Raw genomic sequence first — 52,330 nt, 5'->3', positions numbered from 1 at the left:
AGGCCAACTGCAGGGATATGTTGAAGCGATGATGCGTTTCGCGCGAAAGCATGATGAAGTGGAGCTGCAGAAGCTCGTGGAATGGCAAAGAAACATGAAGTCGAAAGGTGCCAACAAGGAGAAACCTATTCGTCCGGATGTCTCGTTTTGGTTTCCACCTTCCGATGTGACCAATGCTGCCTTCATACAGAATGCGATGGCATGTGAACAGGGGAACGCACACACGCAATACTATAACATGCCGGAGGTGGAGATGGCTGACAAGATATGCGGCGGTCATAAGCAGGTGACGCAGACTATCCGCAACATCTACGACAAGGCCAGGGCTGGTGCACTTCGTGCCACGGCTGAGGGTGTGACGGGAAATCCGGTGCTGCGTGTCAACATGAATATTTCATGTACTCCTGGTGAAGCAAGGAATTTCTTCAAGCGCGACTTGTTTAACGGTACGCTCGGACGTGTGGCTTTTTCCTATAAGGCTCGCGGCAATCGCGATGGGCATATTCCACGACAGGGGGAGTATGATGAGGATTTCCTCAAGAAACTCGATGCCTATATCGTGCGCCTGCAGGCTTGCAAAGGTCGCCATGTCGTGAAACCGCTCAACAAATTGGCTGATAAACTGGCGCTCGACATGGCGGCGCTGGCTGACCTCACGGATGATGATACCCTGTGGGATATGAGTAAGCGGTCTATCGTGAATGCATGGAAGAAAGGGTGCGTGCTCTATATCCTGAACGGCATGACATGGACTAAGGGCATGGGCGATTTCGTGGAATGGCTGGTGTATTACGACCTCTGGTCTAAATCGCAAATATTTGGAGATATGTTCAAAGAGGGTAGCGACAGTTTGGGTGACGCACAGAAGAGTGGTCCGAAGAACATGCTGTGTGACCTGCCTGATACGTTTAACGAGGCGCAACTGGAGGCTCTCCGCGTCTCTCTCGGCAAATCGAGGGAGGGGACTAAGCGCCAATTGAGAGTTTGGACTCACCGCAACTTCATCACCTATTCTGCCCAGACGGGGCTGTACTCCAAGACGCAGGAGTATCTGACGGGGAATGTTGCCGGACGTGGTACTAAAAGGAAATAGCCATGCTCGACAGAATGAAGATTGAAAAGCTTCGCGCACTGCCCATTGAGGCGGTGGCGGAGCGCCTCGGACTGCGGGTGACGCGACATAAGTGTCTGTGTCCGTTTCATGATGACCATCATGCGAGTATGACGTTTCTCGCAAGGACTAACAGCTTCAGGTGTTTTGCCTGTGGGGCTCACGGCGGCACGATAGACCTCGTGATGCGCCACCTCGACAAGGACTTCCCCAGGGCGTGCCGTTGGCTGGCTGACGATGCTAACGTGGTGATCGACGAATACCGACCGCGCACGCCTGTGGCGGAGAAAGCCATGAGGCCGTTTGATGCCTCGCGCTATGCCCGTAACTTCGAACATCCGTGGTTGAGCAGCGAGGCGCAACAGTTCCTGTTTGCCGAACGGAAGATCAATCCGCGTGTGGTGCGCTGGTGTCGCCTGTCGTCGTGGACCGACCGTCTGGGCATCCATTGGTTGCAGACGCCGTATTTCGACACGACGGGGCTGCTCATCGGTTTGCAGAACCGCAACCTCGACTACCACAAGGGGGACGTGACGCCGCGCTTCCGCTTCCCCTACGGGGCTCGCTGCACGATCTACAACCTGCCTGTGGTGGCGATGCTGCGGCCTGAGGAACCGCTCTACATCACGGAGGGATGCTCCGACTGTTGGGCGATGCTCTCGGCGGGTCATAAGGCGGTGGCGATTCCGTCTGCCACCTTGCTCTCCGTGGCAGACAAGGAGTTGTTGAGCGATCTGGCAAACCGGTTGGGTACGTCGTTCCACATGTTTCCCGACCGCGATGCGCCTGGTGAGCGTCTCTTCATGCAGTTGCGTGAGGTATTGCCGACGCTCCATCACCACCAGTTGCCGGCAGGGTGCAAGGATTTCTCTGATTATTATGTTTCATCTATTAACAATTCAAGTTTCGCAACTGAGGGAATTGATTGAAGTAAAAGAACGTTTTCGTTAAGCCAAATGAGCAGAATAAAGCTCGCTTTAATTCTGTCATGGCGAGAAAACGAAGGATGAAATCCAACGTTTTCGTTAAGCCAAATGAGCAGAATAAAGCTCGCTTTAATTCTGCCATGGCGAGAAAACGAAGGATGAAATCCAACGTTTTCGTTAAGCCAAATGAGCAGAATAAAGCTCGCTTTAATTCTGTCATGGCGAGAAAAGGTGCCATAAAATGGAAGTGATCACTCCCTACGGTCGTTCGGGAAGTTAAGAGACAATAGCCTTTTGCCGTAAGACGTAGGACATTTGTCCCTTAACTTCTCCCTAACTTCCCTTAACTTCCCCACATGCGAAAGTTCAGTTAACAACAACACGCTATGAACGATTTTGAAATTCGGTCTTATACCAAAAAAGATTTGGCGCTCAGATATTTCCCGTCTGCCACGCCGCACACGGCGGTCAACCGCCTGATGTCATGGATCTGCCGCTGTCAGCCCCTGACGGCTGCCCTTGCGAAGCAGGGGTACAGGAAAACGAGTAAGTGGTTTTCGGCACGTGAGGTCAGACTCATCGTGGAATACCTGGGTGGGCCGTGATCCATCGGATCATCGGATCATCGGATCATCGGAATTTAGACGGATATTAGACGGATGAATTTTTGGGTAGCCTGAAGGCTAGAAATCTTTGGAGGAAATCTTTTTTAATAAGATGTTGCCTACGGCAAGAAATATTTTAAGGAAATAGAATCTTAAATAGATTTCTGGACCGTTTAGGTCCTTAGATTTTTACCAAAGATTTCCTCTAAGATTTCTTGCCGACAGGCAACTAAAAATATAATCATTAACAAAAATCCTGACTGAAAATGCGCTCGAATACCTCGCTTCTGGGGAGGGTTTTATTATGGATCGCCTTACAGGCTCGAAATCTTAACGAAAATCTTGAACAAAATCTTTAACTATAATCCGTGTTCTCCGTGTGATCCGTGGATTTTTTTTTGGGTAGCCTGAAGGCTAGAAATCTTTTGGGGAAATCCTGTTTAAGATGTTGCTTCGCAAGAAATATTTTAGGGAGATAGCTATCTTAAATAGATTTCTGGGCCGTTTAGGTCCTCAGATTTTACATGAAGATTTCCTCCAAGATTTCTTGCACAAGCAACACGAAACATAACCTTTAACCTTTTGCCGTAAGACGTAGGACATTTGTCCCTTAACTTCTCTCTAACTTCCCTAACTTCCCTTAACTTCCCCACATGCGAAAGTTCAGGAATTTAAAAGAAAATGTCCTCGAATCGCAGGAAACGTATAGAAACGTATGATTGATTTTTGGGGATGTTGTATCTTTGCAACAGAAACAAAAAAGGCTGGCAGAAGCCGAACGCATCTCGGAGGCGCCCCGAATGTAGCAGGTGGCAACAGCCAAGTAAGTAACTTTAATGATCTAATACCATGAGTAACACAAAAAACAAAGAAACGCTCAAGACTGTACTCCAGTTTATCGTAAGCGTGATCACAGCACTCCTCGCCACACTCGGCGTTCAGAGTTGCGTCGGCATCTGACAACCACATGCGCAACTGAGGGAATTGATTGAAGTTAAAGAAGTTATCACTCCCTACGGTCGTTCGGGAAGTTAAGAGACAATAGCTTTTTTCCGTAAGACGTAGGACATTTCTCTCTTAACTTCTCTCTAACTTCCCTAACTTCCCTTAACTTCCCCACATGCGAAAGTTCAGTTATTAACCTTAAAAAACACAATTATTATGGCTACAATTCAAGCAATCGACATCATCAAAGGTATCAGTGGTAAGTATGGTAACAAGTCTAACGACTACTTCGCCACTAACAAGTCCAGTAACAAAATCCATCTCGCCAAACTCGCCAACCCATACAAGGGTCCTGCTACTGAGAAGCAGAAGCTGCAGCGCGAGAAGTTCGCCAAACAGCAGGCTGCCAGCAGCGCATGGCTTAAGGCTAACCGCCCGAACGAGAAGAACGGCATCAAGGGTACTCCTATCTACCAGTATGCCCTGAAGCTGAAACGCACCTTCGCCTTCTCTAACGTCAACCAGGTGTTGTTTAAGTACATGGACAAGGAGTTTAACATCAAGTTGCCTGACTCCATCGATGCTCCTAATGTGGACGGCGAGGATACCGGTTCTACTACCAATCCTGGCAGCGGTGACCAGGGTACTGAGCAGAAGCCCGGTGGAAGCGACCAGGGTACTGAACAGCCTGGTGGCGGAGGTCTGGAGGGTTAGTCTTCCGTTTTCTTCTTAACCATAATTCCTTCATCGTCACAGCGCTCCTTGTTGTCAAGGGGCGCTGTATTCTTTATCCACGGAGGACACGGATGACACAGATTTTATTTGTGTTCCGCGGATTTTAGTTGCCTACGGCAAGAAATCTTTGGAGGAAATCTTTAATAAAAAATATGGCCTTTGGCCAGAAATCAATCATTATCGGATTGTTTTCGTTAAGCCATGAGCAGAATAAAGCTCGCTTTAATTATGCCATGGCGAGAAAACAAAGGCGTATGCCAATTTAAACGGATGTTAGACGGATGTTTTTGGGGGGTAGCCTGAAGGCTAGAAATCTTTGGAGGAAATCATTTTTAAGATGTTGCCTACGGCAAGAAATCTTTGGAGGAAATCTTTAATGAAATATGGCCTTTGGCCAGAAATAATCATCGGAATTTAAACGGATATTAGACGGAAATAAAATCTTTAAATAAAAATCTCGACTGAAAATGCGCTCGAGTTCCTCGCTTTTGGGAAGGACTTTATTATGGATCGCATCGGAGATGCTCGAAATCTAAACAAGAATCTTGAACAAAATCTTTAACTAGAATCTCTAACCTTTAACCTTTAACCTTTAACCTTTTACCTTTAACCTAAAACGCTCCTTGTGCGACAAAATAGGGTAGGGAATAAAAATATGTGAGAAATAATGAAAAAATAATGCGAAAAGTTTTGTTAGTCCGAATAAAAACAGTAACTTTGCAGCCAATTTGAGTAATTACACCGAAAATATAGTCGATGAAGAATGACAACATGAAGAATCAGTACCGCGTCAACGAACAGATTCGTGTGCGTGAGGTACGTATTGTGGGAGACGACGGATCAACAGTAGTTCCCACTCGTCAAGCATTGGATATGGCTCGTGCAGAGGGCGTTGACCTCGTTGAGATATCCCCAAATGCCAACCCTCCCGTTTGTCGCATTATCGACTATTCGAAGTTCCTCTATCAGCAGAAGAAGCGTCAGAAGGAAATGAAAGCCAAGCAGGTGAAGGTGGAAGTGAAGGAGATTCGCTTCGGACCTCAGACCGATGAGCACGACTACCAGTTTAAGCTGAAGCACGCCAAGGAATTCCTGGAAGATGGTAATAAGGTACGCGCATACGTATTCTTCCGTGGACGTTCTATCCTGTTTAAGGAACAAGGAGAAGTGCTCCTGTTGCGTTTCGCAAACGATCTGGAGGAATACGGTAAGGTAGAACACATGCCTTCACTCGAAGGTAAGAAGATGTTTATCTATCTCGCTCCTAAGAAAGCAGGTGTGGCCAAGAAGAGTCAACAGGCTCGCGACAGAGAGGCTTCTGCAGCCGAGATCAAAGAGGCAGAGCAGCAGCAGGCCAAAGAGCGCGTGGAAACGAAAAGCGGTATGCTGGCAAACGCCAAGATTAGCGCAGACGCTCTCGAAAAGTTGAAAAACAATATCTGAACGAAAACAGGTGCGTAACGCCCGGTATATGCGTTGCCACCATATTATTAAATAACAATTAAATAACAAAACAATGCCAAAAGTAAAGACAAATTCCGGCGCAAAGAAGAGATTTCGTTTCACCGGTACAGGTAAGATCAAGAGACACCATGCTTACCACAGTCACATTCTGACTAAGAAAACTAAGAAGCAGAAGCGTAACCTGGTTCACCAGGCTATCGTGGACAACAGCAACTTGAAGCAGGTTCGTGACCTGTTGTGTCTCCGTTAATTCACCTATTGTCAAACATTAAAGTAAGAAGAAAACTATGCCAAGATCAGTAAATCACGTTGCTTCAAGAGCAAAACGTAAAAGAATTCTGAAACTCACTCGCGGTTACTTTGGTGCCCGCAAGAATGTTTGGACAGTAGCGAAGAACACATGGGAAAAGGGTCTTACCTACGCTTACCGCGACCGTAAGAACAAGAAACGCAATTTCCGCGCTCTGTGGATTCAGCGTATCAACGCTGCTGCCCGTATCGAAGGTTTGAGCTACTCTGCTCTGATGGGCAAGCTCGCTCAGGCTGGTATTGAAATCAACCGTAAGGTGCTTGCTGACCTCGCTGTCAACAACCCTGAGGCTTTCAAGGCTATCGTCGAGAAGGTTAAGTAAAGTCTTATTCTCGTAAGAGAACGAAAAAATGCAGGAATACTCGCAAGGTGTTCCTGCTTTTTTTATCTCACACGGATTTATTCTTTTGCTGGCAGGCAACTAAAAATATAATCTTTTCCGTGTGTTCTGTGTAATCCGTGGATAAAAAATTTCCGTGTGTTCTGTGTGTTCCGTGGATAAAAAATTTCCGTGTGTTCTGTGTGTTCCGTGGATTTTTTTTAGTTGCCTACGGCAAGAAATCTTTGGAGGAAATCCTGTTTAAGATATTGCTTCGCAAGAAATATTTTTTATCATCGGAATTTAGACGGATATTAGACGGATGTTTTTTGGATTGCTTCGCAAGATGTTTTGGAGGAAATCTTGTTTAAGATATTGCCTACGGCAAGAAATATTTTAAGGAAATAGAATCTTAAATAGATTTCTGGACCGTTTAGGTCCTTAGATTTTTACCAAAGATTTCCTCTAAGATTTCTTGCCGACAGGCAACTAAAAATATAATCATTAACGAAAATCCTGACTGAAAATGCGCTCGAATACCTCGCTTCTGGGAAGGGTTTTTATGGGGATCGCCTACGGCTCGAAATCTAAACTATAATCTTTACAAGAATCTTTAACTAGAATCCGTGTTCTCCGTGTGTTCCGTGGATTTTTTGGGGTTGCTTCGCAAGAAATCTTTGGGGGAAATCTTGTTTAAGATGTTGCCTACGGCAAGAAATATTTTTTATCATCGGAATTTAGACGGAATTAGACGGAAATAATAATCTTAAACAAAAATCCTAAACATAATGCGCTCGAATACCTCGCTTTTGGGAAGGGGTTTTATGGGGATCGCCTTACGGCTCGAAATCTAAACTAGAATCTTGAACAAAATCTTTAACTAAGATGAAGTCTGAAGTCTGAGGTCTGAAGTCTGAGGTTTGTCATCCTACGAAAATCTTAAAAATAATCTCTAACCTTTAACCTTTAACCTTTAAACTCTAACCTTTAACCTTTAACCACTAACCTAATAACCTAAACACTCCGTGTACTCCGTGTAATCCGTGGATAAAAATTTCCTTGTAATCCGTGCGACCTTTTCGGTGGGAATACGGGAATAATTTTGTAACTTTGCATGGTAAATATAAATAGAATGATATCAGTAGAAGGATTACAGGTGGAGTTTGGGGTCAAACCCCTCTTCCAGAATGCCAGTTTTGTGGTCAACGACCGCGACCGTATTGCCCTTGTGGGTAAGAACGGAGCTGGTAAATCAACGCTCTTGAAAATACTGTGTGGCTTGCAGCATCCTACGGCAGGAACTGTCAACGTGCCCTCCGACACCACTATCGGCTATCTGCCACAGGTGATGGTGTTGCAGGATGATACGACCGTGAAAGAAGAGGCGATGAAAGCCTTCGCCAATGTCACACGACAGCAACAGTTGATAGACAAACTCAATCGCGAACTCGCAGAACGTACGGACTACGAGAGCGAAAGTTATTTGGCGCTGGTGGAACGCTTCACGCAGGAGCACGACCGCTACATGATGATGGGAGCGGACAGTAATGATGCCGAAGTGGAACGCACCCTGACAGGTCTCGGTTTTGTAAGAACAGACTTCGATCGTCCCACACGCGAGTTCTCAGGAGGTTGGCGCATGCGTATCGAACTGGCAAAGATTCTGTTGCAGAAGCCCGACGTGCTGTTGCTCGACGAGCCTACCAACCACCTCGACATCGAGTCGATACAATGGTTGGAGCAGTTTCTTGCACAAAGTGCGAAAGCCGTAGTATTGGTCAGTCACGACCGCGCCTTTATCAACCATGTGTCTAATCGCACCTTAGAGATATCGTGTGGACACATCATAGACTATAAGGTGCGCTACGATGAATATATGGTGCTTAGAAAGGAACGCCGCGAACAACAGCAGCGTGCCTACGAGAACCAGCAGAAGGAGATAGCCGAGATGCGCGCCTTTATCGAGCGCTTCCGCTATCAGGCCACCAAAGCCGTACAGGTGCAGCAGAAGGTGAAACAACTGGAGAAGATAGTACCTATCGAGGTGGATGAGGTGGATAACTCCGCCATGCACCTGAAATTCCCACCCTGTCTGCGAAGCGGCGACTATCCCGTCATCTGTGAGGACGTCAGGAAAGACTATGGCGCCCATACCGTATTCTCGCATGTCAACCTGACCATCAAAAGAGGGGAGAAGGTGGCTTTTGTGGGCAAGAACGGCGAAGGAAAGTCAACCCTCGTGAAATGTATCATGGGCGAGATACCCTACGACGGTATGTTGAAGATAGGGCATAACGTACAGATCGGCTATTTCGCACAGAACCAAGCCCAGCTCCTCGACGAGTCGCTCTCCGTATTTGAAACGATAGACCGTGTGGCAAAAGGAGAGGTCAGACTGAAGATCAACGACATCCTCGGCGCTTTCATGTTTGGAGGCGAAGCATCTGACAAGAAAGTGAAGGTGTTGAGTGGCGGCGAACGCAGTCGTCTGGCCATGATCCGGCTGTTGCTCGAACCCGTCAACCTGTTGATCCTCGACGAGCCCACCAACCACCTCGACATGCCCTCGAAAGACGTGTTGAAGGAAGCCATCAAGGCCTTCGACGGCACAGCCATCATCGTGAGCCACGACCGTGAATTCCTTGACGGCCTGGTCACCAAGGTCTATGAGTTTGGCGGAGGACGCATCAGAGAACACCTCGGAGGCATCTACGATTTCCTACAGTCGAAGCGTATTGACGAACTGAGCCAGTTGGAAATAAAGCCTGCGGCAGAAAAGACGCCCAAGGCAACAGAGAAAAAATCAGACGAAAAATCGCCAGCCCTGTCGTATGCCGAACGCAAAGAACAGCAGAAGAAGATCAGTAAGGCAGAAAAGGCCGTAGCCGCTTCGGAGAAGAAGATCAGCGAGATGGAAGACCGCCTGAAACAGTTGGACCAACTCCTCATGGACCCCGCACAGGCATCCAATATGGAACTGGTGACCGAATATACCAATATCAAGGCAGCCCTCGACGAAGAAGTGGAGCGCTGGGAACAACTCTCAGAAGCGTATGACGCATTAACGAAATGACGAACAAAGATCAATAATATTATGAAAATGAAAAAATTACTTCTAATGATGGCAGTTACAACGATGGCCATTCCTTCGATGGCCCAGCAACAACTGAAATCGGGATTGTCTCTGGCCGACATGGATCAGAGTGCCCGTCCTGGAGACGATTTCTTCACTTATGCCTGTGGCGGATGGATGAAAGCCAACCCTCTGCCGGCAGCCTATTCACGCTATGGAAGTTTTGACCGCCTGGCAGAAAACAATACCAAGCGCATCAACGGCATCCTGAAGGAGCTGCAAGAGAACAGCTATGCCGAAGGAACGGTAGAGCGTAAGTTAAGCGACCTTTACAAAATGGCTGTAGATACAGACCGCAGAGAAAAAGACGGACTCTCGCCCGTACAGCCCATCCTCAAGCGCCTTGAAGCCGCCAAGACCACCAGTCAGCTCTTTGCCATCCAAAAGGAAATGATGCCCGCAGGAGCACCTATGTTCTATGGCGCCGGTATCGGAGCCGACGAGATGAATGCTACGCAAAACATCCTCGGCGTCAACCAAGGCGGACTGACCCTCGGACAGAAAGACTACTATCTGGAGAATGATCCTGCCACGACAAAAATCCGTGAGGCGTACAAGCTCCACATCGTGAAAATGTTCCGACTCTTCGGATTCAAGACGGGTGCGGCACAGAAGAAGATGCAGAACGTCATGAAGATAGAGATGGCTTTGGCGAAAGTATCACGATCAAACACCCAGCTGCGTGACCCGAAAGCCAACTACAACAAGATGACGCTCCAGGAGTTTCATAGCAAATACCCCCATCTGCAACTGGAACAGCTGATGAATGCCAAAGGCATAGACAGCAAATACCTGCAGACACTCGTCGTAGGCCAGCCCGACTTCATGGCAGGTGCCGACAAAGTGATTGCCGGTCTCTCAGCTCCGGCATACCGCGACTGGATGGAATGGCGCATCATCAACGGCGCCGCCAACCTGCTGAACGACGAAGCCGCACAAGCCAGTTTCGATTTCTACGGCAAGGTGATGGCAGGACGCAAGGAAAACCATCCCCTCTGGCGCAGAGCCACCTCGCAGGTGGAAGGCGTGATGGGTGAGGCCCTTGGAAAGATCTATACAGAGAAGTATTTCCCCGCCTCTTCTAAGAAGCGCATGACCACCTTGGTGGAAAACCTCCGTATCGCCCTGGGCGAGCGTATTGCCGCACAAACCTGGATGGACGACAGTACCAAGGTGAATGCCTTGTTGAAACTCAACACCTTCTATGTCAAGATAGGATATCCTGACAAATGGACCGATATGAGCGAGCTGACTATTGATCCGTCGAAATCGTATTATGACAATATGAAGGAATGTAACCGCTTCTGGAACAAATGGCAGATCAACCATACCGCAGGAAAGCCTGTTGACAAAGACGACTGGTATATGAATCCGCAGACCGTCAACGCCTATTATAATCCAACCACCAACGAAATCTGTTTCCCTGCCGGCATCCTTCAGCCCCCGTTCTTTGACCCAGAGGCAGACGACGCCTTCAACTATGGTGCGATCGGCGTGGTCATCGGTCACGAAATGACCCATGGATTTGACGACCAGGGACGACAATACGACAAAGACGGTAATATGCATGACTGGTGGAAGGCTGAGGATGGGAAGAATTTTACGGAACGTACCGACCGCTATGTGGAATTCTTCAACAATATCAAAGTATTGCCCGACCTGAATGCCAACGGACGTCTGACCCTTGGTGAGAACCTGGCCGACCATGGCGGTCTGCAGGTGGCCTATTACGCGCTGAAGAACGCCACCAAGACCCAGGCCCTCCCCGTGATCGACGGACTGACACCTGAGCAACGCTTCTTCCTCGCCTACGCAGGAGTATGGGCAGGAAATATCAATGAAGCCGAAATCCGCAACCGCACCAAGAGCGACCCACACTCCCTCAGTCGTTGGCGTGTGAATGGTGCGCTTCCCCATATCGACATGTGGTATGAGGCATTCGGCATCAAGGAAGGCGATAAGATGTTTATTCCGAAATCAGAACGTTTGGAACTCTGGTAAACACCCGATTTGAGGCATTAACAAAAAGAAATTATAAGAAAAACCGCTGTAGATGATAATTTACAGCGGTTTTTTTAGTATATTTTCAAAAAAAATAAGTATCTTTGCAACAATATTACAACGTTTGTAGTAATGATAGAAGATAACCAGACAATTAAAAACCAAAACCAGCGCACAGTACGTCCGCAGGAAATGTTGCCAAGCCAAGAACTCCAAGAAGATCAGGTTTTGCAGCAGGCGGAAATGCTAACCTTGCGTGCCAAAGTCAAAGTATGTCCGTATTGCGGCGCAGAAAATGAAGAAGAATCCATCTTTTGTGCACAATGTGGACAACCCATAGGAAAACTTACGTGTCCCTATTGCGGGGCAGAAATGGACCCAGGAGCAGATTTCTGTGAGACCTGCCATCGGTATGTGCGCAAAGACGTTTGTTCGTACTGCGGCTATGCGCTCCACGGCAACGAAGCCTACTGTCCCGAATGTGGAAGTCCGAGAGGAGGACTGGTTTGTCCGACCTGTCATACGATGAACGATTTTGCTTTCTGCAAGAAATGCGGCACTCCGCTGACGGCAGAAGCCAAGGAGATGGTGAAGCGATTGCAGAAAGAGCCCGATTATATCCATCTGCAAGAGATCGTCAAGGAGTACAACCTTCTGGAAAGCATCCTGCCTGCCTGTACGGAGAAAGACCGTCTGCGCGACAAAAAGAACGATGAGTTGAGAAAACGCGTGTTGACGCTTCTCGCGAAAGACTCGGGGATGCCTGAGGAAGACATCGTGATTCCATCGCGCAACCGCATGACCGATAAACAGTTGGAGCAGTTGAAACAGCAAAATATGGAGGCGCTGGCAGAAGCGTTGGAAAAACTTGCAACCAGACCTACCGAGTCGCCTATCATGGCCAGAAACTACACTATGGCCTGCAAGCCACAAGGCATACGCCTCGCGTGGGTATGCAACTATAAACACGCCATGCACAGCAGTCCTTGCGGATGTGCCAAGCCACAGCTTGGAGGCAAATGGGTGGTATTGGGAAAAAAGAACAGTTCCGACATAAAAGATGATAAGAAATGACAGACAAGACCATCGTAAATCCGGAACAGACACAACAGGTCCAACAGGCAACGTTTCGTGTACAGGCATCTGCCATGGCGGATGACCAAACCATTCGTACCAATAGAATTGCCAATGACGATGAAGAAAAGACAGGAGATTTCATTCTCAAAGGCAAATGTTATCAGAATATCAAATGTCTGAGCGACCATTCTGGTGAAGCACAGGTGTTTCTGGTGAAAGACGGAGAAGGGGAGAAGGTGCTGAAACTCTATTACCCCAACTTCAGCATCAACAAGACGTTGATGCGCATCATTCAGAACTTTGACATGGAAATGGTTGTCAAAGTGCAGGATTACGGCAAGACATACGTTGACGGCAAAAACCGAGACTACGAACTGATGGAATATCTGCGAGGAGGTAATCTTGGAGAATACGACCTTGACGGTAACTTCAATCAGTTCAGACGTATTGCCCTGCAAGCCGCAGCAGCCTTGGAATATTGCCACAACAGCAATATCATCCACAAAGACATCAAACCTAGTAATTTCTTCTTCCGCGATGAGAATCACACGCAATTGGTGCTGGGCGACTTCGGCATCTCAAGTGTGATACGTGACGATGAAGATATGCATAAGACCACACAAGCGCGTACCCCTGCCTATGCAGCACCGGAGATGTATAACGACGTGATTGACGGCCAGGTGGAGATTACGCCTTCGGTAGATAGCTACTCGCTGGGAATCGCCTTGATGACCCTGTGGCTCGGAGAGAGTCCGTTCAGCCAAAATGAGCGCGTGATGATGCGCAAGAAAAACGAAGGACGTCTGCCAAGAATCAACGAACTGCCAGAACGCGTCAAGATGATCGTACTGGGTCTGACGGCTGTCAACCCAAAGAGCAGATGGGACTACGATCATGTGGAGCGCTGGTTCCTGGGAGAGAATGTCCCCGTGGATATTTCATCGCCACTTCTGAAATATCGCAGTTTCGTGGTAGATCCAGAGCGCAACCTTGTGGCGGATAATGTGCATGAACTCATCCCCTTGTTGGTAGATAACGAGAAACTTGCCATCAACTATCTCTATAACGGTCACATTACCAGTTGGTTGGAACAATGTGGCAACGTAAAACTTAGCGCTACGTTGAAGGATATCGTCAGCAATCGCTATCCTGTCGATCAGACAGCAGGTCTGATGTCGGCCATCTACGCCATGGAGCCTACCTATCCGTATCGGGACCTCCGAGGCAAGCTATGTGACAACCTTCACAGTGTGGTCATCTCTGTACTTGCAGCCTCCGATGAATATGCGCTGGCCCTGAAGAACGAAAATGACAGCCTGTTCCTGTATCTTGAAAGCCATTCAACAGCTAATATTGAACGCCTCAGAAGTTATTTCCGCGAAGACAGCCACTTAGACTCGCGTAAGGCGATACTCCAGTTGGCCTATGAGGTAGATAGCGAAATACCGTTTCTTCCGAAATATCCATCATCCAACATCTCGGAAATCGTCAGAGCCTACGGGTATGAAGACTGTACAGACGACGAATGGATGGCGCTGAGCGACGGACGCCTGCTGTCGTGGATGTATGCACACGAAGATCGCATGGCCTGTGAGTCGTTGCGCATCATGACAGAAGGACAGCAGCCTTCAAAGGCGCTGGGGTATAAGGTGTTGTATAATATCGACCGCAACGCGGCATTCGACCTGCGCGAAGCACAAACTCCAGATGCCGTTGGCGCCTGTCTTCTCGCTTTGCTTCACGATACCCAGCATAGTAATGATGAGGATTTTGCGGCAGCCATAGCCGATTACTCAGACCCCGACGGCCGATTCCATTATTTTGCACAGTTGCACGGATGGATGGAACAAATCAATATGGCACGTTCATGTTTCGACATGTCGAGCGATGAGAATACCGAACGCCTGGGAGTTTACGACCTCCGTACGGCAGCCTATCGCTTCTGCATGATGCTCGGCGTCTGTCCAACCTATATGTTGGAGGACGGTATCGAACTGCATGATGTCAAGGCGATGCAGCAGTATGGGAAACGTACAGTACTCATTGGCGAACTCCAACGGGGTGCGTTGAAGCAATGGATGTCGATCTTCTACCACGAGAATCCGAAAGAAGACTTCCGCGAGTCATACAGTTACGAACGGAGTCTGGAACAATGGATCCTGGCGTTAGGAGAGATAGACCAGACGCAGACCTATTATAAAAGGTATTGTGAGGCGAAAACACAAACCGCGCAGAAATTTGAACGCGTGCATGGCGATTATATCCGCGCCAATATGAAGGAACGCATGTTGCGCATGGTCTTTTATGCGCTATGCGTACTGTGGGTTCTGATGCTGGCGGTCTGCGGCATCAGCGGACGCGAGTATTTGCTGGAACATGCCGGACTCACCATCGTACTGCCTGTGGGAGGAATCATGGCACTTATCATAGCCATGAGAGCCTATTTCCACGGTTTCGGATTCGTGCTCTCGGCATTATGGGGAAGTCTGGGACTCTTCTCTACCTATATTCCTGTGGCCATTCTGCGGCATACGCAGAAAACGGCCCCCGCTATGTTTGTCCCGGTAGTAATCGTCATTACAGCCGTATATATGGCCATCTGCTATTTTACCGACTACCGGAAGGAAAGACGTAATGACGGAAACCTGATAGACGAGGTGATGGACGACGACATCAAGACCTCCCTGCTGGAACCCTTGTACTTCACCTTCAGACAGAAGAGTTATCGGTTTAAGGGTTCTAAGTTCGGACTGTTGGACGATGTCTCCAATCAGATACGTTCCATCAGCGGAGAGTCGGTAGCCCACTACCTGCTGTGGTCTGTCATGGTGCTCATCATGGTCATGGAACTGCTGGTCTATAGTCCGAAGCTATTGAATGTGAAGAATCCTGATTTGGACAACTGGCGGCTCAATCCTACCAAAGTTGTCAATCAGTTGCAAAGAGATGTAGAATAATTATGGTCTGTGAGAAATGTCATAAAGAAAATCGCTCGATAGCGAAATTCTGCAAGTGGTGCGGCCAACCTCTTGCCACAAAACACGTGCTTGACCGCATGGTCGGTCTTGACGAGGTGAAGCGTCAGTTGAAGACCGTAGTAGATACCTATACCTATTTACAATCGCGCAAGGATATTGTCAATATCCGGTTGAGCATCAATACCATTATTATTGGTGAGACAGGTACGGGAAAGACCGCCTTGGCCGAGGTCATTCGCGACTATTTCTATCAACATAAGATTATCGAGAAACCCAAGTTGACCATGGTTGACGCCGTGGATTACCAGCGTTTTGTGGATAAATGGGACGATAATGTGAAAAAGGCGCGCAACGGTATTCTCTTCTTTGACAACGTACAGAAACTGTTGCCAGACCGTTATTCCAATCAGGTCAACCCGCTCGACAAGTTGTTTGTGGAAATGGACAAATGGAACGAGAATCCTATCGTGATCATTTCGGGACTTCCCAAGGGACTTGACGACTTCCTGAGCAATAATCCTGCGGCGCAGAACCGCTTCAAATATACTTTCCGGTTGCCTGCACCAGGCTATGCAGAACTCTGTGAGATCTGTAAACTGGAGTTACGGAAGAAATACGCCATAACCTCCTTTACCCAGGCTGCAGATCATAAGTTGCAACGGTTCTTCCAGTATCAACTGAAGATCAAGGACGAGACCTTCGGATACGGACATCTTGCCGTGAAGACCGCAGAAGATATCTTCACCTCTTTCATCAGCAGGGGAGCCCAAGCCGATACCGTTGAGGAGTGTGACATCAGAGGATATGTTCCTGCAGAACGTTCTGTGGATGACATTCTCAAAGACCTAGACTGCTTCATCGGAATGGATGAAGTCAAGAAGACCGTGCGCGAGATTGCCTATAGCGTGAAGAATAGTGTGGAACGTGCACAACGGGGACTCGGCGATCAAGAGAAAGCCGGCATACATATCGTGCTGACGGGTAATCCCGGAACCGGTAAGACGACCATCGCCCGGAAACTGGGCGAGATACTGGAGTCGATAGGTTATCTCGACAGCGGTCATGTGGTAGAAGCCGACCGGTCGAAGATGGTGAGTCCATACCAGGGCGAGACTCCGAAGATCGTAGATCGCCTGTGTGATAAGGCCATGGGCGGCATCCTTTTCGTGGACGAAGCCTATACGCTGGCGCCACTCAGTCAGACGGGCGAGCGCGACACGCAAGGAGCGCAGGCCCTTGAACAGCTGATGAAACGAATGGAGGACGACCGCGGCAAATTTGTTGTTATTGCTGCAGGTTATCGGTCGGAGATGGAAAATCTGTTCCGTATCAACGTGGGTTTCAGAAGTCGATTCAGCTATTTCCTGAATATAGAAGACTACTCTCCAGAGCAACTTTTCGACATCATGAACATGTTTGCCAAGGAGAAGAAATACGAATTTAGCGAGGCGGCAGAAGGATTGGCGCGCAAGATGATCAAGGAGATGTATCAGTCGCGCGACAAGGATTTTGCCAACGGCCGCACGATGCGTCAGTTGTTTGACAAAATCTGTACCCGTCAGGCAGAACGTCTGCAACGCCTTGACATCAACAGTCTCGACAATCAGCAGTTGATGACGATAGAGCAGGTGGATATTCCCTATCAGGCTCCCAAGAGTGTCAACTACGACGACTGTCTCGAGAAGCTCCATGGCATGGTGGGTCTTGCTGCGGTAAAACAGGAGATTTCCAATCTTGTCTCGTTTCTCAATCTGCAGATTCGCCGTGGAGAGACGGATACATTCCAGGGAAAACACTATGTGTTTACAGGAAATCCGGGAACCGGTAAGACTACCGTTGCTCGCATCATGGCAGATGTGTTTCGTACACTCGGAATCCTGTCGAAAGGTCAGCTTGTAGAAGCCGACCGCAGCAAACTCGTAGCGGGCTATTCCGGACAGACAGCTATTAAGACCAACCAGGTGATCGATTCAGCCTTGGGAGGCGTATTGTTTATCGACGAGGCCTATACGCTCAAGACCAGCGATGCCGACACATTCGGTAGTGAAGCCATAGACACCCTGTTGAAGCGTTTGGAGGATGACCGTGGAAAGTTCATCTGTATTGTTGCCGGATATACGGACCAGATGCATGATTTCATCAGTTCTAACCCCGGACTGAAGAGTCGTTTTACCCAGACCATCCATTTCGACGATTATACGCCTGATGAGTTGACGCAGATATTCATCAATATGGCGACGGCAAAGAAATTCACCATCGATGCATCAACCACCAACGCCATTCACCGGCAGTTTGAGCAGATGTATCTGCGACGGGATAAGAATTTCGGTAATGCGCGAGAGGCACGCCGCCTTTTCGACTCGGCAGTAGAGAAACAATGCCAGCGCCTGATGAAACAGATGAGCGATCCGAATTTCAATCAGGAAGATATGTTCAAAATCGTGGAAGACGATTTGGCAGACGGACGTAACGAGCAAGCACGCCCATTGGACGAAGTATTGTCAGAACTGGACGAGTTTGTGGGCATGCGTTCGGTCAAGAACATGATCCGTCGTCTGGCAGTACAGAGCATGTTCATGAAGCAACGTGCCGCCATGGGCGCAGGAAAAGTGCAGCAGATGTCTATGAACTTCATCCTGATGGGTAATCCCGGAACGGGAAAGACCACTATCGCCCGTAAGATGGGAGAAGTGTTGCAAAGCATGGAGATTCTCCCGACAAGTCACGTGGTGGAAGTGAGTCGTGCCACGTTGGTAGGAAAATACATGGGCGAGACTCCCAAGATCGTCAATAATATGTGTGACAAAGCCATGGGCGGCATCCTGTTTATCGACGAAGCCTATACGCTATCGGCAGAAAACGACCAGTATGGTAAGGAAGCCATCGATACGTTGATGAAACGGATGGAAGACGACCGTGGCAAGTTTGTGGTTATTGCTGCAGGCTATAAGGATCAGATGGAAAATTTCATGATGACCAATCCAGGTCTTGCCAGCCGTTTCACACATAAGATGCAGATAGACGACTATAATGAAGACGAGTTGCAGGCCATTTTCAAGAAGATGGCACAGAAAGACAATTACACCTTGTCGCCAGCAGCTGAATTTAAGTTGATGGACCTGATCTGCAGAAAAGTGGTATCGAAGGATCAGAATTTCGGTAATGCACGAGAAATGCGCAACCTGCTCGATGCAACCATCCAGCAACTCTCCGTCAGAGTCAGCGGTATGCAGGAGGTGACCAAAGAAACCTATCAGACCATTATGCCAGAAGACATCTGTGACGTGTAGGTCGTGAGGGGAATTGCAAATAAAATAAGAATCTACGTAGAAAAGAAATTATGATAATATGTCCTAATTGTAAAGAAGAGATTGACGACGATTCGCGCTTCTGCGATCAATGTGGTCAGGCATTACTCTATTGCAGCAGTTGTGGTAGGGTAGGACTGGGTCATCGCTGTACCCATTGTGGCGGTCTGATGATCAGTTACGATGAATTACAGAAGAAGCGGGAAAAGCGCAATAATATGACCTCCTTGTCAACGTCGTTTGTCAGCCAGTCGGTAAGCATCGGTCAGGCAACGAAGGGCAATATGGAAACAATTCCCAACGATGTCCCGCAAATCAAGGGAATGCCCATGCTGTTGTTATACAACTCTTCTTTGGCCATCCGTATCGTAGGAGTGAACGGGGCTGTCATAGGACGCCGCCAAGGTCCATACGCAAAATTCTTCAGCAACAACATGTATGTATCGGGTGTTCATGCCCAACTGCTCTTCAAACAAGATTCTGGATGGTGTGTCATAGACAAGCATTCTTCAAACGGAACGAAGCTGAACCAACGGGATCTGTTGCCCGATGTGCCGATGTCTGTTAAGAATGGAGATATTCTGACCATAGCAAATGTCAGTTTACAAGTAAGTATAAAATAATGATAAGATAAGATAAGATAAGATAAGATAAGATATGAGTAAGATAACGATAACTGCATCGAGTCGTGTCGGATGTATTCGAAGCAATAATGAGGATATGATTCTGGTGGAAAACAAGTATGTAAGGAGTGAGGCCTGTGACTTGCAGTTCTTTACAGAAAACAAGGATCGTTTTATTGTGGCTTTGGCAGACGGAATGGGCGGACATAATGCCGGAGAAGTTGCCAGCGAGGAGACGCTAAGAAACCTACATTTCTTCATCCACGACCTACCTGCACATCTGAGCGAAGGTGCCTTGTGTGAAGCTATGGTGGAGTGGCTCGTTTCCATCAATAAGATCATCTCTTCGCGTGGTGTTGAAGACCGCACGCTTCAGGAAATGGGTACCACACTCGTTGGAATACTATATTACGAAGGAAACTATTTCTGGATGAACTGCGGAGACAGTCGTCTGTATATGCTGTCAGATGGTAAACTGAAGCAAATCACGACAGACCACAGTCTGAACGTAATGACTGGTGTAAAACGCCATTCCAACGTCATCACCAACTGTATCGGAGCAGGATGTAGCACCTCGTTTCTCGACTTTACCGAGTTTACCAATGATGTAAAAGCTGGTTGTACCTTCCTGTTGTGTTCTGACGGACTCAGCGATATGGTAGATGATGAACATATAGAAAAATTACTCAATGAAGGGAAGGATGCCAACGCTTTGTGTGAGGCAGCTATCACAGCCGGAGGTTTCGACAACGTGTCGGCTTGTGTTGTTGCTGTTGCTGAGAGCCATTGAGGATATATAAAAAAGATTGTATTGAAAAAGATTGTGTTGAAAAAGTAAACTGAAAGAAACATGCCTTTAAAATTACCAGATCAATTACCGGCAATAGAGTTGCTGAAAAAGGAAAACATTTTTGTGATGGACGATTCACGCGCCCACATGCAGGATATCCGCCCGTTGAAGATTGTGATTCTCAATCTGATGCCATTGAAGATAACTACTGAGACAGACTTGATCCGTCTGCTTTCAAATACACCTTTGCAGTTGGAAGTGAGCTTCATGAAACTCAGAAGCCACACGCCAAAGAACACCCCAATCGAACACATGATGATGTTCTACAGAGATTTCCAGCAGATGCGCAAGGAGCGTTATGATGGCATGATTATTACCGGTGCACCCGTCGAGACTCTTGATTTTGAAGATGTCACCTATTGGGATGAAATGACAGAAATATTCTCATGGGCACGTACGCACGTGACTAGTACATTATATATCTGCTGGGCTGCGCAGGCGGGATTGTACTACCATTACGGAGTGCCGAAATACCAGTTGCCCAAGAAAATGTTTGGCGTATTCCCCCAACATACATTACAGTCCAAGCTCCCTATCTTCCGAGGCTTTGACGATGTGTTTCAGATGCCGCATAGCCGACATACCGAGATTCATCGCGAAGACATAGAAAAGCAGCATGAGCTGAGTCTGATTGCCGAATCACCGGAAAGCGGAGTGAGTATTGTGATGGCGCGAGAGGGTAGAGAATTCTTTATTACCGGCCATCTGGAATATGCTCCCAATACTCTTGACAAGGAGTATCGACGAGACTGTGGCATACGTGACGATGTGGATTTGCCCAAGAACTATTATAAAGACAATAATCCATCCAATGAGCCCCTTGTCACATGGAGGGCCCACGCCAATCTGTTTTATAACAATTGGATCAACTATTACGTATATCAAGCAACACCGTTCGATATCAATACTATACGATGAGAAAACTGGAACTGCTGGCACCTGCCAAGAACCTTGCCTGCGGTATTGCTGCTATTGACCATGGGGCCGATGCCGTATATATCGGAGCATCACGTTTCGGAGCAAGGGCTGCTGTGGGAAATAGTGTGGACGACATCAGACAGTTGTGCGACTATGCCCATCTGTTTGGTGCAAAAGTCTATGTGACGGTCAACACCATTATTTATGATGGTGAACTCGACGACACGCTCTCACTTATCCGCGAACTCCATGGGGTGGGGGTTGATGCCATTCTCGTACAAGATATGGGACTGCTCAAACTCCAGTTGCCTCCTATAGCGCTTCATGCCTCAACACAGACCGACAATCGTACGGCAGATAAGGTGAAATGGCTGGCAGAATTGGGATTTCAACGGGTGGTCTTGGCACGCGAACTATCGGTAGAGGAAATCAGAAGCATCCATGAGGCTGTGCCAGATGTCGAACTCGAAGTGTTTGTTCATGGAGCCTTGTGTGTCAGCTATAGCGGTATCTGCTATGCGTCGCAATACTGTTTCGGACGTTCTGCCAACCGTGGAGCGTGTGCGCAGTTCTGTCGTATGAAATTCGACCTTGTCGATGCAGAAGGACGCGAAATCGAACACCAGCGCCACCTCTTGTCGTTGAAAGACCTCAATCAGGCGGATGTGCTCGATCAACTCGTCGAAGCAGGAGCCACCTCATTCAAGATAGAAGGAAGGTTGAAGGATGTCACCTATGTAAAAAATGTCGTGGCTGCCTATAACCTTCGCCTCAATAAGATTGTTGCCAATCAGCCTGATCGCTATTGCCGCGCTTCGAAGGGAACGTGCAGCTATACCTTCACACCCAATCTGAAAAAGACCTTTAACCGTGGTTTTACACATTATTTCCTGAATGGACGCCAACCAGACATCTTCTCTCCCGATACACCAAAGGCCATGGGCGAGTATGTGGGATATGTGAAAGAGATACGCAACAACTCCTTTAATGTTGCAGGAACTGCTGCATTTGCCAATGGTGACGGATTGTGTTTCATTACGGGAGACCGCGAACTGGAAGGATTCCGTGTCAACCGAGCGGAAGGCAACAGACTCTATCCTCAAAAGATGCCTCGGAATCTTCGTCCAGGAATGGCACTCTATCGTAATAACGACCAGGAATTTGAAAAACTACTCTCTCGTCCGAGTGCAGAACGCAAGATTCCCATCATCATGCGGTTGGCAGCCGACGAACAGGGCTTTAATCTCTCGGTTGGCGAGGTTTCGGTAGGTATTGCCTGTGAGCATCAGGCTTCAGAGAAACCACAACGCGACAATATCGTCAGGCAACTCTCGAAACTCGGAGGAACGCCCTATCTTTGCGAGCAGGTGGAGATGAGTGATGATTTCAATTATTTCATCCCCAGCAGTTTCCTCGCAGATCTGCGCAGGCGTCTTGTCGAAAAACTCATGACGTCCACTCCTCAAGCGGATGGTCAGTCTAAAGTTTTACCGGCCCACATTCCCGCGTCTGTGTCGGCCCTTTATCCGTATGACTATCTGTATAATATCTCCAACGCAAAGGCACGCGACTTTTATATCTCACAAGGGCTTCATCCTTCCGAACAAGCATTCGAACTCCAGTCATCACGACAGAAGGCTTCCTTGTTGATGCAATGTCGCCATTGTCTGCGCTATGCGCTTGGCGGTTGTGTGAAACATGGCGGGACAAAGGCCCATTGGAGGGAACCCTTGTTTCTGCGATTGTCTGATGGTCGTAGGTTTCGTTTAGAGTTTGATTGTCGTCATTGTCAGATGAATGTCTATGGAGAAAGTGAAAAATAGCCTGTTGTGTGTGATCGTCCTGTTGTTGTCTGCCTGTTACAACCATGGACCTGTTTCGCCTGACGCATGGGACCTTACCGAGCGTCAGATAGACTCCTTGTCGTTCTTTACTACCCATCATTATTCTCAGAACTATAACTTCGTGGTTAAGGCCAGCCAGATGCCCATTTCCGATGAGGCAGGATCTCAGGCTTTCGATACGCTATATGTGTCGAAAGGCGATCCCCTTGTTGTGGCCGACATCAAGACCATCTCGTCAGATACGATAGATTCCGTATGGGTGAAGGTGGCGCGCGACCAGATGACACAGGGATGGATTCGTGAGAGCGAGATGTTGCCTTGCGTATCGCCCAACGACCCCATTTCCCAGTTTATAGATTTCTTTTCAGATACCCACCTGTTGCTATTCCTGGCATTATTGGTTGTTGTCGTAGTGGCATACGGTCTTCGTCGTTTGATGCGCCATAATGCGCGTATAGTTCATTTCAACGATATTGATTCGTTCTATCCTACATTGTTGTGCATACTCATCGCCTCTTCTGCAACGCTCTATGCATCCATACAGATGTTCAGTCCCGAATCGTGGCGACATTTCTATTATCACCCTTCGCTCAACCCGTTTTCGCTACCGTGGTTCCTTGCACTCTTTATTGCCTCCGTATGGGCCATCCTTATCGTAGGTGTGGCGACGATAGATGATGTAGTGCATCGTTTGGAGCCTTCTGAAGGGTTGCTTTACTTATGCGGACTTGCTGGAGTATGTGCAGTCGATTATGTTCTTTTCAGCATCACTACCTTATATTATATAGGTTTCCTATTTCTTGTTGTCTATATCATCTTTGCCCTGTGGCGCTATTTCCGGTATTCGCATTATCGGTATGTTTGTGGCAATTGTGGCGCAAGGATGTATCGCAAAGGTATCTGTCCGAAGTGTGGGGTGGAGAATGTCTAAGGGATGTGCGGAAAACTCAAGAATCGTCAATATATAGGCTCAAGAGGGTAGGGTTTGCGGTGGAAAAGCAGAAAAAATGGGCATAATGCAGAAAAAATCAGAAAAATTTTTCAAAATGTTTGGTGTTCTCAAAAATATGTAGTACCTTTGCACCGCGTTTGAGAGAAAACGCCTAAGGTTAAGAAAGAACAACCGGTTAGGAAGTTTGGGTGAGTGGCTGAAACCAGCAGTTTGCTAAACTGCCGTGCGGGTTACCGTACCGGGGGTTCGAATCCCCCAGCTTCCGCTGGGCTTTCCTAAAAAGACAAAAGAATAATGGTCGATTCATCTAATGGTTAGGATACAAGATTCTCAATCTTGGCATAGGGGTTCGATTCCCCTATCGACTACCAACAAGCAGCGTAAATGATGTATTTACGCTGTTTTTTTTGTTCAAAAGTAGTATGTGTGACACCTTTTGCAGATTAGTCTCTTATGGTGATGCCGTGTAAAAAAAGTAAATCTAGAACGCGCAATTTTTCGGAAAGTTCCCTAACAGATTATTTCTTATCGAATATGGTCTTTCTTTTCTACATTCTATAGCTGTTCAACCTTTCTGTTGATTATGGTTTGAGAAGCGTAAGACTACTACCTCTATCCGTATTATTCCTATAAGGAGAGGATGATACTTTTGTTTGAATGATTGGAATGATTATTCTTGTGGCGCAAAAGTAATTTTCATGGAGCCTTGAAACGGTTAGAACTTTGCCGTACAGACGAAAGACTATGGTTGAGTATAGCAACAAAAAAGAAGGCTCGCTGATGACAGGAGCCTTCTTGAATATGTCGGTGTGATGAAATTAGTCGGCTGACTCGAATTCTTGGAGGAAGCGGACGTCGTTCTCAGAGAACATGCGGAGGTCGCTTACCTGGTATTTTAAGTTGGTAATGCGTTCAACACCCATACCAAAGGCATAGCCGCTATAAACGCTTGAATCAATACCGCATTGTTCGAGAACATTGGGATCGACCATACCACAACCGAGAATCTCTACCCATCCTGTGTGCTTGCAGAATCCGCAGCCTTCGCCGCCACAGATGAAGCAAGAGATGTCCATCTCAGCGCTGGGCTCGGTAAATGGGAAATAGCTTGGACGAAGACGTATCTTGGTATCTGCACCAAACATTTCACGTGCAAAGGACAACAATACCTGCTTGAGGTCGGTAAACGATACGTTCTTGTCGATATACAATCCTTCTACCTGATGGAAGAAACAATGAGCACGGGCGGTAATGGCCTCGTTACGATATACGCGTCCGGGGCAGATGATGCGGATAGGAGGCTGGGTAGTCTCCATCACGCGAGCCTGTACACTTGAGGTATGGGAACGGAGCAGGATATTTTTGGTGACATCGTTAGGATGTTGTGACACAAAGAAAGTATCTTGCATGTCACGTGCAGGATGGTCTGCAGCAAAGTTCATACGGGTGAACACGTGGAGGTCGTCCTCTACTTCAGGTCCATCGGCTAATACAAATCCCATACGCGAGAAGATGTCGATAATCTCGTTGGTAACAATAGTGAGCGGATGACGTGTACCCAATCCGATGGGGTAGGGTGTGCGTGTGAGGTCGATATGTTGCGCATCGCATTCTACTGTTTCGGTATCAGTCTTGAGTTGGTTGATGCGCTCCTGTGCTATTTGCTTGAGTTCGTTGATTTTCATGCCCACAGTCTTTTTCTGGTCGGCTGGAACATTGCGGAAATCGTTCATCAAAGCTGTAATGGCACCTTTCTTGCTGAGGTATTTCAGTCGTAACTGCTCTACCTCTTCTGCGTTGGCGGCCGTCATTTGCCGCACTTCGTCTAAGAGTTGGTTTATCTTGTCGAGTATCATAATCATTGATATAAAACTAAATTTTCTGCAAAGGTATAAAAAAAATAAGAATTATGGATTAGGAGTTGGGAGTTTTTTGTACCTTTGCCGAAAAATTGAGAGAAGTTTATAAAATAGATGGAGGTCAATGATGAAACGATATTGGATTGCGTTTTATGTTATGGTCTGTTTGCTGGCTGGTTGCCAGGGTAACAAAACGGTAGAATCTACCGAAGAAACGGTTGCTGACACTACTGCGACTGTTGACTCTACAGTTGCTGACAACGAGATGAAGGCAATCGAAGAGGAGCCGATGCCAAAAGCGGCTGATGAGCTGTTTGATGATTTTGTATTCAATTTCGCCGCCAATAGGAAATTACAATACAGCCGTATTAAGTTTCCACTACCTGTCGTACGTGGAGACGATATTGAATTGTTGCCTAAAAGCAAATGGCATATGGAGAATTTCTTCATGCGACAAGATTTCTATACGCTGATTTTCGACAGCGAGAAACAATTGGAAGAAACCAAGCAGATTTCTGTCTCACATGCTGTGGTGGAGAAAATATATTTTCACTCGAAATCCATCAAACAGTATGTCTTCGACCGTATTAACGGAAGATGGATGATGCAGAAGATCATACACATTCCTTTGCATGAATCACATAATGCATCGTTTCTTGACTTTTACGAGCATTTTGCTTCTAATGCCGACTATCAGATGCACCATCTCCGAGAGACGGTAGATTTTGTGGGACCGGATCCTGACGATGACTTCAATGAGATGGAAGGAGTGATAACACCAGATACGTGGGCAGCTTTTGCACCTGAATTACCTACGGATATGATTTATAACATTATCTATGGTACCAATCATAAAGCAGGAAAATGTAAGGTGTTCGTGCTTAGAGGTATCGCTAATGGTTTGGAGACAGAACTGACTTTCCGACACGAAGGAGGAAAATGGATGCTGTCTAAACTCTCAACCTAATATCAATAGGAACAACGCTATGAAAGATATTCATGACTATAGTTTGAAGCAGCACAATACCTTTGGTATTGAAGCCCGTTGTGACCGCTTCTTGGAATATTCGACTGCCGATGAAGCAAAAGCTGTGGCCGACATTCTTCGTCAGTCAGCCCAACCTTTTCTGATTATTGGAGGTGGAAGTAATCTCCTGTTGACACAGGATTTCAAAGGCATTGTCGTGCGCTCAGCCATCAAAGGCATAACACCACAGAAGGACACCCTACGCTGTGGAAGCGGCGAGGTATGGGATGATGTAGTAGATTATAGTGTGAAGCATGGATATTACGGCATGGAGAATCTCTCGTGGATTCCAGGTGATGTGGGTGCCAGCGCGGTACAGAACATCGGTGCCTATGGTGTTGAGGTGAAAGACTTTATAGAGACCATTGAAGCCATCGAGATCGCTTCGGGAGCGTTACAGCTCATTGATGCTGCTGCTTGTCGGTACGCATATCGTCAGAGTCGGTTTAAAGGAGAATGGAAGAATCAATATCTGATCACCCATGTGACCTATCGTACCCAAAGAGATTTTCAACCTAAACTCGATTATGGTAACATTCGCAGCGAACTTGAGAGGCGAAACATGACTCATCTCACAGCAAGTCAATTGAGAGAGGTCATCATCGGCATACGACAAGAGAAACTGCCTGATCCTGCTGTTATGGGAAATGCAGGAAGTTTCTTCATGAATCCCATTGTGGAACGATCACAATATGAGGCTTTGGCATCACAATATGAGAATATGCCACACTATACCATCGATGCAAATCACGAGAAGATTCCTGCAGGATGGATGATAGACCAATGTGGATGGAAGGGACGTACCGTAGGACATGCAGGCGTTCACGATCGTCAGGCCTTAGTGTTGGTGAATCGTGGTAATGCTACCGGTCAGGAGATTGTTGATCTTTGCCGGATGATCCAGCGTGATGTGAAAGAAAAATTCGGAATAACCATCAAACCAGAAGTGAATATTATATGAAAATAACCTTCCTCGGTACAGGAACATCGTGTGGCGTTCCTACCATTGGATGCCAATGTCCTACCTGTAGCAGTCAAGATCCACATGATAAAAGGTTGAGATGTTCGGCGCTGTTAGAGGAGGGAGACACACGCTTGCTTATCGACTGTGGGCCAGACTTCCGTCAACAGATTATGCCCTTGCCATTCAGTCGGATAGATGGAATCCTTATCACCCATGCCCACTATGACCATGTAGGAGGACTTGATGATGTCAGGCCTTTCTGTCAGTTTGGAGAGGTGAACGTCTATGCGGACCCTAATGCACGTCAATCGTTATTGAAGATGCTTCCATATTGTTTTGAAGAACATCGCTATCCCAATACTCCTGTTATCAGACTTCATGAGATTCATCCTCATGAGGTGTTTAACATCAACGGTATTGATATCATGCCGATACAGGTGATGCATCACGACTTGCCCATTTTAGGTTATCGGATTGGTGGATTGACATATATTACAGATATGAAAACCATTGCAGATAGTGAATTGGAATATCTGAAAGGAACTGAAGTGCTGGTGGTTAACGCGCTTCGCCGTACTCCGCATCATTCACACCAGACGCTTGCTGAAGCGGTGGCATTTGCGAAAAAGATAGGAGCACGTCAAACATGGCTTACTCATGCGGCACATAGCATCGGAAAACATGATGAGGTCAATAATATCTTGCCTCCTCATATTCGCATGGCATACGATGGACTTGTGGTCAACATATAATGAGTCGCAGGAGGTTCTCTGCCTTGAGAATCTTCTTTTGTCTTATGCCGTAATCCTAACTCTCTTTTTATAATAATACATAGAAAATTTATAAGGAATACTAAAACTTTCTGGAAAAAGAAAGAGAGTCACACGAGGTGTGGCTCTCCTTTGGAGTATGATGTATTGTTTGGAACTTACATGGCAAAAGCATTAAAACCTCCGTCAACAACAGCAACGGTACCGGTGACGAATTTTGCAGCTTCTGACATCAGATAGTGGATTGTGCCACAGAGTTCTTCAGGATCACCCATGCGGCCGAAGGGAGTCTGACGAATCACATCCTGACCACGCTGTGTGAAGGTACCATCGGGATTGGTCAACAAAGCACGGTTCTGTTCGGTAATGAAGAAACCGGGAGCAATGGCGTTGACGCGAATTCCTTCGCCAAACTTCTTGGCACATTCTGTTGCCATATATGCTGTGAAATTGCTGATACCAGCCTTGGCAGCAGCATAACCACATACGCGAGTCATGGGACGGAAAGCAGCCATCGAAGAGAAGTTGATGATGCTACCTTTTCCCTGAGCTACCATGGGACGAAGAAATACTTGGGTGGGGATGACCGTTCCTGTGAGGTTCAGATTGAGAACAGTCTGGAACTGTGAGGCATCGAGGTCGAAGAAGGTTTTATCGGGAGCGATGGTAGCGCCCGGCATATTACCTCCCGCAGCATTTAGGAGAGTGTCGATACGTCCGTATTTACGCATGATGTCGTCGCAGTTTTGCTGAACGACCTCTTGGTTCATGACGTCAGTTTTCATAAACTCACACACGCCACCTGCTTCGCAGATGTCAGAAGCAATTTTCTGTCCAACCTCTTCCTTACGGCCGAGGATGATGACTTTGGCTCCTTCAAGGGCCAGATACTTAGCGATGGCACGTCCAAGAACGCCTGTTCCGCCTGTGATGACAACAACGTTGTCTTTAATGTTGAAAAGGTTGTTATTCATAAAATCCGGGTTGTTTGTATTCTATTCCTAATTCACGGTCAACGGTGGCGAGAATGCCTTGTACTTGTCCCATGGCAAACATACGTCCGAGGAACGAGTAGCCTGCATTATAACCTTTAGTCTCGTCGCCAAGCATTGTCATGCCGTGATCCACACGCATGGGCAACGCAGGATTCTCTTGTTCGAAAATACGTGCCAGTTCGATGATATCGGCACGTCCTCCAAGGTGTGAGGCTTCTGTAAAGTCGCCATTGGGGAAGATATGACAAGAGCGGAGGTGTACGAAATGGGTGCGTGGTGCAAATTTACGTGCCATCTCCACCACATTGTTATAAGCGCCAGCAGAGAGACTCCCAGCGCAGAAGGTCAGTCCGTTGTGCTTGTTAGGAACAGCATCAAGGAACCATTGGATATCTTCTTGGGTGCGTACGATGCGTGGGAGGCCGAGAATCTCGATGGGGGGATCGTCAGGATGCACACACATGTTCATATCACACTCTTCGCAGGTAGGCATGATAGCGTTGAGGAAGTATTTCATGTTTTCCCTCAGTTGATTCTTGTCAATACCATCATAGTTTGCGAGCAACTGGTGGAAGAGTTCGAGGGGGTGTTCGTCGCCCTCTTTGAAGTTGCCACTTACAAAACCTTGCGTTTTGATAACGATGTTTTCTACCAGTTGATGGTCTTTCTCTGGAGTCATGGTTTTGGCGAGCGCATCAGCCTCTTCCAGTACGTTACGTCCTTCACCTACGCCAGCTGGGAATTGGAAGCGTGCCCATTCTTCGCGTGCGCCTTGTCTTTTGAGTATATAAATATCGAAATAGGCAAATTCTGCATAAGAGAAGAATAGGTTTGACGAACCGTTAGGATTCGCGTGAAGCAAGTCTGTACGAGCCCAGTCGAGTACGGGCATGAAGTTGTAACAGATGGTATGGATGCCTTCAGCCGATAGGTTGCGGAGCGATTCCTTATAGATTTCTATCTGTTGGTCACGGTCAGGACCTCCGTATTTGATAGTCTCTACCACGGGTAATGATTCCACGACGCTCCATCGCATGCCGTAGCTTTCGATATATTCGCGGAGTTCTTTGATTTTTTTCCTGGTCCAAACTTCACCAAGAGGTACGTCGTGAAGAGCAGTTACGATGCCTTCCACACCGATTTGTTTTAGCATGGCAAGCGTTATCTTATCGTTTTTGCCAAACCATCTCCATGTTCTTTCCATAGTTGTTGATCTGTTTTTGTTATTGTTAGTTTTTGGGTAATGTTAGTCTTTCAGTTGTGCTTGAACAGCAGCCAAAGCCCGAGGCCAGTCGGTATCGAGTGAGAATCGTGTGATGCTGCTGGCATTGTTTAGATAGCTGTGTGCAGGTTCTTCTTCCTTGTCGTTGAAGAGCGGGTTTGACACGGAGGCATCGATAAAAATCTTGGTGATCTTCACTTGTGCAGCATCGGGCATATTATTCATTTTTACCAGTTGCATGATATATGCTGTAATGAAATTGTTCAGTCCTAATGCCTGTTCGTCAAGATAGAGTACTGGTGCGTCTGGCATCTGTTCCTGCATGCTTATTGCAAGATAATTGAGCGCATCGAGTTTAAACTGATTGATCTGTTTCATGATTGGCAAAGTCTGTTCGTTGCTCACAGCATCGAAGGCTTTGTGTTTAATCTCGTTGAAGATCTCCTGTGCTTGCGCATTAGCACAGAAAGCCATCATTAGTACAATAAATAACTTCTTCATATATAATATGTTATTGTTGTTTGATTAAGTAAATCTTGTTAGTGATATTATTGGGTAGTTCCTCTTCATAGTGGGTCACCATGACCATTGTCTTGTGTGGACGTTGGCAGAAGGTTTCTATCACATCTTTCACCAAACGGCGATTGTAGAGGTCGAGCCCGTGGAGTGGTTCATCAAGGATAATGAGTTGTGGGTCTTTAACGAAGGCACGAGCCAAGAGTACGAGTCGTTGTTCACCACTTGACAGTTTGAGAAAGGGTCTGTCGTAGAGTCCTTCGAGTCCGAAGATATCCATCCACCATCTGCATATTTCGTATTCTTCGGGATTGGGTTTGACGTAGAGTCCTACAGAATCTTTCAGTCCGCTTGCTACGATGCGAACGGCAGGAAGGTCTTTTTGATAAGCTCTATGCATTTCAGGAGATACATATCCAATATGTCGTTTGATGTCCCAGATGCTCTCTCCCGATCCGCGTTGTCTGTCGAAAAGTGTTATGTCGCAAGCATAGCTTTGAGGGTTGTCGGCGCATACCAGAGAGAGAAGAGTGGATTTTCCGCTTCCGTTCTGTCCGCTGAGCGCCCAACGCTCTCCATCGCATACCGTCCAATCGAGTTCTTTCAAGATGGTTCGTTCTCCATAGCGTATGCCCACCTGATGCATGGCAATAACCTGATGTGCTGTATAGTCATTGGCTTTGTTGGGCAATTGGATGATAGCTTCGCGTTTCTCTTCGGAGAGGACGTGTGAAGGTATAGTTGGTTGTCTGTTGTTGTATTCTTCTAATGTGCATTTGGGTTGTACCACTCCTTGTTTGACCTCCACGACATGCGTGATGAAGTCTGGAATGTCATCAGTTTTGGAGAGCACAAGGATGATCTGTAGCGCGCGCTCATGAGCCAGGGTGCTCAGCAATACTTTGAGTTGGTCGCGTGTTGTGGCATCAAGTCCAATAAACGGATTATCCATGATTAGTACGCGAGGATCTGCAAGGAGCGTCTTAGTGAGCTGGAATTTGCGCAGTTCACCACTCGACAGACTGATGATATATTTATCAGTTAGCTGTTGGATATGGAAGAGTTCGTATAGATGTTGTTGTAAACCTCGATGTTCTGGTGTATCTTCGCCTGCCATTTGGTATGCCTCTTCCAAGAGGTCACCCACACGTGGAGTCTCAGGGTCTATATCGTGTTGATTCCATCGTTGTTGGAGGTAATATGCTCCGTCAGACGTACCGTATGAATCGCGAAATGTGATATATCGTATGTTGTCTGAAACCAGCGGTTTTGTACTTGGTGAGAAATCGTATTTAGGAGGCTGCAACCGTAAAGGATGTCTGCCGGTAATGATATCTACGAGCATGGATTTTCCACCGCCGTTGCGTCCTACAATGGCGATATGTTCGCCGTCGAGAGATTGGAAATCGACGGGTTGAGCCATTCGCCATTCTTCCATACGGGTGACACCCTGTTGTATATCAATTATTTTTTGCATATTCTATTCTGATTTTTATTGGCGAAGTCTTTCCAGCTACGATAGTTGGCCTGTGATTCTGGTCTTCCCATTTGCAGAAAATGGCAATAGGCTGCGGCCAGCGCATCTGTTGCATCCCGGAATTTTGTTAAAGCGTCTGCATCAAATTTCAACATTCGTTGTAGCATTCCTGCTACCTGTTCTTTGGATGCCGAACCGATACCTGTTATTGCCATTTTGATTTTCATCGGAGCATATTCATGAATAGGAACTCCATGATGGATGGCTGCAGCGATGGCTGTACCTTGTGCACGTCCGAGCTTCAGCATGGTCTGTGCGTTCTTTCCGAAGAAAGGTGCTTCAATAGCCAATTCGTCGGGCAGATAGGCATCGATGATTCCCGTGACTCGCTCGAAGATGTGTCCGAGTTTAAGGTAGCCATCTGGAAATTTTCGCATATCGATAACTCCCATCGTCACCATTTCGGCGTGATGGTCCACCACTTTCAGCACACCATATCCCATGATATTCGTGCCAGGGTCGATACCTAATATGATTTTTTCCATTTATTTTGTTTTGCAAAGTTAGTCAATTCGTTTGAATTATTTCCCTTTTCTGATGACAAAATATCCAATATGTTGTTGGTTGTCGTGTTGTCGTGGCGAAACAACCTCATATACGCCATCTGGCAGAAACCCTACGGGGATTGCTGTGTCAGCGGGATGGGTGGCAAGTGTTTGTCCTTGCATAGAACAAATGGCAATTGTGGTAATCTCCCCAGTCAGCAGTTCGGTAGGAACGTGAAGAGTTGTACCATCGCAGTCGAGTAGGGAAGTCTTAGCCTCTTGTTGAGCAGTCGTTCGGTTAGGTTGAGCAGGCTGGCTCTCCTGTCCGTAGCGATCTACTGCTGATACTGCGAAGTGAAGTGGTGCTTCTGTTTTCTGTCGTTTGATTTCTATTGTCGTATCTTGCCAACGGATGGCGACGATGTTGTTGGCATCATTTGTGTTGACAGGATAGTGAGTAGAAGCATAGACGGTATAGACGATGTATTCGTTGGGATGCTGTGAGGTAACAGGAGCCCAAGACAACCGGTAGCCCGATGGAGACGGAGTTGCCGAGAAGTGCTGTGGAGCCGCAGGCGCAGGTGTTGATGTCTTGAGGGCAGGGGTGAGCGCCAATGTGGCATCGAAACGACAAACGAAGTCGTATATGCCCTTCACATTGTCTGTGAGGAATTTTGTACGGAAGTAAGCATGTCCCAATCCCATTTGTCGTGCCACATTCATTTGTCTTTCAACAGCCGACAGCGACCAGTTGCGCTCTTTGGGTGAGAGCATATAAATGCCCAGTCCTGCTGCTGTTTGTCCATCATAACGGTTGTCGCTCCAATCGCTGGCAAAAGGATAAAAGTGTTTGCCGTCGAAATACATCATCGGATAGAGTTGATCCATTATTCCGTCACGTAACCATTGCTGTGCATCTTGACAAACGCGTGTGTATGCATTCCACCCATAGCTTTCTTGTCGGTCGAGGTCTTTGTATTTTCCGATAGGAGAACAGCTCATTTTTACCCAAGGTTTGATGGATTTCACCCTTTGGCTAATTGCCTGTGCGATGCGAGTAATATACGTACGTCCCGTCTGCCTGTTGATATTAATTTTCCATGTTTCTGGGTAGCGGATGTAGTCGAGATGGATTCCGTCCACATCGTAACGCTTGGTAATGTCGCCACAAAGGTCTGCCAGATAGTCTGCAGTACCAGCCGCTTCAGGATTCATATATGCCTCGTCTCCTATACGTTTGACGAGGTGTGGGTTGCGTCGCATTAGGTTGCGAGCTCCAGCTCCATTCCATTTACCTATCGGAATGGTGACCACCCAAGCGTGCAGTTCCATACCTCTGCGATGACATTCATCGATGGCAAACTGCAGGGGATCGTAGCCGGGATTTTGACCGGGATTGCCCGATGTGCATCCGTCCCATGGCTCTTGTGTAGAGGGGTAAATGACAGTACCGCGGATACGCGTCTGAAAGAGCACGGTATTGACGTGAGCCTCTTTCAGAAGGTCGAGGGTGCGACATAGTTCTTCTTGTTGCCGATGTATAGATTTAGTAGACTGCGCATAGTTATGCGGCCAGTCTAATCCACCTACTGTGGTGAGCCATGCTGCCCTTAATTCATGCTTCGGCTGTGCTTTACAGGAAAGCGCAAAGAGTGCGATGAGGATATATAAAAAGGTTGTCCGTTTCAATTTATTAGAGTTTTTGTGCACAAAGGTACAAAAAAGTTGGTAGAACGGCGTTCAAACTATAAAGTTTTTATTATCTTTGCACGAAGTTTATAAATAACAACTAAAAAATGGTATCTTTTATATTGAGTCTTGTGGCTCTGATTTTGGGATATCTTCTCTATGGACGCTTTGTGGAGAAGGTATTCGGTCCAGACGACCGTGTGACGCCAGCTGTTGCTAAGGCTGACGGTGTTGACTATCTTGTACTTCCTGGATGGAAGATTTTCATGATTCAATTTTTGAACATTGCCGGTACTGGTCCTATTTTCGGCGCTATTCTGGGCGCGAAGTTTGGTCCTGTGGCTTATCTGTGGATTGTGCTCGGCTGTATTTTTGCCGGAGCTACGCACGATTATCTCAGTGGTATGCTTTCCATGCGTAATGACGGAGCCAGTCTGCCTGAACTTATCGGCAAGTATCTGGGCCGCAATGCCAAGATGGTGATGTTGGCCTTCACCGTACTGCTGCTTATCATGGTCGGTACGGTATTTGTATATTCCCCAGCCGAGATCCTTCATTCGATATGGGGTTCGAGTCTGTTTTGGATTATAGTCATTTTTGCTTATTATGTAATTGCAACCATGTTGCCAATCGATAAGATCATAGGAAAGATCTATCCTCTTTTCGCTTTTTCGTTGCTTTTTATGGCAGGCGCTCTTATGGTGATGCTCTTTGTGAAGATGCCTCAGCTTCCAGAGCTATGGACTCATTTTTATAATATGGGTGCAGAAGCCGAACCGGAGAAATGGACAGATCAGATATTTCCTTGTCTCTTTATCACTATTGCCTGTGGTGCCATTAGCGGTTTCCACGCTACTCAAAGTCCATTGATGGCTCGTTGTGTGAAAAGTGAGCACATGGGACGCCCCATCTTCTATGGTGCCATGATTACCGAAGGAGTTGTTGCCTTGATTTGGGCTACCGTATCATCTTGGTTCTTCTATGGCAGTCCGGCTCCTGGATACGAACTGATTGCTGCTGTGAATACAGGATTTTCGACATCAGCCCCTGCGGTCGTAAATATCGTTTGTAACGACTGGTTGGGTGTGGCAGGTGCTATTCTTGCCTTGTTGGGTGTCGTAGCTGCCCCTATTACCAGTGGTGATACTGCATTCCGTTCTGCCCGTCTGATCATTGGTGAATGGCTTCATATCGACCAACGTCCAATCATCAAGCGTCTTGCCATTTGTCTGCCCTTGTTTATATCCTCCATCGCCATGTTGGTTTGGCAGATAGAAAATCCTGATGGCTTCAATATCATTTGGCAGTATTTTGGATGGGCAAACCAGACGCTTAGTGTATTTACCCTTTGGACATTAACGGTGTATCTTGTACGCCAGAAGAAACCCTATATCATCACGCTCATACCTGCGTTGTTGATGACAACGGTGTGTACCACATTCCTCTTTGTCTCCAAACAAGCATTCCACCTGCCAGAAAACATCGGATATCTGTTAGGCATCCTCTGTCTGGTTGTAGCTCTTGTGTGGTTTATTGTCTGGTACAGAAAAGAAAAAAGCAAATTAGTATAAACTCTTAAATACAAAAACATTATGTTAAGTGTAGAACAACTCGTGGATCAACTTATTGATCTCTCCTTTGCCGAAGATATTGGCGATGGTGACCACACCACTTTGTGTTGTATTCCTGCTGACGCCATGGGAAAATCGCATCTACTCATTAAGGAAGATGGTATTCTTGCTGGTGTAGAAGTTGCCAAAGAAGTGTTCCGTCGCTTTGACCCAGAAATGCAGGTAGAAGTACTGATGGGTGACGGATCGAAAGTGAAGAAAGGCGACATTGCCATGGTAGTAACAGGTAAGGTGCGCTCTTTGCTTCAGACAGAGCGTCTGATGCTTAATATCATGCAGCGCATGAGTGGTATTGCCACCATGACCAATCGTTATGTAGAACGCTTGCAAGGTACAGGAACACGCGTGCTCGATACCCGTAAGACCACACCAGGTATGCGCATGTTGGAGAAACAGGCCGTGAAGATTGGCGGTGGTGTGAACCATCGTATTGGCTTGTTTGACATGATTCTGTTGAAAGACAATCATATAGATTTCGCAGGAGGCATTGTTAATGCTATTGACCGCTGCCACAAGTATCTTGAAGAAAAAGGACTCCATCTAAAGATAGAAATTGAGGTACGCTCGTTTGATGAATTGCAGCAGGTTCTCGACCATGGTGGCGTAGATCGCATCATGCTCGATAATTTCTCTGTTGCTGACACCAAGAAGGCGGTTGACATTATCGCACATCGTTATGAAACAGAGTCGAGTGGTGGTATTACCTTTGATACCATTCGCGACTACGCTGAACAAGGTGTTGATTTCATCTCGGTTGGCGCTCTGACCCATTCTGTCAAGGGATTGGATATGAGTTTCAAGGCTTGTTAGATGTTGATGTATAACTATGAAATTTCACGATAATGTTACAATGTAAACGAATGATTCTTTCGGTGAGCATGCTGATGGCAACCATGATGGCCACCGAAATGGAAGCTTGCACCAATTTTATTGTCGGCAAGAAAGCCAGTGTTGACGGATCGGTCATCTGCAGTTATAGTGCAGATTCCTTTGGCTCTTACATGCCACTTTATCATTATGCAGCAGGTAAACATGCTAAGGGTACCAAGCGTAAGGTTTATGAATGGGATACCAATAAATATCTTGGCGAGATTGATGAAGCAGAAGAAACCTATAATGTAGTTGGAAATACCAACGAATGGCAAGTTACTATTGGTGAGACTACGTATGGCGGTCGTGAGGAAATGGTTGATTCTACAGGTATCATCGACTATGGTTCACTCATTTATATCGCCCTGCAACGTTCACGCTCAGCTCGTGAGGCCATCCGCGTAATGACCTCTCTTGTAGAACAATATGGTTATTGTTCAGAAGGTGAGACATTCACCATCTGTGATGCTGACGAAGCATGGATTATGGAGATGCAGGGATGCGGTCCTGATCGAAAGGTATCCAAAGAGCGTACCGTATGGGTTGCTTTGCGTATTCCCGATGATGCTATCTGTGCACACGCCAACCAGAGCCGTATCGGACGTTTTAATATGAAGGACAATAAAAACGTTCTCTATTCAAAGAATGTGGTGAAGTATGCCCGTAAGATGGGATGGTACACTGGTAAGGATGAAGATTTCGCATGGAAATGGACTTATGCAGCGCCCGATTTCTCTGGTCGCCGTATTTGTGATGCTCGTGCATGGAGTTTCTTCAATCACCATAAGAAGGGAATGGAACGCTATCTGCCATGGGTACTCGGTAAGGACAAAGATGCCGAGGATATGCCTTTGTGGTTAGTACCTGACAAGAAACTGAGTGTTGCCGATGTCATCAACGACATGCGTGATCACTATGAAGGCACCCCGTTGGCTATTGATTCTACCGACATCGGAGGAGGAATCTGGCAGATGCCTTATCGCCCGACACCTCTTTACTATAAGGTTGATGGTAAAACTTACTTCAACGAGCGCCCAATCTCAACCCAGCAGGCATCCTTCGTATTTGTTTCGCAGATGCGTTCTTGGTTACCTCGTGAGGTAGGAGGATGTTTCTGGTTTGGCAACGATGATGGCAATATGGTGGCATTCGTGCCTATCTATTGTTCGATGACCCAGCGTCCGGAATGCTTCAATGCACCAGGAGCTGATGCCATCACTTTCAGCGACCGTAGTGCTTTCTGGGTGTGCAACTGGGTGAGCAATATGGTTTATCCCCGTTATTCAGCTCTCTTCCCCGACTTGAAACAGGTGAGAGACTCTTTGCAGCAGTCTTATTTCGACCAACAGGCAGAAATAGAGGCGAAGGCACAGACGATGGAACCTGCACAGATGCAGAAGTTCCTCAATGACTATAGTGTCAATAAAGCACAGCAGATGCTTGCTCGTTGGAAGCAGTTGGCTACCTATCTTATCGTTCGCCATAACGACATGGCAGTCAAACCTGTAGATGCTCAGGGACGATTTTTGCGTAGCGAGTATGGTTTTGGTAAAACTGTTGAACGTCCTGGTTATCCTCAGCCGTTTGCTCGTCGCCTTGTCAAAGAAGCTGGCGATCGATATAGTAAACCTGAATAAAAAAGCTACAATAAGCCTAAATCCGGTCATAAGGATTTGGGAGAGATTAAATAATCAGCACACTGGTTTCCCCGACCGGTGTGCTTTTTTTTATTTGCTTGTCCAGGAATGCGAATATTTTAAGGTTCTGTATAGAGAAAAAAGATAAAAAACTTGGTAGTGAGTCAATTAGTTTGTATATTTGCATATTGGTTAACCACGACCATATCATATTACTAACACCTAACCAGATAATATATGACCAAAATCGTAACTGTTTCAACCTCTGTGCTTGTCAAGAGTGTTTTGACGATATTTGTGTTGGCAATAGCATTGTTAGCCCAAGCAAAAAGTCAATATGACGGCTTCAAGACCGCCCACCTTCAACAGTTGTATAAGAATGCAGAAGCAGCCATTTATAATGATAATGCCATGCAACTTTCACAAATGCTGATGAGAGAAGGAAAGAAGCAGAACGATACGCTTGCCATTACTGAAGCCTATACGCAGCAAGTGTATATTTATGCGCTGAAAGATAAAAATCCTAATAAGGCGCGTGAAATCCTTTACGAACTGAAACAGCACTATCCTAAGCGTATGAATGCCATTTTCAACTGCTTTCGCTTTGTGATGTATGGTTATCAGAACAACGGACTATTCCATACTGCAATGGTCATAGCACGCGAAATGACAAATATTTCCCAAGAACCTCGCTGTGTGATAGAAGGCAAAAGTGCTATCTATGAACACTATAATGATACCAATAATGAGCAAATGGCATTGAATACTATGCAGGAACTCTGTCAATATATTGACCGCACCTTCCCAGGTGAAAAGATCAAAAAAGCCTATATGGCAGCGACCATATTCTCTGAAATGGCATTAGCGGCTTGCAGCAATGGTAAGAATGCTTTGGCGTTGAAGTATCTGAAGCGTACTAAGGAACTCTACGATAAGTATAAAGATGACTATGAAAAGCGCGACCATCCATCGCAACATTGCCTGTGGGCATTTCAATTGAATCGGTATTGGTATATTTATGGCACCTATTGTTTGCAGCATGATACAAAGAATAGCAAACCGAAAGGTGACAACATAGAATTGTCAACCGTGCTAAAAACATTATTAGCAGACAAAAGCGATGATTCAAAGCGCTATTACTATAATCTTGTTATGGAACAGGCTATGAACCAAGGCAAATGGCACCAGGCTTTACAAGCTTCCGATTCTATTGTCGCTATCAAGAAACGTATGGAAATAAATCCATATACCAGTTTGTATTTTAAGAATCGTGCAGAAATATTGGAACATCTGAGAGACTATAAAGGTGTCGTAGAATGTTATAAGAAACTGGTGGAAATCAACGATTCTAATCGTCTGGCGGAGGCACGTAGCAGTACGGAGGAATTCTCACAACTTCTTGGATTGCATGATCTTCAACGCCGCAACTCTGCTATTCAGGAAGAACTCGAACATAAGAAATTGCAAGAGGCATATTTCTTTATCTTTGTCTCTGTTGTCATATTGATCGTATTAGGATTGTGGCTCTTCTCGGCATTAAGGGCACGCAAAAAATTGCAGAGAGCTTATAATGATGTGTCGCGTGCACTTGAAATGAAAACCAATTTCATCCGTAATATCCAACATGAGATTCGTACACCGCTCAACGCCATTGTGGGTTTCTCTCAGATTGTAGATATGAATTATGCAGATAATCCAGAGTGTAAGGAGATGACCAAACTCATCGTCGATAATGGCGTCTTATTGACTAAATTGATCGACAATATTATTGATGTGTCGGATGTTGAGAGCAGACAGTTGAAGGTAAGTACTTTCAATCCGGTAGCATTACTCCACGATACAGTACGTCAGATGGAACATCATACAGAATGTTCGTTTGAAATAACAACGCAAATGGAGCCAAATTCCGACCAGACATTCTGCAGTGATATGGATCTCATAGGCAAAGCGTTAGCACTCGTTATTGATAATGCTACAAAATTTGCAAAAGAAGGTCATGTGGTGTTGAACTGTGCCATAGATGGAGATCTCTTGCGTTATACGGTGACCGATAACGGTCCTGGTATTCCTGCCGATAAGCAAGAATGGGTTTTCGAACAGTTTACAAAGATTAATCCGTTTACTGTAGGTACGGGTATTGGACTTCCTCTGTGCCGTGCCATAGCCCGCCGCTTGGGAGGAAATGCAAAGATAGATGCCTGTTATACGCAAGGATGTCGCATCATTATAGAAGTGAAGCGTATGAAAGGGTAGAGGAGTTGTATAACAGGGCAACAAAAAAAATCGCTGTCCTCATCATGAGAACAGCGATTCCATTGTCTATATTAACCTTTTCACATCGGAGGCTGATTATTTCAGACCACGGTTGGCCATGGTCGCGTTCAGCAGCATTACATACTTTTTGTACTGCTCTTCATTAAGTACGGTGTGCATGTAAGCCAAGTCCTTGTTGATGGCTTTGTTCATCATAGTACCACGCTCTTCCTTGCTTGACTGTCCGGCAAAGTCCATTTCTGCACAGAATACCTTGTGGATGTCAGCAACGCTTGCCTTTTGGTCACCAGTCAAATCAAGTGCACGTGAGAGCATGTTCATGTTGATGTTCATGTTGTAAGCCTCAGCATTGTTTACGCTGTTAGTGTTCTCATTGTCTGCAAAAGCCATTGTCATGCTCAACATTGCAGCTACTGCAAAAATCATTCTTTTCATTTTAGTTACCCTTTCTTTTACCTTAAATTAATAATGTTATCCTTACTTGTCTTCAGGTCTTTTTCCTGTTTGACGATGCAAAGATAGAGAGTATTTTGATATCATACAAGTGGTTTTGTATGTTTGTGTGCGCAAACAGCTTGTTTCTTGATTTTAATCAAATAACAGCGAATATAGAACACATTTTATCAGATTTTCACGAAAGCGCATAGAATATTTGTTTTTCCATCAAATTATGCGTACCTTTGCATACAAATTGAAAATAGAGTTAGAAACATAATTGTAATACAAATAGATAAAGATATGAATAACGCAAACAATAAGTTTATAGCCCTCACTTACAAACTCTATGTGGATGGTGATCATGGTAAAGAAATGGTAGAAGAAGCTAAGGCTGACAGACCATTCCATTTTATAAGTGGATTTGGATTTGCCCTCGATGCTTTTGAACAACAGGTGATTTCCTTGGAAAAGGGTGCGCAGTTCAGCTTCTCTCTTTCTAAAGACGAAGCTTATGGTGATTATGACGATCAACAGGTTGCATCGTTGGACCGTACCATATTCCATGTGAATGGCAAATTTGATAGCGAACATATATATGAGGATGCCATTGTTCCCTTGCAAAACGCAGAAGGGCAACGCTTCTACGGTCGTGTATTGGAAGTGGGCAACGATAAGGTGAAAATAGATATGAATCACCCTCTGGCTGGCGAGACCCTCTATTTTGAAGGTGAGATTCTGGAAAACAGAGATGCTACAGAAGATGAGGTTAAGAAACTGATTGCTCATCTCAGCGGTAAAGGTTGCGGTGGCGGTTGCCATCACGACGGTGAAGGATGTTGTGGCGGTGGGTGTGGGAACCACGACGGGGAAGGGTGTTGCGGGGGACACGGCGATGGGGAATGCAGTTGCGGTGGCCACTGTCATGAAAACTAATCATTAAAACGATATAAGGTGAAAAATACGTTTGGACATCTTTTCACGCTTACCACATTCGGGGAAAGCCACGGTGAGGCAATTGGCGGTGTGGTAGATGGAATGCCTGCGGGCATTCTCATCAATCCTGATTTCATCCAACAGGAACTTGATCGCCGACGTCCGGGACAAAGCAAGATAACCACGGGACGGCAGGAAGCCGATCGTGTCGAACTGCTTAGCGGTGTTTTTGAAGGACGTTCGACAGGATGTCCTATTGGTTTTATTGTACGTAACACCAACCAACATTCGTATGATTATGACAACATGCGTGATACATTCAGACCATCGCATGCTGATTATACCTATCAACAAAAATACGGACTGAGAGACCATCGCGGTGGTGGACGTTCGTCAGCTCGCATTACCATCAGTCGGGTTGTAGGAGGTGCATTGGCAAAACTTGCTTTACAACAGTTGGGTATTTCGGTCGAGGCGTTCACCTCTCAGGTAGGGGATATTGCCTTATTGCATGATTATACCCATTACGATCTATCGTTACGGGAGAATAATATCGTGCGTTGTCCAGATAGCGAGAAGGCTGCGGAAATGGTGCGCTTGATAGAAAGCGTCAAAGCTGATGGCGATACTATTGGTGGTATTATCACTTGTGTGGTAAAAGGGTGTCCTGCTGGATTGGGTGAGCCTGAATTTGGAAAATTACATGCTGCTCTTGGTAGTGCCATGTTGAGTATCAATGCTGCCAAAGGTTTTGAATATGGTGAAGGTTTCAGTTGCGTCAACTCACGTGGTTCTCAGCAGAATGACATCTTCGTCAATCGAGATCATCACATCACCACATTAACCAACCACAGTGGTGGAATTCAAGGTGGCATCAGCAATGGAGAAGATATCTATTTCCGTGTTGCCTTCAAACCAGTGGCTACCATTCTGCGCGAGCAACAGACTGTCAACATCGAAGGACAGGAAACAACGCTTTTAGCGCGTGGCAGACACGATCCTTGTGTATTGCCTCGTGCCGTACCTATTGTAGAAGCAATGACGGCAATGACCATCTTAGACTATTATCTGCAAAACAAGGCAACGACTTTGTAAATAAGGCATAAGAGTCAATTCGTCCAAACACAGATTGAATAGGAATAGCAAACAGGTGTCAGTTTCTGATGCCTGTTTTTTTTTCGACTATAGAAAGATGAAACTGGTGCGGTTTCTATATTTACAAGAATGAGTATGTCATGACTTGACAGCGCATAAAAAAAGGCAAGGCCCATATAGAGCCTTGCCAATGATTATAGAGAGGAGAGGGGATTAGTCTTCCCAGTTCTCCTGAGTCTTGCGAACATAGGTCTTGTAACGCTGCTGAGCCATCTTCTGTGCCTCGGCAAACAGTTCTTCGGCCTCGTTAGGATAAGCCTTCTTGACAGAAAGGTAACGAACCTCACCAAGCAGGAAGTCGTGGAAGTTTGCCCAGTTAGGCTCCTTAGAGTCGAGTGAGAATGGGTTCTTGCCCTCGGCTGCCAACTCTGGGTTGAAGCGCCACAGGTGCCAGTAACCACATTCTACAGCCTTCTTCTCCTCAGCCTGGCTCTTACCCATACCGCCCTTGGCCTTCAGACCGTGGTTGATACATGGAGCGTAAGCAATGATGAGTGAAGGTCCGTGGTAAGCTTCTGCCTCGCGGATGGCTTTAAGGGTCTGAGCGTGGTCAGCACCCATAGCAATCTGAGCAACATAAACATATCCATAGGTAGTGGCAATCATACCGATATCCTTCTTCTTGATGCGCTTACCCTGTGCAGCAAACTGTGCGATAGCACCGAGAGGAGTAGCCTTTGAAGCCTGACCACCGGTGTTAGAGTAAACCTCGGTATCGAGAACGAGAATGTTCACATCCTCACCGCTGGCGATAACGTGGTCGAGACCGCCGTAACCGATATCGTAAGAAGCACCGTCACCACCGATGATCCACTGTGAACGTTTCACGAGATAGTGGTCGAGTGTCTGCAGTTCTTTGCAGATATCGCATCCAGCCTCTGCACCTGCCTTGATGCAAGCCTTGAGTTTTGGAGCAATCTCCTTGGTCTTTTCAGCGTCTTCCTTGTTGTCAATCCATTCCTGAGCAAGAGCCTTGTATTCGGCAGGTGCATTCTCGCTGGCGATGATTTCGCCGAGCAGGATGGCAACGCGCTCCTTCATCTTCTTGTTACCCATAGTCATACCAAGACCGAATTCGCAGAAGTCCTCAAACAATGAGTTGTTGAAGGCAGGACCCTGACCCTTTTCGTTGGTGGTGTATGGAGTAGAAGGAATTGATGCAGAGTAGATTGAAGAACAACCGGTAGCGTTGGCAATCATCTGACGGTCACCGAAGAGCTGAGACAGCAACTTCACGTATGGAGTCTCACCGCAACCAGCGCAAGCACCCGAGAATTCGAAGAGAGGCTGAGCAAACTGTGAGTTCTTCACGTTGCTCTTCACGTCAACGAGATCCTGCTTAGACTTCACGTCCTTCACAAGTTTCTCCCAGTTCTTAGCTTCCACCTTCATATCCGCAGCATCGGGGTTGAATGGAGCCATGGTGAGAGCCTTGCCGAGTTTTGGATTACCTGGGCAGATATCAGCACAGTTACCGCAGCCAAGACAGTCGAGTACTGATGTCTCGATACGGAAGTGCATGCCCTTCATAGCGGCAGGAGCCTTCATCTGGATAGTCTTGAAGTCGTCGCCGAATCCTGCAAGTTCCTCGTCGGTCAGAACGAATGGACGGATGGCAGCGTGAGGACAGATGTATGCACACTGGTTACACTGGATACAGTTGTCTGGATTCCAAACGGGAACGAAGGCTTCTACACCACGCTTCTCGTAAGCAGCAGTACCAACCTGCCATGAACCGTCAACGGTGTTGTGCTTCACAAAGTCGTTCACAGTCAGCAGATCACCGGCCTGGGCGTTGATGGGGCGAACAAGCTCCTTAACGAATGCGGGAGCGTCGTCCTGCTTCTCGGCATCATCAGCCAAGTTAGCCCATTCGGGTTTAACCTCGAATTTCTTGAATTCACCACCACGGTCGATAGCAGCATAGTTTTTGTCAACAACGTCCTGACCCTTGGCACCGTAAGACTTCAAGGCAGCAGCCTTCATCTTTTCAACGGCAAATTCTACAGGGATAACCTTTGTGATACGGAAGAAGGCACTCTGTAGGATAGTGTTGGTGCGGTTACCCAGACCGATTTCCTGTGCAATCTTGGTAGCGTTGATGGTATAGACAGTAATGTTGTTCTGTGCGAAGTAGCGCTTAACCTTGTTAGGCATGAATTTCTCCAGTTCAGCATCATCAAAGATGGTGTTCAACAGGAATGTACCGTTCTTCTGCAGACCACGTGTTACATCATACATGTGGAGGTAAGCCTGAACGTGGCAAGCTACGAAGTTAGGAGTAGTTACCAGATAGGTAGAACGGATAGGAGTATCACCGAAACGCAGGTGCGAGCAGGTGAAACCGCCAGACTTCTTAGAGTCGTATGAGAAGTAAGCCTGGCAATATTTGTCGGTGTTGTCACCGATAATCTTTACAGAGTTCTTGTTGGCACCGACAGTACCGTCAGCACCCAGACCGTAGAACTTAGCCTGGAACATGCCGTCGCCACCGAGTGCGATTTCCTCTACTGCAGGCAGAGAGGTGAAGGTCACGTCGTCAACGATACCCACGGTGAAGTGGTTCTTGGGCTCTGGCATAGCGAGGTTGTTGAATACAGAGATGATCTTGGCGGGAGTAACGTCTGATGAGCCGAGACCGTAGCGGCCACCTACGATGAGAGGACGGTTTTCCTGGTCGTAGAAAGCTGCCTTAACGTCGAGGTACAGAGGTTCGCCGTCGGCTCCTGGCTCCTTGGTGCGGTCGAGTACAGCGATGCGCTTTACGCTCTTGGGAACTGAAGCGAGCAAGTGCTTCACTGAGAAAGGACGATAGAGGTGTACGCTGATCATGCCGACTTTCTGTCCGTTGGCGTTCAGATAGTCGATAGCCTCGCGTGCAGCGTCTGTTGCAGAACCCATGAGGATAATCATTCTGTCTGCATCCTCAGCTCCATAGTATGAGAAGAGGTGGTATTCACGACCGGTAATCTTAGAAATCTCACCGAGATACTTCTCTACTACTTCAGGTACTGAATTATAGTAGCTGTTGCATGCTTCACGGTGTGTGAAGAATGTTTCGGGGTTCTCAGCGGTACCGCGAGTAACAGGGCGCTCAGGGCTCATAGCACGGTCGCGGAAGCGCTTGATGTATTCCTCGTTGACGAGAGGACGGATATCTTCCTGATCCATCAACTCAATCTTATGATACTCGTGAGAGGTGCGGAAACCATCGAAGAAGTTAACGAAAGGAACGCAAGTCTCGAGCGTTGCGAGGTGGGCAACGGCAGTCATATCCATCACCTCTTGAACAGAACCTTCGCAGAGCATGGCGAAACCGGTCTGGCGGCAAGCCATGACGTCCTGGTGGTCACCGAAGATACACAGTGAATGTGAAGCCAGAGTACGTGCAGAAACGTCGAATACGCATGGGATAAGCTCACCGGCAATCTTGTACATGTTAGGAATCATCAGGAGCAGACCCTGTGATGCGGTGAATGTGGTGGTGAGAGCACCGGCCTGCAGTGAACCGTGAACGGCACCTGCGGCACCAGCCTCAGACTGCATTTCCTGTACTGCTACGTTTTGTCCCCAGAGGTTCTTACGACCACGAGCAGCCCATTCATCGACGTGCTCCGCCATTGGAGATGACGGGGTGATGGGGTAGATAGCAGCTACTTCCGAGAACATGTAGCTCACGTGAGCAGCAGCCTCATTACCATCACAAGTGATAAATTTCTTTTCTTTTGCCATTGTTTTAATAAAAATATTAAATGATAAAACTTTGTTTAGTATAGGAATCCCAGAAGCCATAGTGGTATCTGGTTGTCTTTTCCGATTTCTGTATTATAGCGTGCATAGATGGTGTCGGGCGAGTTTCGGGTCTTTCCTGATGCTTCTGCATCACAGACGCGGAATTTCAAGCGTTCATCTACAATATATAAGGAGTCGCGCGAACCTTGATTTACCTTATGGTCTTTCCACAGCGAATTGACGAAGAAGGTCTCCATGGCATTCTGCTTTTCTACGTGGATGGGGTAGATGGCATAAAGCAGATTGGAGTTGTGCAGCATGATTTTTGCCGGTTTCTTGGGGAAATCCTGTCCCACAGGGTAAATCATGTTCAGCAGTCTGGCGTCAGTAAGATATTTCACGTAGTTCATGACTGTGGCGCGACTGGTCTCTATCTTGTTGGCCAACTGGCTGACGTTGGGCGCTTTCGGACCTTCTTCTGCCAGGAGGTAGAACAGTTGTTTGATTTTCGTGAGATATTTCAGTTCAATCTGTTTGATGAGCAGGATATCCACTTCTGTCATCATGTTCATGGTTTTCAGCAGGTTTTCCGAATAGTTGCGCTGTTCCTGATAGAATGGATAGAAACCATGATGAATATAATCTTGGAAGTATTTGTTGGGTGATACCTTTGGTAATATTTCCTTGATGATGTGCTCGTGGTCGGCAAGAATCTCTTCAAGCGTATAGGGATGGAAATTGTTGCCGGTTTGGAGGTTGATGAATTCACGGAAGGAGAAACCTCTGAGGTTATAACTCTTCACGATGCCGTTCAGTTCGGGGTTTTCCTCTTTCAGTCGCATCACGCTTGATCCGGTGAATACTATTTTCAGTCCGGGATGCTCGTCATAACATCGACGAAGCTCCTCCGACCAGTTGGGTTGTTTGAAAACCTGGTCAACCAACAATACGCGTCCTCCTCTGTGATAGAATTCTCCTGCAAAATCTGCAATGCCTCTCTCCTGAAAATAGAAATTGTTCATGTTGATATAGAGACATTGGCGGTCTTGAATGTCGAATTTCTCTTTTGCATATTGCAACAGGAAGGTAGTCTTTCCGATACCACGCGTTCCCTTGATGCCTATCAAGCGGTCGTTCCAGTTGATTTCGTCCATGAGGATTCTGCGAACGGGTGCGTTCGTGTGCTCAACCAAATATCGATGTGTTCGAAAGAATGCTTCCATTGAAAAGTACGATTTGTTTTAAAACGTTTGCAAAGTTAATAATTTATTTGTAATTTGCAAACTCTATATTGCAAAATATCAAAAAAAAGTTGTAAATTTGCATCCGAAACAAACTATTATGAGTAATTTCTGCCTTTTCAACCCAGAACATGAAATTGCTTTAGCGAGCAATTTGATGAATTTCACAGCTCCCAAGGCTGGACGTATGCTACGTGCCGACTTGGGATTTCTGCCTGTTTTTTGGGCGGAAGAGGGGGATGTTATTCTTGTGGATGATGTTGACAGTTGTCAAAACGCCTTAGACGATTTCCTTTCTGACTGCGCATGGTGGTTGAAAACTGCAGACAAGCATCTGCCTCATGTCGTATGGATTGATGGTCGCAGGATGGATCGTATTCCCCTGCCGTCTTCCATCGACCCTTGGGGATGGGATCCGGCTGTTTGGAACAGATTGTCGCGTATCGCCATAGACAAGGCCTTGTTGCCGTCGCTGCATCATATCGAACAGATACGCCTGTTGGCACATCGTCGTACTGCTGCCCGACTGCTGGCGCAGTTGTCGGGAACGGGAATTGTCGGTGAGGCTTTTGAGTGTCATACGATGAAAGAAGTCGAGGACCTGGTCGCTCGTTACAAGCGTGTCATGATCAAAGCGCCTTGGTCGTCGAGTGGGAGAGGGGTGCGCCCCTTTACTCCTGATAAGCTGTTGGAGGCTCCGCAAAAAAAGTGGATAGAAAACCTTCTCCACCAGCAAGAGTCTGTCATGGTTGAACCCTATTATAATAAGGTGAAGGATTTTGCCATGGAATTTACGATGACCCATGATGGTCAAGTCAGGTATGAAGGTCTGTCGCTCTTCCATACCGACCATACTGCCTATACGGGTAATCTCTTGGCTACAGAAGAGGTGAAGCGAAAAGCCATAAGTACTTATGTTTCAACCCAACAGTTGGATGATATTAAAGTGAAGATTTGTAACTGTTTGCCCAGCCTCTTAACTCCTGTTTATCAAGGTCCTTTAGGCATTGACATGATGGTCGTGGAAGATGGCAACGGTCATTTGCTCTTGCATCCTTGCGTCGAAATCAATCTCCGCCGTACCATGGGACATGTGGCTTTATCGCTTTCCCCTACGCATGGTGATGAGGTTGCCATGATGCAGGTTGTTTACGATCAGCATTACCAACTCAAAATTACCAAGTAACAAGTATTTCGAAATCTCATTTATCAAATAACAAAAAAAACATGAAAAGAAAAACTCTTCTACTAACGCTGCTGGCAGTTACCCTGTGTGGTCATGCGCAGTACAAATCTCAGGTGTGGTCACCCGATAATGGTGACGGAACATACACCAACCCCGTAATCAATGCCGATTATAGCGACCCCGATGTTTGCGTGGGACCTTCTGGCGATGATTACTATATGACAGCATCCAGTTTCCAGTGTATTCCCGGTTTGCCCATCCTTCATTCCAAGGATCTCGTCAACTGGCAGTTTGTGGGACATGCGGTGAAGGAACTTGAACCCAAAGAGGTTTTCGACAAACCGTCACACGGTAACGGTATCTGGGCGCCTTCCATCCGTTATCATAACGGCGAATATTATATCTATTGGGGAGATCCTGACTTTGGCGTCTTTATGGTTAAAAGCAAAGATCCCGCAGGAGAATGGAGCAAACCGCATTGCGTGATAGCAGGCAAGGGAATGATCGACACCACGCCGTTGTGGGATGAAGACGGACGCTGCTATCTGGTCAACGGATGGGCTAGTTCAAGAGCTAAGTTTGCATCGGTGCTGTGTGTGCGTGAACTCTCTGCCGATGGAACACGCGCCATCAGCGATCCTGTCATTGTCTTCGACGGTAATGGTACGGAAAACCGCACTTGCGAAGGTCCTAAATTCTACAAGCGCGACGGATGGTACTGGATTTTGTGTCCTGCCGGCGGCGTACCTACCGGTTTCCAGTTGGCTATGCGCAGCAAGTCGCCATACGGTCCTTACGAACATAAAATCGTATTGGCACAAGGCAAAACCAATATTAACGGTCCTCACCAAGGCGGATGGGTACATACGAAATATGGAGAAGACTGGTTCCTGCACTTCCAAGACAAGGATGCCTATGGTCGTGTGGTTCATTTGAATCCCGTTGACTGGTCCACAGGATGGCCTATCATGGGCAAGAAGGGTGAACCTGTCACCACTTACAAGAAACCCAAGTCGTCATCATCGGTTATTGTCAATCCGGAAGAGAGTGATGAGTTCAACAAGACGACGTTGGGTCTCCAATGGCAATGGCACGCTAATTATCATCAGTTCTTTGGAATGCCTACTGCTTTCGGCACCATGCGTGTTTTCACATATAAACAGGATGGAGGTGCGAAGAATCTTTGGAATGTGCCCAACATGCTGTTGCAGAAGACCCCTGCCGACCGTTTTACCGCAACAACCAAAATTCGCTTCACCTCTAAGGCAGAAGGTCAGTATGGTGGTTTTATCATGATGGGACTTGATTATTCAGCATTGGTAGTGAAACGTGTCGGTAATGAGTTCCGTCTGATACAGATGACCTGTAAATCGGCAGACAAGGGAAATGCGCAGAGCGAGACACTCATCGCCACGCTTCGTCCTACCGCTGTTGATAAGGTAAATTACAAACCAGCTATTCACGAAGATATTTACCTCCGCATGACCGTCAACGATGGTATGATGCAGTTTGCATGGAGTCAGAACGGTAAGAAATTCACCACCTGTGGCGAACCGTTCAAGATGCGTGAAGGAAAATGGATTGGTGCGAAGATCGGTTTCGTAGCAGTAGATACAAATCCCAATGCGGATAAAGGTTGGATTGATGCCGATTGGATTCGCTTCACCAAATAATCATTTCAGCAAGAGACACTCTTAGATGATATCATTTCCGCACCACTTGGACGTTCTTCCAGTGGTGCGGATTTTTTATTAATACGTGGCATGAAAATCCATAGAATACACGGAGCGTTTAGGTTATAGGTTAGAGGTTATAGTTTAGAGGTTATAGGTTAAAGGTTAAAGGTTATAGATTATTTTTAAGATTCTCGTTAAGATTTCGAGCCTGTAAGGCGATCCCCATTAAAATTCTTCCCAAAAGCGAGGCATTCGAGCGCATTTTGGTCAAGGATTTTTGTTAAAGATTATATTTTTAGTTGCCTGTCGGCAAGAAATCTTGGAGGAAATCTTCATGTAAAATCTAAGGACCTAAACGGTCCAGAAATCTATTTAATAATATTGTTATCTTCCT

Annotated in this window: 39 protein-coding genes and 2 tRNA genes; 31 read left to right on the top strand and 10 right to left on the bottom strand. The window is 46.6% G+C overall.

The genetic code is table 11. The features are described 5' to 3' along the window. From CIK89_RS13505 to CIK89_RS05970, 20 genes are all read left to right on the top strand, one after another. Nucleotides 1–1,093, top strand: a 1,093-nt coding sequence (locus CIK89_RS13505; RefSeq protein ID WP_216820465.1) for a hypothetical protein, incomplete at its 5' end; no start/stop codon positions are given. A 14-nt stretch (nucleotides 1,094–1,107) separates the two neighbouring features. Continuing rightward, nucleotides 1,108–2,040: a CHC2 zinc finger domain-containing protein gene (locus CIK89_RS06055; RefSeq protein ID WP_158214981.1), complete on the top strand. Its 933-nt coding sequence runs from the start codon at nucleotides 1,108–1,110 to the stop codon at nucleotides 2,038–2,040. Between the two features lie 383 nt (nucleotides 2,041–2,423). Then, nucleotides 2,424–2,642: a DUF4248 domain-containing protein gene (locus tag CIK89_RS06050; RefSeq protein ID WP_094390502.1), complete on the top strand. Its 219-nt coding sequence runs from the start codon at nucleotides 2,424–2,426 to the stop codon at nucleotides 2,640–2,642. Nucleotides 2,643–3,491: 849 nt separating this feature from the next. Beyond that, nucleotides 3,492–3,602: a smalltalk protein gene (locus tag CIK89_RS13500; RefSeq protein ID WP_158214686.1), complete on the top strand. Its 111-nt coding sequence runs from the start codon at nucleotides 3,492–3,494 to the stop codon at nucleotides 3,600–3,602. 201 nt (nucleotides 3,603–3,803) lie between these two features. Then, nucleotides 3,804–4,301, top strand: coding sequence for a hypothetical protein (locus CIK89_RS06045; protein WP_094390501.1), 498 nt, complete (start codon nucleotides 3,804–3,806; stop codon nucleotides 4,299–4,301). A gap of 777 nt (nucleotides 4,302–5,078) precedes the next feature. Beyond that, nucleotides 5,079–5,765, top strand: a complete 687-nt coding sequence (gene infC / locus CIK89_RS06040; RefSeq protein WP_094390500.1) for a translation initiation factor IF-3 — start codon at nucleotides 5,079–5,081, stop codon at nucleotides 5,763–5,765. Between the two features lie 73 nt (nucleotides 5,766–5,838). Beyond that, nucleotides 5,839–6,036, top strand: coding sequence for a 50S ribosomal protein L35 (gene rpmI, locus CIK89_RS06035; RefSeq protein WP_022159100.1), 198 nt, complete (start codon nucleotides 5,839–5,841; stop codon nucleotides 6,034–6,036). Nucleotides 6,037–6,073: 37 nt separating this feature from the next. Next, on the top strand, nucleotides 6,074–6,418 hold the full coding sequence (gene rplT / locus CIK89_RS06030) for a 50S ribosomal protein L20 (protein WP_094390499.1): 345 nt from the start codon (nucleotides 6,074–6,076) through the stop codon (nucleotides 6,416–6,418). A 1,129-nt stretch (nucleotides 6,419–7,547) separates the two neighbouring features. Beyond that, nucleotides 7,548–9,488 carry a ribosomal protection-like ABC-F family protein gene (abc-f, locus tag CIK89_RS06025; protein WP_094390498.1) on the top strand — a complete coding sequence of 647 codons (1,941 nt, stop codon included), beginning with the start codon at nucleotides 7,548–7,550 and terminating at the stop codon, nucleotides 9,486–9,488. A gap of 21 nt (nucleotides 9,489–9,509) precedes the next feature. Then, nucleotides 9,510–11,549 carry a M13 family metallopeptidase gene (locus CIK89_RS06020; RefSeq protein WP_094390497.1) on the top strand — a complete coding sequence of 680 codons (2,040 nt, stop codon included), beginning with the start codon at nucleotides 9,510–9,512 and terminating at the stop codon, nucleotides 11,547–11,549. Between the two features lie 132 nt (nucleotides 11,550–11,681). Beyond that, a complete protein-coding gene (locus tag CIK89_RS06015; RefSeq protein ID WP_094390496.1) occupies nucleotides 11,682–12,623 on the top strand; it encodes a zinc ribbon domain-containing protein in 942 nt (313 codons plus the stop codon). Further along, on the top strand, nucleotides 12,620–15,583 hold the full coding sequence (locus CIK89_RS06010; protein ID WP_094390495.1) for a protein kinase: 2,964 nt from the start codon (nucleotides 12,620–12,622) through the stop codon (nucleotides 15,581–15,583). Before CIK89_RS06015 ends, CIK89_RS06010 begins: the two co-directional genes overlap by 4 nt. A gap of 2 nt (nucleotides 15,584–15,585) precedes the next feature. Next, nucleotides 15,586–18,894: an AAA family ATPase gene (locus tag CIK89_RS06005; RefSeq protein ID WP_094390494.1), complete on the top strand. Its 3,309-nt coding sequence runs from the start codon at nucleotides 15,586–15,588 to the stop codon at nucleotides 18,892–18,894. 50 nt (nucleotides 18,895–18,944) lie between these two features. After that, complete coding sequence (locus CIK89_RS06000; RefSeq protein WP_094390493.1) at nucleotides 18,945–19,535, top strand: FHA domain-containing protein; 591 nt, start codon at nucleotides 18,945–18,947, stop codon at nucleotides 19,533–19,535. Between the two features lie 34 nt (nucleotides 19,536–19,569). Continuing rightward, complete coding sequence (locus CIK89_RS05995) at nucleotides 19,570–20,325, top strand: PP2C family serine/threonine-protein phosphatase (RefSeq protein WP_094390492.1); 756 nt, start codon at nucleotides 19,570–19,572, stop codon at nucleotides 20,323–20,325. A 60-nt stretch (nucleotides 20,326–20,385) separates the two neighbouring features. Beyond that, nucleotides 20,386–21,303 carry a homoserine O-succinyltransferase gene (gene metA / locus CIK89_RS05990; protein ID WP_094390491.1) on the top strand — a complete coding sequence of 306 codons (918 nt, stop codon included), beginning with the start codon at nucleotides 20,386–20,388 and terminating at the stop codon, nucleotides 21,301–21,303. Then, a complete protein-coding gene (locus tag CIK89_RS05985) occupies nucleotides 21,300–23,126 on the top strand; it encodes a U32 family peptidase (protein ID WP_094390490.1) in 1,827 nt (608 codons plus the stop codon). Before metA ends, CIK89_RS05985 begins: the two co-directional genes overlap by 4 nt. Then, nucleotides 23,107–24,078, top strand: coding sequence for a zinc ribbon domain-containing protein (locus CIK89_RS05980; protein ID WP_173824956.1), 972 nt, complete (start codon nucleotides 23,107–23,109; stop codon nucleotides 24,076–24,078). Before CIK89_RS05985 ends, CIK89_RS05980 begins: the two co-directional genes overlap by 20 nt. Before the next feature lie 199 nt (nucleotides 24,079–24,277). Continuing rightward, nucleotides 24,278–24,364, top strand: a tRNA-Ser gene (locus CIK89_RS05975). A gap of 31 nt (nucleotides 24,365–24,395) precedes the next feature. Further along, a tRNA-Glu gene (locus tag CIK89_RS05970) sits at nucleotides 24,396–24,470 on the top strand. Between the two features lie 447 nt (nucleotides 24,471–24,917). On the opposite strand, the gene pheS is transcribed toward CIK89_RS05970, so the two are convergent. After that, the gene (gene pheS, locus CIK89_RS05965; RefSeq protein ID WP_094390506.1) at nucleotides 24,918–25,955 is read right to left on the bottom strand and encodes a phenylalanine--tRNA ligase subunit alpha; all 1,038 of its coding nucleotides are present in this window, start codon (nucleotides 25,953–25,955) and stop codon (nucleotides 24,918–24,920) included. A 127-nt stretch (nucleotides 25,956–26,082) separates the two neighbouring features. On the opposite strand from pheS, the gene CIK89_RS05960 reads away from it, so the two are divergent. Genes CIK89_RS05960 through CIK89_RS05950 form a run of 3 tightly spaced genes read left to right on the top strand, consistent with a single transcriptional unit; the run spans nucleotide 26,083 to nucleotide 28,701 of the window. Continuing rightward, the gene (locus CIK89_RS05960) at nucleotides 26,083–26,925 is read left to right on the top strand and encodes a DUF4348 domain-containing protein (protein ID WP_254046626.1); all 843 of its coding nucleotides are present in this window, start codon (nucleotides 26,083–26,085) and stop codon (nucleotides 26,923–26,925) included. Between the two features lie 19 nt (nucleotides 26,926–26,944). Further along, complete coding sequence (murB, locus tag CIK89_RS05955; RefSeq protein ID WP_094390488.1) at nucleotides 26,945–27,946, top strand: UDP-N-acetylmuramate dehydrogenase; 1,002 nt, start codon at nucleotides 26,945–26,947, stop codon at nucleotides 27,944–27,946. Continuing rightward, entirely contained in the window at nucleotides 27,943–28,701 is a 759-nt protein-coding gene (locus tag CIK89_RS05950) for an MBL fold metallo-hydrolase (protein ID WP_094390487.1), read from the top strand. The genes murB and CIK89_RS05950 overlap by 4 nt, the downstream gene beginning before the upstream one ends. Nucleotides 28,702–28,877: 176 nt before the next feature. On the opposite strand, the gene CIK89_RS05945 is transcribed toward CIK89_RS05950, so the two are convergent. From CIK89_RS05945 to CIK89_RS05920, 6 genes are read right to left on the bottom strand one after another with little or no spacing between them, the layout of a single operon-like run. Beyond that, complete coding sequence (locus tag CIK89_RS05945; RefSeq protein ID WP_094390486.1) at nucleotides 28,878–29,693, bottom strand: SDR family oxidoreductase; 816 nt, start codon at nucleotides 29,691–29,693, stop codon at nucleotides 28,878–28,880. Next, nucleotides 29,686–30,918: a mannonate dehydratase gene (uxuA, locus tag CIK89_RS05940; RefSeq protein ID WP_094390485.1), complete on the bottom strand. Its 1,233-nt coding sequence runs from the start codon at nucleotides 30,916–30,918 to the stop codon at nucleotides 29,686–29,688. The genes CIK89_RS05945 and uxuA overlap by 8 nt, the downstream gene beginning before the upstream one ends. A 42-nt stretch (nucleotides 30,919–30,960) precedes the next feature. Next, nucleotides 30,961–31,437, bottom strand: coding sequence for a hypothetical protein (locus CIK89_RS05935; RefSeq protein ID WP_144007245.1), 477 nt, complete (start codon nucleotides 31,435–31,437; stop codon nucleotides 30,961–30,963). Between the two features lie 10 nt (nucleotides 31,438–31,447). Beyond that, the gene (locus CIK89_RS05930; protein ID WP_094390483.1) at nucleotides 31,448–32,929 is read right to left on the bottom strand and encodes an ATP-binding cassette domain-containing protein; all 1,482 of its coding nucleotides are present in this window, start codon (nucleotides 32,927–32,929) and stop codon (nucleotides 31,448–31,450) included. Continuing rightward, nucleotides 32,917–33,474: a crossover junction endodeoxyribonuclease RuvC gene (ruvC, locus tag CIK89_RS05925; protein ID WP_094390482.1), complete on the bottom strand. Its 558-nt coding sequence runs from the start codon at nucleotides 33,472–33,474 to the stop codon at nucleotides 32,917–32,919. The genes CIK89_RS05930 and ruvC overlap by 13 nt, the downstream gene beginning before the upstream one ends. A gap of 36 nt (nucleotides 33,475–33,510) precedes the next feature. Beyond that, nucleotides 33,511–35,163 carry a glycoside hydrolase family 10 protein gene (locus CIK89_RS05920; protein ID WP_094390481.1) on the bottom strand — a complete coding sequence of 551 codons (1,653 nt, stop codon included), beginning with the start codon at nucleotides 35,161–35,163 and terminating at the stop codon, nucleotides 33,511–33,513. Between the two features lie 107 nt (nucleotides 35,164–35,270). Between CIK89_RS05920 and CIK89_RS05915 the strand changes: the two genes are divergently transcribed. From CIK89_RS05915 to CIK89_RS05900, 4 genes are all read left to right on the top strand, one after another. Continuing rightward, nucleotides 35,271–36,734: a carbon starvation protein A gene (locus tag CIK89_RS05915; protein WP_094390480.1), complete on the top strand. Its 1,464-nt coding sequence runs from the start codon at nucleotides 35,271–35,273 to the stop codon at nucleotides 36,732–36,734. A 21-nt stretch (nucleotides 36,735–36,755) separates the two neighbouring features. Continuing rightward, nucleotides 36,756–37,604, top strand: coding sequence for a carboxylating nicotinate-nucleotide diphosphorylase (gene nadC, locus CIK89_RS05910; protein WP_094390479.1), 849 nt, complete (start codon nucleotides 36,756–36,758; stop codon nucleotides 37,602–37,604). Between the two features lie 50 nt (nucleotides 37,605–37,654). After that, nucleotides 37,655–39,301: a dipeptidase gene (locus CIK89_RS05905; protein ID WP_094390478.1), complete on the top strand. Its 1,647-nt coding sequence runs from the start codon at nucleotides 37,655–37,657 to the stop codon at nucleotides 39,299–39,301. Between the two features lie 237 nt (nucleotides 39,302–39,538). Continuing rightward, nucleotides 39,539–41,554 carry a sensor histidine kinase KdpD gene (locus CIK89_RS05900; protein ID WP_094390477.1) on the top strand — a complete coding sequence of 672 codons (2,016 nt, stop codon included), beginning with the start codon at nucleotides 39,539–39,541 and terminating at the stop codon, nucleotides 41,552–41,554. Nucleotides 41,555–41,650: 96 nt separating this feature from the next. Here the strand turns inward: CIK89_RS05900 and CIK89_RS05895 are convergent, their stop codons facing one another. Beyond that, nucleotides 41,651–42,010 carry a hypothetical protein gene (locus CIK89_RS05895; protein WP_094390476.1) on the bottom strand — a complete coding sequence of 120 codons (360 nt, stop codon included), beginning with the start codon at nucleotides 42,008–42,010 and terminating at the stop codon, nucleotides 41,651–41,653. A 303-nt stretch (nucleotides 42,011–42,313) separates the two neighbouring features. Between CIK89_RS05895 and CIK89_RS05890 the strand changes: the two genes are divergently transcribed. Next, nucleotides 42,314–42,946, top strand: a complete 633-nt coding sequence (locus CIK89_RS05890) for a peptidylprolyl isomerase (protein ID WP_094390475.1) — start codon at nucleotides 42,314–42,316, stop codon at nucleotides 42,944–42,946. 18 nt (nucleotides 42,947–42,964) lie between these two features. Beyond that, entirely contained in the window at nucleotides 42,965–44,041 is a 1,077-nt protein-coding gene (aroC, locus tag CIK89_RS05885; RefSeq protein WP_094390474.1) for a chorismate synthase, read from the top strand. 213 nt (nucleotides 44,042–44,254) lie between these two features. On the opposite strand, the gene nifJ is transcribed toward aroC, so the two are convergent. Together nifJ and CIK89_RS05875 are read right to left on the bottom strand one after the other, a co-directional pair. Then, nucleotides 44,255–47,833, bottom strand: coding sequence for a pyruvate:ferredoxin (flavodoxin) oxidoreductase (gene nifJ, locus CIK89_RS05880; RefSeq protein WP_094390473.1), 3,579 nt, complete (start codon nucleotides 47,831–47,833; stop codon nucleotides 44,255–44,257). Between the two features lie 35 nt (nucleotides 47,834–47,868). Continuing rightward, entirely contained in the window at nucleotides 47,869–49,056 is a 1,188-nt protein-coding gene (locus tag CIK89_RS05875) for an ATP-binding protein (RefSeq protein ID WP_094390472.1), read from the bottom strand. Nucleotides 49,057–49,174: 118 nt separating this feature from the next. On the opposite strand from CIK89_RS05875, the gene CIK89_RS05870 reads away from it, so the two are divergent. After that, nucleotides 49,175–50,260 (top strand): hypothetical protein, encoded by a 1,086-nt coding sequence (locus tag CIK89_RS05870; RefSeq protein WP_094390471.1) that lies wholly within the window; start codon nucleotides 49,175–49,177, stop codon nucleotides 50,258–50,260. Between the two features lie 41 nt (nucleotides 50,261–50,301). Continuing rightward, nucleotides 50,302–51,933 carry a glycoside hydrolase 43 family protein gene (locus CIK89_RS05865; protein WP_094390470.1) on the top strand — a complete coding sequence of 544 codons (1,632 nt, stop codon included), beginning with the start codon at nucleotides 50,302–50,304 and terminating at the stop codon, nucleotides 51,931–51,933. Nucleotides 51,934–52,330: the final 397 nt, after the last annotated feature.

It is taken from the genome of Prevotella sp. P4-119 (assembly GCF_002251345.1).
Classification (GTDB): domain Bacteria; phylum Bacteroidota; class Bacteroidia; order Bacteroidales; family Bacteroidaceae; genus Prevotella.
The sequence above is the reverse complement of the archived record's forward strand: the minus strand, read 5'-3'. Positions and strand labels throughout refer to the sequence as shown.

What these genes read in the sequence shown, in the direction of transcription:
- CIK89_RS06055 (WP_158214981.1), top strand. Translation starts at nt 1,108, where the DNA reads ATGAAGATTGAAAAGCTTCGCGCACTGCCCATTGAGGCGGTGGCGGAG.
- CIK89_RS06050 (WP_094390502.1), top strand. Translation starts at nt 2,424, where the DNA reads ATGAACGATTTTGAAATTCGGTCTTATACCAAAAAAGATTTGGCGCTC.
- CIK89_RS13500 (WP_158214686.1), top strand. Translation starts at nt 3,492, where the DNA reads ATGAGTAACACAAAAAACAAAGAAACGCTCAAGACTGTACTCCAGTTT.
- CIK89_RS06045 (WP_094390501.1), top strand. Translation starts at nt 3,804, where the DNA reads ATGGCTACAATTCAAGCAATCGACATCATCAAAGGTATCAGTGGTAAG.
- infC (WP_094390500.1), top strand. Translation starts at nt 5,079, where the DNA reads ATGAAGAATGACAACATGAAGAATCAGTACCGCGTCAACGAACAGATT.
- rpmI (WP_022159100.1), top strand. Translation starts at nt 5,839, where the DNA reads ATGCCAAAAGTAAAGACAAATTCCGGCGCAAAGAAGAGATTTCGTTTC.
- rplT (WP_094390499.1), top strand. Translation starts at nt 6,074, where the DNA reads ATGCCAAGATCAGTAAATCACGTTGCTTCAAGAGCAAAACGTAAAAGA.
- abc-f (WP_094390498.1), top strand. Translation starts at nt 7,548, where the DNA reads ATGATATCAGTAGAAGGATTACAGGTGGAGTTTGGGGTCAAACCCCTC.
- CIK89_RS06020 (WP_094390497.1), top strand. Translation starts at nt 9,510, where the DNA reads ATGAAAATGAAAAAATTACTTCTAATGATGGCAGTTACAACGATGGCC.
- CIK89_RS06015 (WP_094390496.1), top strand. Translation starts at nt 11,682, where the DNA reads ATGATAGAAGATAACCAGACAATTAAAAACCAAAACCAGCGCACAGTA.
- CIK89_RS06010 (WP_094390495.1), top strand. Translation starts at nt 12,620, where the DNA reads ATGACAGACAAGACCATCGTAAATCCGGAACAGACACAACAGGTCCAA.
- CIK89_RS06005 (WP_094390494.1), top strand. Translation starts at nt 15,586, where the DNA reads ATGGTCTGTGAGAAATGTCATAAAGAAAATCGCTCGATAGCGAAATTC.
- CIK89_RS06000 (WP_094390493.1), top strand. Translation starts at nt 18,945, where the DNA reads ATGATAATATGTCCTAATTGTAAAGAAGAGATTGACGACGATTCGCGC.
- CIK89_RS05995 (WP_094390492.1), top strand. Translation starts at nt 19,570, where the DNA reads ATGAGTAAGATAACGATAACTGCATCGAGTCGTGTCGGATGTATTCGA.
- metA (WP_094390491.1), top strand. Translation starts at nt 20,386, where the DNA reads ATGCCTTTAAAATTACCAGATCAATTACCGGCAATAGAGTTGCTGAAA.
- CIK89_RS05985 (WP_094390490.1), top strand. Translation starts at nt 21,300, where the DNA reads ATGAGAAAACTGGAACTGCTGGCACCTGCCAAGAACCTTGCCTGCGGT.
- CIK89_RS05980 (WP_173824956.1), top strand. Translation starts at nt 23,107, where the DNA reads ATGGAGAAAGTGAAAAATAGCCTGTTGTGTGTGATCGTCCTGTTGTTG.
- pheS (WP_094390506.1), bottom strand. Translation starts at nt 25,955, where the DNA reads ATGATACTCGACAAGATAAACCAACTCTTAGACGAAGTGCGGCAAATG.
- CIK89_RS05960 (WP_254046626.1), top strand. Translation starts at nt 26,083, where the DNA reads ATGATGAAACGATATTGGATTGCGTTTTATGTTATGGTCTGTTTGCTG.
- murB (WP_094390488.1), top strand. Translation starts at nt 26,945, where the DNA reads ATGAAAGATATTCATGACTATAGTTTGAAGCAGCACAATACCTTTGGT.
- CIK89_RS05950 (WP_094390487.1), top strand. Translation starts at nt 27,943, where the DNA reads ATGAAAATAACCTTCCTCGGTACAGGAACATCGTGTGGCGTTCCTACC.
- CIK89_RS05945 (WP_094390486.1), bottom strand. Translation starts at nt 29,693, where the DNA reads ATGAATAACAACCTTTTCAACATTAAAGACAACGTTGTTGTCATCACA.
- uxuA (WP_094390485.1), bottom strand. Translation starts at nt 30,918, where the DNA reads ATGGAAAGAACATGGAGATGGTTTGGCAAAAACGATAAGATAACGCTT.
- CIK89_RS05935 (WP_144007245.1), bottom strand. Translation starts at nt 31,437, where the DNA reads ATGAAGAAGTTATTTATTGTACTAATGATGGCTTTCTGTGCTAATGCG.
- CIK89_RS05930 (WP_094390483.1), bottom strand. Translation starts at nt 32,929, where the DNA reads ATGCAAAAAATAATTGATATACAACAGGGTGTCACCCGTATGGAAGAA.
- ruvC (WP_094390482.1), bottom strand. Translation starts at nt 33,474, where the DNA reads ATGGAAAAAATCATATTAGGTATCGACCCTGGCACGAATATCATGGGA.
- CIK89_RS05915 (WP_094390480.1), top strand. Translation starts at nt 35,271, where the DNA reads ATGGTATCTTTTATATTGAGTCTTGTGGCTCTGATTTTGGGATATCTT.
- nadC (WP_094390479.1), top strand. Translation starts at nt 36,756, where the DNA reads ATGTTAAGTGTAGAACAACTCGTGGATCAACTTATTGATCTCTCCTTT.
- CIK89_RS05905 (WP_094390478.1), top strand. Translation starts at nt 37,655, where the DNA reads ATGATTCTTTCGGTGAGCATGCTGATGGCAACCATGATGGCCACCGAA.
- CIK89_RS05900 (WP_094390477.1), top strand. Translation starts at nt 39,539, where the DNA reads ATGACCAAAATCGTAACTGTTTCAACCTCTGTGCTTGTCAAGAGTGTT.
- CIK89_RS05895 (WP_094390476.1), bottom strand. Translation starts at nt 42,010, where the DNA reads ATGAAAAGAATGATTTTTGCAGTAGCTGCAATGTTGAGCATGACAATG.
- CIK89_RS05890 (WP_094390475.1), top strand. Translation starts at nt 42,314, where the DNA reads ATGAATAACGCAAACAATAAGTTTATAGCCCTCACTTACAAACTCTAT.
- nifJ (WP_094390473.1), bottom strand. Translation starts at nt 47,833, where the DNA reads ATGGCAAAAGAAAAGAAATTTATCACTTGTGATGGTAATGAGGCTGCT.
- CIK89_RS05875 (WP_094390472.1), bottom strand. Translation starts at nt 49,056, where the DNA reads ATGGAAGCATTCTTTCGAACACATCGATATTTGGTTGAGCACACGAAC.
- CIK89_RS05870 (WP_094390471.1), top strand. Translation starts at nt 49,175, where the DNA reads ATGAGTAATTTCTGCCTTTTCAACCCAGAACATGAAATTGCTTTAGCG.
- CIK89_RS05865 (WP_094390470.1), top strand. Translation starts at nt 50,302, where the DNA reads ATGAAAAGAAAAACTCTTCTACTAACGCTGCTGGCAGTTACCCTGTGT.